The organism is Pseudomonas sp. UBA2684, assembly GCA_002354655.1.
Lineage (GTDB): Bacteria > Pseudomonadota > Gammaproteobacteria > Pseudomonadales > Pseudomonadaceae > Aquipseudomonas.
The window spans coordinates 61,236-103,775 of the sequence record DELY01000029.1 but is presented as its reverse complement, the minus strand read 5'-3'; the positions used below and the strand labels follow the sequence as shown (position 1 = coordinate 103,775).

The 42,540-nt window shown below is 61.1% G+C and carries 36 protein-coding genes and 3 pseudogenes; 15 read left to right on the top strand and 24 right to left on the bottom strand.

Going from position 1 to position 42,540, the window contains the following annotated elements; all coding sequences use genetic code 11:
* Positions 1-40: 40 nt before the first annotated feature.
* The 3 genes from queD to B3M58_RS10120 all read right to left on the bottom strand — a co-directional run bounded on the left by queD (position 41) and on the right by B3M58_RS10120 (position 3,648).
* Complete coding sequence (queD, locus tag B3M58_RS10130) at positions 41-397, bottom strand: 6-carboxytetrahydropterin synthase QueD (protein WP_296218778.1); 357 nt, start codon at positions 395-397, stop codon at positions 41-43.
* A 108-nt stretch (positions 398-505) separates the two neighbouring features.
* The gene (locus B3M58_RS10125) at positions 506-1,702 is read right to left on the bottom strand and encodes a catalase family protein (protein ID WP_296218777.1); all 1,197 of its coding nucleotides are present in this window, start codon (positions 1,700-1,702) and stop codon (positions 506-508) included.
* A gap of 71 nt (positions 1,703-1,773) precedes the next feature.
* On the bottom strand, positions 1,774-3,648 hold the full coding sequence (locus B3M58_RS10120) for a di-heme-cytochrome C peroxidase (protein ID WP_296218776.1): 1,875 nt from the start codon (positions 3,646-3,648) through the stop codon (positions 1,774-1,776).
* A gap of 273 nt (positions 3,649-3,921) precedes the next feature.
* Between B3M58_RS10120 and B3M58_RS10115 the strand changes: the two genes are divergently transcribed.
* Positions 3,922-5,238, top strand: a complete 1,317-nt coding sequence (locus tag B3M58_RS10115) for a sigma-54-dependent transcriptional regulator (protein ID WP_296218774.1) — start codon at positions 3,922-3,924, stop codon at positions 5,236-5,238.
* 131 nt (positions 5,239-5,369) lie between these two features.
* Positions 5,370-5,837 (top strand): DUF3429 domain-containing protein, encoded by a 468-nt coding sequence (locus B3M58_RS10110; protein WP_296218772.1) that lies wholly within the window; start codon positions 5,370-5,372, stop codon positions 5,835-5,837.
* Here B3M58_RS10110 and B3M58_RS10105 read toward each other — a convergent pair.
* The 7 genes and pseudogenes from B3M58_RS10105 to B3M58_RS22575 all read right to left on the bottom strand — a co-directional run.
* Positions 5,805-6,356, bottom strand: a complete 552-nt coding sequence (locus tag B3M58_RS10105; protein WP_296218770.1) for an AAA family ATPase — start codon at positions 6,354-6,356, stop codon at positions 5,805-5,807. The two genes, B3M58_RS10110 and B3M58_RS10105, sit on opposite strands and share 33 nt — an antisense overlap.
* The gene (gene pnuC, locus B3M58_RS10100; protein WP_296218768.1) at positions 6,353-6,919 is read right to left on the bottom strand and encodes a nicotinamide riboside transporter PnuC; all 567 of its coding nucleotides are present in this window, start codon (positions 6,917-6,919) and stop codon (positions 6,353-6,355) included. Before pnuC ends, B3M58_RS10105 begins: the two co-directional genes overlap by 4 nt.
* 99 nt (positions 6,920-7,018) lie before the next feature.
* Entirely contained in the window at positions 7,019-7,633 is a 615-nt protein-coding gene (locus B3M58_RS10095) for a hypothetical protein (protein ID WP_296218766.1), read from the bottom strand.
* 8 nt (positions 7,634-7,641) lie between these two features.
* Positions 7,642-8,376, bottom strand: a complete 735-nt coding sequence (locus B3M58_RS22590) for a methyl-accepting chemotaxis protein (RefSeq protein WP_414704073.1) — start codon at positions 8,374-8,376, stop codon at positions 7,642-7,644.
* A 120-nt stretch (positions 8,377-8,496) separates the two neighbouring features.
* A pseudogene (locus B3M58_RS22585) lies at positions 8,497-9,210 on the bottom strand (cache domain-containing protein); the annotation flags it as partial.
* A gap of 114 nt (positions 9,211-9,324) precedes the next feature.
* Positions 9,325-9,912: pseudogene (locus B3M58_RS22580) on the bottom strand (methyl-accepting chemotaxis protein); the annotation flags it as partial.
* 270 nt (positions 9,913-10,182) lie between these two features.
* Positions 10,183-10,956, bottom strand: a pseudogene (locus B3M58_RS22575) (CHASE3 domain-containing protein); the annotation flags it as partial.
* A 246-nt stretch (positions 10,957-11,202) separates the two neighbouring features.
* Between B3M58_RS22575 and B3M58_RS10080 the strand changes: the two are divergent.
* From B3M58_RS10080 to B3M58_RS10070, 3 genes are all read left to right on the top strand, one after another.
* Positions 11,203-12,033 (top strand): undecaprenyl-diphosphate phosphatase, encoded by an 831-nt coding sequence (locus tag B3M58_RS10080; protein ID WP_296218762.1) that lies wholly within the window; start codon positions 11,203-11,205, stop codon positions 12,031-12,033.
* 110 nt (positions 12,034-12,143) lie between these two features.
* Positions 12,144-13,121: an alpha/beta fold hydrolase gene (locus tag B3M58_RS10075; protein WP_296218760.1), complete on the top strand. Its 978-nt coding sequence runs from the start codon at positions 12,144-12,146 to the stop codon at positions 13,119-13,121.
* 31 nt (positions 13,122-13,152) lie between these two features.
* Positions 13,153-13,866, top strand: a complete 714-nt coding sequence (locus B3M58_RS10070; protein WP_296218759.1) for a DUF1294 domain-containing protein — start codon at positions 13,153-13,155, stop codon at positions 13,864-13,866.
* A gap of 3 nt (positions 13,867-13,869) precedes the next feature.
* On the opposite strand, the gene B3M58_RS10065 is transcribed toward B3M58_RS10070, so the two are convergent.
* Entirely contained in the window at positions 13,870-14,223 is a 354-nt protein-coding gene (locus tag B3M58_RS10065) for an MmcQ/YjbR family DNA-binding protein (protein ID WP_296218756.1), read from the bottom strand.
* A 113-nt stretch (positions 14,224-14,336) separates the two neighbouring features.
* Here B3M58_RS10065 and B3M58_RS10060 point away from each other — a divergent pair, with 113 nt between their 5' ends.
* Positions 14,337-14,843, top strand: a complete 507-nt coding sequence (locus B3M58_RS10060) for a DUF1993 domain-containing protein (RefSeq protein ID WP_296218754.1) — start codon at positions 14,337-14,339, stop codon at positions 14,841-14,843.
* A 5-nt stretch (positions 14,844-14,848) separates the two neighbouring features.
* Here B3M58_RS10060 and B3M58_RS10055 read toward each other — a convergent pair whose 3' ends face one another.
* Entirely contained in the window at positions 14,849-15,748 is a 900-nt protein-coding gene (locus tag B3M58_RS10055) for a LysR substrate-binding domain-containing protein (RefSeq protein ID WP_296218752.1), read from the bottom strand.
* Between the two features lie 122 nt (positions 15,749-15,870).
* Between B3M58_RS10055 and B3M58_RS10050 the strand changes: the two genes are divergently transcribed.
* Positions 15,871-16,479 (top strand): FMN-dependent NADH-azoreductase, encoded by a 609-nt coding sequence (locus B3M58_RS10050; protein WP_296218751.1) that lies wholly within the window; start codon positions 15,871-15,873, stop codon positions 16,477-16,479.
* Between the two features lie 72 nt (positions 16,480-16,551).
* Here B3M58_RS10050 and B3M58_RS10045 read toward each other — a convergent pair whose 3' ends face one another.
* Positions 16,552-18,138, bottom strand: a complete 1,587-nt coding sequence (locus B3M58_RS10045; RefSeq protein ID WP_296218749.1) for an ABC-F family ATPase — start codon at positions 18,136-18,138, stop codon at positions 16,552-16,554.
* A gap of 474 nt (positions 18,139-18,612) precedes the next feature.
* Entirely contained in the window at positions 18,613-19,080 is a 468-nt protein-coding gene (locus B3M58_RS10040; protein WP_296218747.1) for an Lrp/AsnC family transcriptional regulator, read from the bottom strand.
* Between the two features lie 142 nt (positions 19,081-19,222).
* Here B3M58_RS10040 and B3M58_RS10035 point away from each other — a divergent pair, with 142 nt between their 5' ends.
* Together B3M58_RS10035 and B3M58_RS10030 are read left to right on the top strand one after the other, a co-directional pair.
* Positions 19,223-20,479, top strand: coding sequence for a Zn-dependent hydrolase (locus B3M58_RS10035; RefSeq protein WP_296218746.1), 1,257 nt, complete (start codon positions 19,223-19,225; stop codon positions 20,477-20,479).
* 75 nt (positions 20,480-20,554) lie between these two features.
* Positions 20,555-21,778, top strand: a complete 1,224-nt coding sequence (locus B3M58_RS10030) for a diaminopropionate ammonia-lyase (RefSeq protein WP_296218745.1) — start codon at positions 20,555-20,557, stop codon at positions 21,776-21,778.
* Between the two features lie 161 nt (positions 21,779-21,939).
* On the opposite strand, the gene B3M58_RS10025 is transcribed toward B3M58_RS10030, so the two are convergent.
* Positions 21,940-22,218 carry a peptidylprolyl isomerase gene (locus B3M58_RS10025; protein WP_296218799.1) on the bottom strand — a complete coding sequence of 93 codons (279 nt, stop codon included), beginning with the start codon at positions 22,216-22,218 and terminating at the stop codon, positions 21,940-21,942.
* 147 nt (positions 22,219-22,365) lie between these two features.
* On the opposite strand from B3M58_RS10025, the gene B3M58_RS10020 reads away from it, so the two are divergent.
* Positions 22,366-23,580 (top strand): PilT/PilU family type 4a pilus ATPase, encoded by a 1,215-nt coding sequence (locus B3M58_RS10020; protein ID WP_296218743.1) that lies wholly within the window; start codon positions 22,366-22,368, stop codon positions 23,578-23,580.
* A gap of 236 nt (positions 23,581-23,816) precedes the next feature.
* Here B3M58_RS10020 and B3M58_RS10015 read toward each other — a convergent pair whose 3' ends face one another.
* From B3M58_RS10015 to B3M58_RS09980, 8 genes are all read right to left on the bottom strand, one after another.
* Positions 23,817-24,791 (bottom strand): tetratricopeptide repeat protein, encoded by a 975-nt coding sequence (locus B3M58_RS10015; RefSeq protein WP_296218741.1) that lies wholly within the window; start codon positions 24,789-24,791, stop codon positions 23,817-23,819.
* A gap of 279 nt (positions 24,792-25,070) precedes the next feature.
* Positions 25,071-27,026, bottom strand: a complete 1,956-nt coding sequence (locus tag B3M58_RS10010; protein WP_296218740.1) for an acetoacetate--CoA ligase — start codon at positions 27,024-27,026, stop codon at positions 25,071-25,073.
* A gap of 256 nt (positions 27,027-27,282) precedes the next feature.
* A complete protein-coding gene (locus B3M58_RS10005; RefSeq protein WP_296218738.1) occupies positions 27,283-28,185 on the bottom strand; it encodes a hydroxymethylglutaryl-CoA lyase in 903 nt (300 codons plus the stop codon).
* 111 nt (positions 28,186-28,296) lie between these two features.
* Positions 28,297-30,288, bottom strand: a complete 1,992-nt coding sequence (locus B3M58_RS10000; RefSeq protein ID WP_296218737.1) for an acetyl/propionyl/methylcrotonyl-CoA carboxylase subunit alpha — start codon at positions 30,286-30,288, stop codon at positions 28,297-28,299.
* Positions 30,289-30,352: 64 nt separating this feature from the next.
* The gene (locus tag B3M58_RS09995; protein ID WP_296218736.1) at positions 30,353-31,147 is read right to left on the bottom strand and encodes a gamma-carboxygeranoyl-CoA hydratase; all 795 of its coding nucleotides are present in this window, start codon (positions 31,145-31,147) and stop codon (positions 30,353-30,355) included.
* 106 nt (positions 31,148-31,253) lie between these two features.
* Positions 31,254-32,861 (bottom strand): carboxyl transferase domain-containing protein, encoded by a 1,608-nt coding sequence (locus tag B3M58_RS09990; protein ID WP_296218797.1) that lies wholly within the window; start codon positions 32,859-32,861, stop codon positions 31,254-31,256.
* Positions 32,862-32,981: 120 nt separating this feature from the next.
* Positions 32,982-34,145 (bottom strand): isovaleryl-CoA dehydrogenase, encoded by a 1,164-nt coding sequence (locus tag B3M58_RS09985; RefSeq protein ID WP_296218735.1) that lies wholly within the window; start codon positions 34,143-34,145, stop codon positions 32,982-32,984.
* Between the two features lie 29 nt (positions 34,146-34,174).
* Positions 34,175-34,576, bottom strand: a complete 402-nt coding sequence (locus tag B3M58_RS09980) for a MerR family transcriptional regulator (protein ID WP_296218734.1) — start codon at positions 34,574-34,576, stop codon at positions 34,175-34,177.
* Positions 34,577-34,937: 361 nt separating this feature from the next.
* On the opposite strand from B3M58_RS09980, the gene B3M58_RS09975 reads away from it, so the two are divergent.
* The 4 genes from B3M58_RS09975 (at position 34,938) to B3M58_RS09960 (ending at position 39,635) form a co-directional block, all read left to right on the top strand.
* On the top strand, positions 34,938-36,005 hold the full coding sequence (locus B3M58_RS09975) for a gluconokinase, GntK/IdnK-type (protein WP_296218795.1): 1,068 nt from the start codon (positions 34,938-34,940) through the stop codon (positions 36,003-36,005).
* A 63-nt stretch (positions 36,006-36,068) separates the two neighbouring features.
* Positions 36,069-37,346 carry a TRAP transporter large permease gene (locus B3M58_RS09970; RefSeq protein WP_296218733.1) on the top strand — a complete coding sequence of 426 codons (1,278 nt, stop codon included), beginning with the start codon at positions 36,069-36,071 and terminating at the stop codon, positions 37,344-37,346.
* A gap of 139 nt (positions 37,347-37,485) precedes the next feature.
* Complete coding sequence (locus tag B3M58_RS09965; protein ID WP_296218732.1) at positions 37,486-38,499, top strand: TRAP transporter substrate-binding protein; 1,014 nt, start codon at positions 37,486-37,488, stop codon at positions 38,497-38,499.
* A gap of 116 nt (positions 38,500-38,615) precedes the next feature.
* Positions 38,616-39,635, top strand: a complete 1,020-nt coding sequence (locus B3M58_RS09960; protein WP_296218731.1) for a LacI family DNA-binding transcriptional regulator — start codon at positions 38,616-38,618, stop codon at positions 39,633-39,635.
* A 462-nt stretch (positions 39,636-40,097) separates the two neighbouring features.
* Here the strand turns inward: B3M58_RS09960 and B3M58_RS09955 are convergent, their stop codons facing one another.
* On the bottom strand, positions 40,098-41,030 hold the full coding sequence (locus B3M58_RS09955; RefSeq protein ID WP_296218730.1) for a LysR family transcriptional regulator: 933 nt from the start codon (positions 41,028-41,030) through the stop codon (positions 40,098-40,100).
* 171 nt (positions 41,031-41,201) lie between these two features.
* Here B3M58_RS09955 and B3M58_RS09950 point away from each other — a divergent pair, with 171 nt between their 5' ends.
* The gene (locus tag B3M58_RS09950) at positions 41,202-42,431 is read left to right on the top strand and encodes an acyl-CoA dehydrogenase (RefSeq protein ID WP_296218728.1); all 1,230 of its coding nucleotides are present in this window, start codon (positions 41,202-41,204) and stop codon (positions 42,429-42,431) included.
* Positions 42,432-42,540: the final 109 nt, after the last annotated feature.

Sequence of the window (42,540 nt, the reverse complement as noted above, 5' to 3'; positions counted from 1 at the left end):
CTAGGGAATCCGGGGCTATTCAGGCAATTACCGCCGAGCTTCAGTCGCCGCGATATTCGCAGCCACTGGTGCAGGTCTCATGGATGCGGATGCGTGATAGCTCTGGGAGGAGGGGTTTCAGCTGCTGCCAGATCCACTTGGCGATGACTTCGCTGGTTGGGTTTTCCAGGCCAGGGATATCATTCAGGTAGTTGTGGTCCAGTTGTTCGTAAAGCGGCTTGAAGATCGCCTTTATTTCAGAAAAGTCGCGAATCCAGCCGGTATAAGGGTCAACCTCACCTTCTATGTAGACCGCTACGCGAAAGGAATGGCCATGCAGTCGTCGACATTTGTGCCCTTCAGGGACATGGGGAAGGCGGTGGGCCGCCTCGAAGATAAACTCTTTGAACAATTCCAAGGTGGGGCTCTCTGAAAATACGCGCCTGTGGCGGTGCGTTGATAAAGCGTGATTTTACCAGTTAGGGTCGCGCTTTAAGCAACGCACAGACGGGCACTTTCAATACCGTCAGTCCTGTACAGGCTTGACTGGCTCAGCCGTCGCCGTATTTGCTGATGAGCTTACTCGTACGGTTTCTTGGTTACGTTCGTGCCGATAAACGCTAACCGCCTGGTAGACAGCCTTGCGCAGACGATTGATCCCGCCAATGGGTCGGTGTTCTGGCAGCGAGTGCCAGGGATTGAACGACAAATTGTCGCAAAAGCGATTCTGCTCGGTGCTATCGAAATCTTGAGCCGGCAGCTGAATATTGGCGACTGTCTTGAACGGCGATATTGACTCATCCCACTCCACGCTAGGATCTTCGATTGGCATGAAATACTCGGGGTTCTGACGCTGAACTTGCAGCGCGAAACAGGCTGGTACGCGATCCAGTGAAAGTTGTGTGTAGAGCGCGCTACGCAGAAAGTTGGGTAGGCCCGTATTGGGCGTCGGCAGTTCGTAGCTTGGGCAGTTTTCCGGGGTGGGAATGACGCGATATTTTATGTTGTGCGGGCCAAGCTTGAATGGCGCAATCGAGTTGTAAGTCGTTTCCACCGGGCTTTCCGGCGCAGGTGACAGGGTTTTCAGGGCAATGATCAGGTGACGGATTTCCCAGCTGCGTGGGTCCCAGCTAGGGAAGAAGGCCAGTATTTTTTGGCCATCGGCTTGCGCTGCGAAATTACTTTTGTATTCGGCTACATCGCGTACGAAAAATGCGGGGTGGTTGAACATCACGAAGTCTTGCTCGGCGCCGTGAGTGGCGTTGTCGATGAGCTTGTCACCTGGCACATCCAGGAGCTTGATCGCCATGCCTCGTGCATCGCGAGCACGGTCGAATTGTGGGTAAGCGTTGCCGTTAGACAGGCGCATCCACGCGTGCCAGGTCTTTCCAGGCTCGCTTAGCACGCCATATTGAAGATTACTGTCGATGTCCGGCAATACGGTAATTTGAGCTTTCAAGCAGCCGTGAGCTTTTGCATGGGCATCACGCAGGACGCGGGTGTTGTCCCGGTGTTGCTCAACCACGCGAATGGCATCTTCGATGATGCTTTGGGTCAGCGCGGATTCGCCCGGCGGGATTTGTTCCTCGCTGGAAACCGGGCCAGAGAATTTCCAACTGTAGTACGCCGCTCCGGCAGCCCAACCACCGAGGCCGACAACCAGCAGAAGCAGCAAGAGTTTGCCCAGCACGCGGCCGAGCCAAAGCCAGAGGGTTTTGAACATAGCAAGAGTCCTTGTTCGCGATGATTATTCCTGACGACACGCCGACCTTTGTTAGCGCGAGCGCTCTCCAATCAGCCCTGGCAGTTGGGGCCCGGGGTCCAGGGTTTTGCCTCAATAGTTTGGAGTTGTTCTTCGAGTTCGCTATTGCCCATAACTTTCAGGTATTCGATCAGCGCCCAGCGCTCTTCCGGTTGAAGCGCCCGGCCGATGACGCCGTCTTGGCGGCAGCCATCACGGAATTCATGGCCTCGGTTGCTGTTGCCGGTAGTGCTGGTATCGAACAGAAAGCCGCCAGGAAATTTGTCACTGTTGAAGCCAATCTGCTTTGGGTTGTACTCGAAGTTGCCTACCCAAAATTGGGTTTGTCGTTCTGAAACAGGGGACAGCACTTGGAATAGCGTGGGGACCGAACCGTTGTGCAAGAACGGTGGTGTGGCCCAAATGCCATGCAGCGGTCGGGCTTTGTAACCACGCTTTTCCTGCACGCCAATGGGTAGGCCAAAACCGTCCATGCGCCAGCGTTCACGGGGTTGGATGCCGGCATCTCGATAAGCACGGTTTTCCACATACGCGGTGATATAGGCCAAGCCTTTGGCGCTGGAGATGCTGCGCAGGTCGAGGTCATCGGACGTTTCGCCGAACAGCCGAACATCCAGTTTGCCGAGCTCGGCTTTGGTCCAGCCGAGCTTGCTGATATCGAAGCGGTGGTCGGCGATGTTGTCGGCCGTCGTCGGATCAGTGCCGACAATACTGGTCGGCACAATGCGCATGCGCCATTCGGGGTCGCGCGAAGGGGCGAGCCGTTGATCCTGGGGTTTTGGGTCCGGAGCATGGCAATACGCACAATTTTCGCTGAACAGTGCCCGCCCCCGGCTGGCCAGCGGCAGATCGATTTGGCCGAGAACCTCTGTTGGCCAGGTCGGTGGCTTTAGCTGTTTGAGGGTTTCTTCAAGGGTATACAGTTCGCGCAGCCGTACGCTGGAGGCATAACGTTCGGACTCGGCTACCGGATGGCCGTTGCTCTCGAGCAGGCGCAAGGTTGCCCCCACGCCAAGCGCTTCGCCCACATTGCGCGCCATGGGCTGCATGGCTGAGCCGTTCCATTGCACCCAGTCGAACTTCCAAATGTCCCAGACTTGCGGATAGCTCACGGGCGCATTGGCGACACGGTAATTGCTGGGGTCGATGGCATCGCCGAATACGGTATTGGCGATACGGCCAAACGCGTCGGTGCGACCAAAGCCTTCCTCGGTGGGATAGAGGCCGCGGTGCCAGTCGTTGAATGCTGTACCGAGCAACCGATCGAGTACGACTTTAAAGTCGCGGCGCAGTTGCGCGCGGTCTGCCGAGGAGTGCTCTCCCAGTACTTCTTTGGCGAAGCGCCTGAACTTCAGTGGGTTGTAGTAGGTAAAGGCCATGCTCATACCCAGCGATTGGCCAAAGCTGCCGCCCCGCAATGTCGGGACAGTCGAGGCAAGAGAGTGCAGGGCGGCACCGCCGTCGATGCGTACGGCTTGTCCGTTATAGCGCAGTTCACCGGTATGACAGGCTGCGCAGCTGATATCCAGGTAATGAATACCGCTCTCGTCGTCCGTATGACGAGCAAAACCGACCGGTAGGTTCGCCGGGTTGAGCGTCGAGGCTTGCTGCTTGGGATCGACAAGAAAGCCAAAACGCGCGAGGTAATCGAGTCTGGCGAATTTGTCTTTGCCAAACGGCATTTCAAGCGCGCTGAACCAGTCATAGCGCAAGCCTTTAACTTGGGTACCTTGCGGGGTGTAGTAATAAATCTGACGTTCGGCTGCACTCCATTGATCGAGGTAATGGAGTTTTTCCGGCTGCTGGTAGCTCGGTAGATTGGGGTAGGCAATGAAATACAAGCCGATTGCCAGGCCGATAGCGACTATCAGCAAAAGCCCGTAGAGGGCGCGACGGAGGGTATGCATCGGACACTTCCTTGTAGCGTTCTTATTTGCCTGACTTTATGCCAAGCAAGATCGCTAATGGCAAGCTGCCATATCGTATTTGTTATTAAGCCGCATGGCACGGCGCTGGATCGTTCTGTTGCGGTGAGTCGATTTACTCAAGAACTAAGCAGAATTGAGCTTATAGATAATTGTTCCAAGTACCGTCAAAGTTATTGCTAGCGTTACAAATGTGCGCGCCAAACTATTGTTTTTAATGGAAATACAAAATAATGGCGCCAAGGATCGGTTAGATTGGAAGCCCTGAATACGTCACCTCGCCGGTTACTGTTTATTGATCCAAGCGACGCTTGCGGTCATCTACTGGCACACCTGCGTGTAAGCGGCTGGACGATAGAGCGCGCCGGCTTGAGCGAGGCCAATGCAAGCGCTTGCGATGTCGGTTTGGTGCATGTAGGCCGCCAGCATATTGCCTATCTGCATGCGCTCAGGGCGCTGATCCAACAGCATGAGATGGAATGGGTCGCGATCCTGGATCAGGAGGCCTGGCGCGAGCCCGCAGTCAGCCGCTTCGTCAGTGACTGGTTTTTTGATTATCACAGTATCCCCGCCGATGACGAGCGGCTGTATCGCGTGCTTGAGCGCGCGGCAGGTGTCAGTCGGATACGCGCCGCACACCTTAAAGGCAAACGCCATGAGCAGGACTTGCTCGGTAATAGCCGCATGATGAAAGCGCTGCGCAAGTCCTTAGCCACCTTGGCTGGCAGCGAGTCTGCGCTACTGATTCAAGGCGAGAACGGCACCGGTAAAGAGTTGTTTGCCCGTAAATTGCACCAGCAGGCGAAGCTTTCCGCCGACGCATTTTTCACGCTTGATGGGGCAAGCTACCGCGGTTCGCTATCGCAGCTAGACCCGCCGGCGCTTGCGCGGAATGTCCAGCCCGCCAAACCTCCGCAGGCCGACGCTGTAATGCGCCACCGAGACTGCGGCACGTTGTTCATCAAGAATGTGGCCGACCTGACAATTCCCCAGCAGATCGAGTTGCTGCACAAGCTGCAGCACTCGCGATTGCAGGGTGTTCAGGTGGCGCTCAGCCGCTGCCGAGTGCTCGCGGCAACGGATAAGGATTTGCTTGGCTTGGTCAGGCAGGGGAGTTTTAGCGAGCCGCTGTACCATCAGCTCAGCGCCGTACAGGTTCATACCTGTGCATTGCGCGAGCGAGGTGCAGATCTCGGTCTTCTCGCAGAGCACTTCGCCAAACGCTATTCGCTTGAGATGGGGCGACGTCCACGTCGCTTCAGCGAAGATGCCCTTAGCGCGATACAGCGGCATGCCTGGCCAGGCAATGTGCGCGAGCTGGCTAATCGCGTGCGCCGCAGTGTGGCGTTGGCCGAGGGGCGCCAGATCGAGGCGAAAGACCTGTTGCTGGAGTCGTCGGCGGGCATGGATTGGGTGGTTGGGACCTTGTCCGACTACATCTTGCGAGCCGAGCGTCAGGCGCTCAATGATGTGCTGTTGCGTTATTCGAAGAACATGAGTCAGGCCGCTCGGGTGCTTGGCGTTTCCCGGCCGACCTTTTATCGCTTGCTGCACAAGCATCAAATACGCTGATTGCCGCGACTATTCACCGCGGCTTGTGCATTGGAACCCGTGGCTTATTCCTTTTCTAATGCATAGTCTTCGTCCTGGGCGTATCAAGCGCCTAGGCCGCATGGCTATTCATCACGGATCAGGAGTGGGCGATGCATCCCTTTGAGGCAGAAAAGCCACCACAATTAGCCGTTTTGCTTGGTTACGCCGGACTGATTCCCTTTGTCAGTGGGGCGCTGGGCATTTGGGTGATTCCACTGGGCTGGCGGCCCTTTGTATTGGCGGCCTTGTTGGACTTTGCGGCGGTGATTTTGGCTTTTATGGGCGCCATTCACTGGGGCCTGGCAATGCGTGCGCAAGAGACCGATGCGCGCGCTCAAGTGCAACTGGGCTTGTCGGTCATTCCACCCTTGCTGGGGTGGCTGGCGGTTGCCAGCGGCATGCCCATGGGTATGGCCTTGCCGATATGCCTGCTGGCCTTCGTCGGGCTTTATCTGGCTGATTTGCGGGCGGTAAAACTGGGTTTGGCACCGCGTTGGTACCCGCGTTTACGCACACCGCTCACGTTGATCGTCACCCTGAGTTTGTTAGTGGCCTGGGCCAGCGTGCTGGTCGGGTGATTGCAGCCAGAGACTGACGCAGCGAATGGCCTGTTCGCGGCGTTGAGCCCAGTCGCCCGCAATGCACTGCACGGGCTGCTGATGCTGACGTAACCAGTGCTCGCAGCGCTGGTAGAAGGCCACGCGCGCCTGTAGCACTGGCTGGCAGCGTTGGCCATCGTCGACCCAGGGCACGCCGAGCGGGTTGAGGAGCAAGTGCAGGTGATAGTCGCGCTTGAGTAACTCATCCTCAAGCCATTGGGGCGCATCGCCAAACAGCTCGTGGCTCCAGAGCAGGTTGCTCAGCAGGTGGGTGTCGAGAATCAGCAGGTGTGGGCGGGTTGCTCGAGCGGCATCTTCCCAGGCGAGTTGACCGCGGGCGATCTCGGCAATATCGGCGTAGCAGGTGTCGCGCTGCTCGCGGTCGATAAAATGGCGCACATACTCGCCCACCACCAGCCCGCCGAAAACACTCTGCAGCTCCCGCGCCAGCCAACTCTTGCCGCTGGACTCGGGGCCGGTCAGCACCAGTACCTTCATACCGTTGCCAGCGCGCGGTCACGCCGCCACGTCAACCAGCCGCTGATCGCCAGCACGGTGAAGAGGGCGTACAAACCAGCGGTCAGGTACAGGCCTTGCTGGAGAAACAACGCCACGAACAGCAGGTCCAGAACCACCCAGAGCGGCCAGCATTCGAGGCGTTTCTGGGCCATCCACACTTGCGCTACCAGGCTGAAAGCACTCAACGCCGCATCCTGCCAGGGGGCGGCGGCATCGGTGAAGCTGGCCATCAGGTAGCCCAGCCCCAGTGCACCGGCACTGCCCAAGGTGGCGCTTAGCAGCAACGCGCGAGTGCTCAGCCGGCTGACCTGAAGCCCCTGCTGCTGCTCGCCGCCACGCGTCCATTGCCACCAGCCATAGAGCTGTAATGCGGCGTAGACGCCTTGCAGAAGCATGTTGGAATACAACTTGCCCTCGAAGAAGATCCAAGCATAGAGCAGCACCATGACCAAACCGATTGGCCAGCACCAAGGATTTTGCCGCACAGTCAGCCACACCGCCCAAGTGCCGAGGGCCGCAGCAAGGATTTCTAACGATGACATTGAACGCTCACAGGCACGCCGCGCGGCGCAGTTGAATTCCAGGCGGCGATTGTAACGCCTGCGCGCTGGTCCGTGGCGCGGCCGGCGTAACCCCGCCTGCTAGCAGGTCAGGCTGTCGGCTTGGCGATAAAGCATCAACAGCTTGCGGGTGATGGTCTGCTGAATATCGTCGCGCTCGAAGGTGGAGAGGCGAGTCAGGCGACTGACTTGCAGACGGTGCAGGTGAATGTAGGGCATCTGCTGGTCGAATTCGCGCAAATCGCCTTTCATCATGATCGGCAGAAACACATCGCCGACCTTCTTCTGGTTGCTGATGATTTGCGCCAACGCCGGTTTGAACGGCATGGTTTTCGGCGCCGGGCCGCCTTCTTTGAGTTGCGTGGTCAGCAATAAACCGGGTTTGCCGAGCACCGCACCCGGTAGCACGCAAAGCCCGGTTTTACGGATAGCCTGAGCCTCGATGCCGTGCAGGGTGTCGTGGAAGGCGTACGGATTGGGCAATACCACCATCTTGCGCCCCAGGTCGCTGGGGAAGTGCAGGTTGTAGTTGGTATAGAGCTGGCGCACGGATTCGGAATACACGCACAAACGGTTCTCGAACAGTTTGATAAAGCGCTCTGCCAACTCGCGGCGAGCGATGCTGTTGAGGTCCCAGATCAGGTCCTGATTCTGCGGCCGGCTGAGGTCGACTTCCTGATGTTCCATGCTGCTCATGGCTTCCTCTATACGCGAAACTGACTCAGCGGCCGATTGAGCTCATCCGCCAGTTGCCCCAAACGTTGGCTGGCGGCACTGGATTGCTCCGCCGCCAGAGCGTTGTTATGCGCCAGACCGGCTGCTTGCGTGACATTCTGATTGATATCTTCGACCACATGCGACTGTTGCAGCGTGGCACTGGCGATGGATGCATTCAAGCCTGTCAGGTTGCGCAGCGATTGGGCAATCAATGCCAGGCTTTCACCAGCCTGGCTGGCCTGCTCGACCGTCAGCTGCGATGCGCGGCTGCTTTCGTTGATAACTTTTACCGCCGCCTCCGAGTTGCCTTGCAGGCGCTCGATCATGCCCTGAATTTCGGCAGTCGATTGCTGGGTGCGCTGCGCCAGTAAGCGCACCTCGTCGGCGACCACGGCAAAGCCGCGACCTTGCTCGCCGGCACGTGCGGCCTCGATGGCGGCGTTGAGGGCGAGCAGGTTGGTTTGTTCGGCAATCGAGCGGATCACCTCCAACACGCTGCCAATCTGCGTGCTTTCCTGGGCGAGGTGTTGAATCACCTCGACGGCCTTGTCGATGGTGCCGGACAGCTGGCCGATCTGCCGCAGGCTGGCATCGATGTTGCGCTGACCCTGGGAGGCTTGCTCTTCGGCGGTGTGTACTTCCGTCGAGGCATGCTCGGCATTTTTTGCCACATCTTGCACGCCATAGGTCACCTGGTTGACCGCCGTCGCCACCAGCTCCATCTGCTGGGATTGCTGTTGGCTGTGCTGTTGTGCCTCGCCGGCAATGCTCCCCAGCGACCGTGCCGCTTGATCCAGCGCGCCGGCGGATTCGAGCGAGCGGCGGATGACCTGACGGAGTTTTTCCGTGAAGGCATTGAAATGCCCGGCCAGGGCGGTCAATTCGTCGCGGCCGTTGGCATCCAGGCTGCGCGTCAGGTCGCCTTCGCCGCTGGCAATGCTGGCCATGGCGTTGACGGCCTCTTGCAACGGGTGGGCGATACTGCGGGCGATCAAACTCACCAGCACGGCCATCAACAGGGCGATGGCCAGGCCGATGCCGAGCGCGCGCAAGGCCTGGGCTTGAAATTCGACCTGTACATCATCGACATACACCCCCGAACCGATGATCCAGCCCCACGGTTGGAAGAGTTCGACATAGGAAATTTTCGGTACTGGCTCGCTCGAGCCGGGCTTGGGCCAGCGGTAGTCAACCTGACCCGCACCTTTGGCCTTGCTGATCTGCACCATTTCGTTGAACAGGGCCTTGCCGTCTGGGTCCTGGTAGCTCGACAGGTTTTGCCCTTCGAGCTTCGGGTTGGTCGGGTGCATGATCATGGTCGGCGTCTGGTCGTTGATCCAGAAGTACTCCTGGCCGGCGTAGCGCAGACCGCGAATCAGGTCCATGGCCTGCTGCTGCGCTTGCTCCCGGTTGAGCGTGCCGGCAGTTTCCAGGTCGTGGTAATGCTTGAGAATACCGGCGGCACTTTGCACGACATGCTGGGTTTTCTCGCCCTTGGCGGCATACAGATCGCCATGGATCTGCTTCAGCAGCACCGCGCCCAGGCAAAACAGCATGAGTACAGCGACCACGAGAATCAGCAGCAAACGGCGGCTGATCGGCAGACTACGGAGGCTATTCATCGTGCAGGTGCTCCTGATTCTTGTTATGAGGCTATGGCTGGCCGACTGTTATAAACGAAATTGCGCCACTTGCTGCTCTAGACCTTTTGCCAGTTGGTTCAGGGAGTGAGCGGTCAACGAGGTTTCTTCGACGGCCTGGCTGTTCTGCTGCGACATCTGTGCGATGCGCTCGACGTTGCGCGCGACATCCTGGCTGGCTTCCGTTTGTTCGCGCAGGGCGATGCTGATCTGGTCGACCACACTGATGACCCTGGACGAGCCGTCGCGAATTTGCACGATAGCTTCACCAGCCTGGTTGGCCTGCTCGACACCGTTGTTCACCAAGGCCACGCCGACTTCCATGTTGTCCACGGCATGCCGCGTGCCTTGCTGAATCTTCTGCACCATCTCGGCAATTTCCTGGGTGGAGTTGCCAGTGCGTTGCGCCAGTAGACGAACCTCGTCGGCGACCACGGCAAAGCCGCGACCTTGCTCGCCTGCGCGGGCGGCTTCGATGGCGGCGTTGAGGGCGAGCAGATTGGTCTGGTCGGCAATCGCCTTGATCACATTGACGATGGAGGTGATTTGATCGGAATGCTGACCCAGTTCGGCGATTTGCGACGCCGACTGCTGCACCGTATTGGCAATCTTCTGCATGCTTTCCAGGGTGTTCTGGATCACTTTGCCGCCGTCCTGCGACTGCTGACCGGAGGCGCTGGAAATGGCATGTGCTTCGCCCGCGTTTTCCGCCACATGGTTGATGCTCACGGTCAGCTCCTCCACGGTGGCCGCCATCGAGGCCGCGGCGTGCGACTGCTCGCGGGCGGACACTGACAGTTGTTCGGACGAGCTGGAAATATGCTGCGAAGCCTGGACCAGTTGCTCGGCCCCTTGCTTGATCTGGGTGATCATGCCGCGCAGGCGTTCTTGCATGGCGGAAAACGCCGCGAGCAGGGTGCCGATTTCGTCGCCGCCGCGGTTGTCGATGCGCGAGTCCAAGCGGCCGTCGGCAATTGCGCGCGCGACGTCGACGGCGTGGCGCAGGCGGCCCACGATGCTGGCGGAAAGGGTCAAGGCAATAATCACGGCGAGCACACCGACCAGCACGCCGCCGCCAATCAGGATGCCCAGGGCGGTGCTCGAGGCGCTGTCCATTTCTTCGCTGCGGCTGCCCAGGAGCTTTTCTTCCTCGCTGCGTAATTCGGCGATTTGCCCGCGCATGGCATCCATCTTGGCCTTGTCGCGGCCTTCGCTGATGCGTTCGACGATGGCGTCCATCTGCGCCTGGCCGCTGGCAATTTCACGGCGCAGGTCAACGTTGGCCTGAATATCTTCGGCAAACCATTGCTGCTTGAGGCGCTGGATTTCATCCAGGCGCCGTTGCTGCGCCGGATTGTCTGCCGTCAGGCGTTTGAGCATGGTGTAGCTCTCGCTGAAGGCGCGTTCGCCTTCTTGCAGGGGCGCCAGGAAGGTGTCTTTGCCGCTGATAGCGTAACCGCGCATGCCGGTTTCGATGTTGATCAGGCTGCTGAGCAACGCATCCGCTTCGCTGATCACCGTGTAGGTGTGGATGTTGCTCGCCACGGCGCTATTGACTTGGTTGAAGCCGCGCCAGGAGCTCAGCACCAGAAGCAGGATGATGGCCAGTAGCACGGCAAAACCGGCATACAGTTTTTGGGAAATACTCAGGTTGGACAGCATGAGCGACGCACTCCTACGACTTGTTGTCTGGTCCGCCGGTATTTTAAGTACGCACCGCGCATGACCAGTACGGCGATATAGCCGGTTTCTCTGATAGCATTTCGGCACCTGCGTGATAAACCTGAGTTTTTCTCTGTCATTGCAACCTCGGAGCAAGGCGTGAGTCCGAGATGTGTCATGCAGGCATGGGTAATCACATCATTAATGTTTTTCGTGCAGTGGACGCTGCACGCGCTAGGAGATTGGATGGATTTTTGGACGGCCGTTCAGGCACTGATTTTGGGGATTGTCGAGGGTATTACCGAATTTTTGCCGATCTCTAGCACGGGGCATCAGATCATCGTTGCCGACCTCATCGATTTTGGCGGTGAGCGGGCCATGGCCTTCAACATCATCATCCAGTTGGGGGCGATTCTCGCGGTGGTCTGGGAGTACCGCCGGAAGATTATCGAGGTGGTGGCTGGTCTGCCGACAGAGCGACAAGCGCAGCACTTCACTCGCAACCTGCTGATTGCCTTTTTCCCCGCGGTGATTCTCGGCGTCGCATTTGCCGACTTGATCCATGAGTACCTGTTCAACCCGATCACCGTTGCCGCGGCGTTGGTGATCGGCGGGGTGATCATGCTTTGGGCCGAGCGCCGTGACCACGTGGTTCATGCTGAAACCGTGGATGACATGCGTTGGACGGATGCGCTGAAGATCGGTTGTGCGCAGTGCTTGGCGATGATTCCCGGCACCTCGCGCTCCGGCGCGACGATTATTGGCGGCTTGCTGTTTGGCCTGTCACGCAAAGCCGCTACCGAGTTTTCCTTCTTCCTGGCGATGCCGACCATGGTCGGTGCGGCGGTGTATTCCGGCTACAAGTACCGCGACCTGTTTCAGCCGGCTGATCTGCCGGTGTTTGCCATTGGCTTCGTCACCTCGTTCATTTTCGCAATGATCGCCGTACGGGCCTTGCTGAAGTTCATCGGCAATCATAGTTACGCGGCTTTTGCCTGGTACCGCATCGGCTTTGGTTTGCTGATTCTGGCGACCTGGCAGCTGCAACTGATCGATTGGAGCACCGCCCAGGGTTAGTGCTGAGGCTGTATTCGGCAGAGTGATTAAAGGCGCGCCCAATGGCGCGCCTTTGTCATAGTGGTGTCTAGGGGCTGTTGCCGTTTCATTCCCTAAGCACGGAGGTGTCGATGGACCCACTTGAGCATCAGTTACTCGACGTCAATGGCATCACCCTGAGCCTTTACAGTGCCGGCCCGGTGCAGGGTCGACCGCTGTGGTTGCTGCACGGCTTTCCCGAGTGCTGGCACTCCTGGCGGCAACAAATTGGCCCGCTGGCGGCGGCCGGTTACCGGGTGTTGGTCCCGGAAATGCGCGGCTATGGCAAAACCAGCGCGCCGCATGCTGTAGCCGCCTACGACCTGATCAGCGTGTGCGCCGATATCCAGGCGGCAATGGACGCGCTTGGGCACACCGATGCCTGCGTCATCGGCCACGACTGGGGTGCTCCCGTTGCCTGGCATTTGGCGTTGCTTGAGCCGCGCCGGGTCAAGGCCGTGGTCGGCATGGCCGTGCCCTTTGGCGGGCGGCCCAAGCAGCCGGCGATTGAGACGATCCGCCATTTGTATGCCGGGCGTTTCCATTACATCCTGCATTTTCAGCAGCCCGGAGTGGCTGAGCAGGAAATGGATGCCGACATTCCGCGCACTCTGCGCATGATGATGCACAACACCTCGGCCGCCGTAGCCAAGGATTTCTTCCTGCAAGAAAAACCCGCTGGCGCAGGCTTGTTCGATGCCATGCAGGACCCCGGCGAACTCCCCGCGTGGTGCGATGCCGAGGCATTTGCCGTGTATCTGCGGACCTTTGCCAGGCGCGGTTTTTACGGTGCGCTCAATTGGTACCGCAACTTCGAGCGTAACTGGCAGCGGACAGCCGCCCTGGCGGATAAACGGATCGAGCAGCCCGCCCTTTTTCTGCTCGGTGACAAAGACCCGGTCGGCACCCTGGAAGCCTATACCCTCAAACACATGCCCACGCGCGTGCCACTGCTTGAGCAGCACCTGCTGAGCGATTGCGGTCACTGGCTGCAAAACGAGCAAGCCGAGCAGGTGAACCGCTATCTGCTTGACTTTCTGCACCGTCACTACGTCGTCCAAGCCCGTTAGAATGGGGCTTTTTAGCTAGGGTGCGAGCGATATGGAGCAGCATGGGCTGTTGCGCAGCTGGAACGACGACAAGGGCTTTGGTTTTATCCAGCCGCAGCAGGGTGGTGCCGAGGTGTTTGTGCATATCTCGGCCATGCGTGGCGACCGTCGACCGCTGGCGGGCGATCAGGTGCTCTATGTGGCCGGCAAGGATCGGCAGGGGCGTTTGCGTGCCGAGCACGTCCGTCTGGCGGCGGGGCTGGCGCTTGATCAGCCGGCGATCCGCCGCAAGCCGCGACCAACCCCACCGGCATCCCCGCCGCGACAACCCAGCAAGCCGCTGGCGGTGCGGGCAACCCCGACGCCGGTGCGCAACCTCGGCGTAAAGCTGCTATTGCTCGCCGCGCTGTGCAGCCTGCCGCTGGTTGGCGCGTTGCAGCTGTTGCTGTCGGCGGGGATTGTCTGGGGGCTGTTGGCATATCTGGGCGCTAGCCTGATCAGCTTTCTCCAGTATTGGCAGGACAAGGCCAGCGCCCTGAACGGCCGCCGGCGAACGCCGGAAAACGCCTTGCATCTGATCGAGTTGCTGGGTGGTTGGCCTGGGGCTTTACTGGCTCAGCAGTGCTTTCGCCATAAAACCCGCAAAGTCGCCTATCAGGTGGTGTTCTGGCTGATTGTCGCGGCGCATCAGCTGTTCTGGATCGATTGGCTGCTGCTGGATGGCGCCTATTTCGGCGCGTGGGCGCAGGCGTACCTGGGTTACTGAGGCTTACCGGTCGAGCAGCAAGCCCACTTGCAGGCGCTTGGGCAGTTTGCGCACCACCAACTGGTGGGAGCGGGTCAGCAGTTGGCGCAGCTCGTCGTCAGCGATGGGCAGTCTTGTGCAGTTCATGCTGATCCAGTGCGCCCGCGCCAGGTAGGGTGCCGGGCGAATGCCGGGGCGGTCGACGTAACCGAGGAACAGGTCGTTGTCGACTTTGAAGGCCAGGTCGTGGCCGAGGAAGTTGAGAATGGCGAACATCTTGTTGCCCGCCACGGAAAATACCTGGTTGTTGCCCCACTTGAAGTCCTCGCGGGCGCCAGGCAGTTGCAGACAAAACTGCGCAATATCCTGTTGATTCATTTCCCTAAGCCCTGTGTACGGTGCTTCAGTTAACTTAGCCGGCCCGAAGGCGTCAGATAAGGTATTTGATCGACGTGGCGGTCGGGCGGTTCAACCAGAAAGGAGATTGGCTTATGTCACTGTCCATGTACCACGCTTCGGTTCCGGTGTTCCTGCGCATGCTCGGCAATTTGTCGGGCATTCTGCACAAGGCCGAGGCCTACGCCGTTGCTCGCAAGATCGATCCCAGCGTGCTGCTCAACGCGCGCCTGGCGCCGGACATGCACCCGTTGGTGCGCCAGGTGCAGATTGCCAGCGACAGCGTCAAGGGTTGCGCCGCACGTCTGGCGGGCATCGAAATCCCTAGCTATGCCGACAACGAAAGCAGCTTTGCCGAGCTGCAGGTGCGAATCGCCAAGACCCAAGCCTTTTTGCAAAGTATTGTCGCCGCGCAGATCGATGGCAGCGAGGAGAGGTCGATTACCCTGACGTTTCCCGGTGCGCAGATGACCTTCAGCGGCCAGGAGTACCTGCTGCATTTTGTGTTGCCGAACTTCTATTTTCACCTGACTACCGCTTACGCGATTCTGCGTCACAACGGGCTGGACATCGGCAAGATGGATTTTCTCGGTCGACCATGACCCGGTTAAACCGGTTGCTCCCAGCGGCTGAATGCCTGGCTGAGATGTTCGATCCAGGCGCGCACTGCCGGCAGCATGCCGCGCCTGTGGGTGTAGACCGCCTGCAAGTGGGCGATGGGCAGGGTCCAGTCCGGCAGCAAACGGATCAGTCGACCATCGGCCAGTTCTTCGTGGCAGAAGGGTAACGGCAGCATGGTCATGCCCAAGCCAGCCAGGGCGGCCTGTTTGCGAATGGCGAAGTCCTCGATGGCCAGGCGCGCGTCCAGACTGATGCCTTGCACGCGACCATCGTCATGCTGGAAGCGCAGGTGGATTTTACGGTCGGCCTCCAGTGCGCCCAGCGCCGGCAGTTTGCTCAGGTCGCTCGGCGAGTCGATGCGCATGCCGTGCAGCAGTGCCGGCGTGGCCACCATGTAAGCTTGTGCCGGTTGCAGGCGGCGGCTAATCAGCGCCGGGTCTTCGTCCTCGGCGCTGCGCACGCGCAAGGCGACATCTACACCTTCGTTGAGCAGGTCGACACGGCGGTTGGTCTGGATCAATTCAAGCTGCACCTTGGGATAGGCCGTGAGAAAACTGATCACCAGCTCTGGCAGCAGGCCAATGCCGCCGGGAGTCGACACGCGCAGACGCCCGCGCGGTTCGCTGGTCAGGCTGGCGACGGTTTCCTCGGCCTGTTCGGCCTCCAGCAGCATCGCCTGGCAATGACGCAGGTAGCGCTCGCCGATATCGGTCAGCGCCAGCTTGCGGGTGGTGCGTTGCAGCAGGCGCGCGCCGAGGCGGTTTTCCAGCTCGGCGATGCGCCGCGACAGGCGTGATTTGGGAATGCCGAGGGTGCGACCCGCCGCAGCGAAACCACCGGCTTCCACCACTTTGGCAAAGTAGAACAAGTCGTTGAGGTCATGCATGATTTATCGTCCTATCAGTGGGACGAACTATCGCATTCGTGCCGACTAATGCGCTATTGATTTCATGGGTAGTATCTCCAGCATCTTGATCGCCGTGGGGCGATCTCATCTTGGAGACCGTCATGAAATTACTGCACCTCGATTCCAGCATCCTCGGTGACTCATCCGCGTCCCGCCAATTGAGCCGTGCCGTGGTCCGTGCCTGGCAAAGCGCTGAGCCGAGCGCCCAAGTGATCTATCGCGACTTGGCCAGCGATGCGTTGAGTCACCTGTCCGCCGCCAGTTTGGTTGCCGCCGGTACTCCAGCGGAGCTGCGCACTGCGGCGCAGCAGCACGAAGTCGCACTCTCGGAAACGACCCTGGACGAGTTTCTCGCCGCCGATGCCATCGTGATTGCCGCGCCGATGTACAACTTCGCCTTGCCAAGCCAGCTGAAGGCCTGGATCGACCGTGTCACCGTCGCCGGCAAAACTTTCAGCTACGGCGAAAATGGCCCGCAAGGCCTGGCGGGCGGCAAGAAAGTGGTGATCGTCTCCACCGCAGGTGGCATCCACTCCGGTCAGCCAAGTGGCGCGGCGCATGAGGACTACCTCAAGCTCGTCCTGGCATTCGTCGGCATTAGCGATATCCAGGTGGTGCGTGCCGAAGGCTTGGCCTATGGCGAAGAGCCGCGTGCGGCAGCGCTGAAGGCGGCTGAACAACAGGTGGGTGAACTGTTCGCTGCCGCGTGATCGATCGCCGCAACGCAAAAGCCCGCTCAGTGAGCGGGCTTTTTTCTGGGCGATTGCCCATGCGCTCGGGTGTTAGACGATCACGCCTTGGCTGCGCAGGTAGTCGTCGTAGGTGCCGCTGAAGTCGGTGATGCCGTTGGCCGACAGCTCGATGATGCGCGTGGCCAGGGAGCCGACGAACTCGCGGTCATGGCTGACGAAAATCAGCGTGCCCGGGTAGTTTTCCAGCGCCAGGTTGAGCGACTCGATGGACTCCATGTCCAAGTGGTTGGTCGGTTCGTCCATCACCAGCACGTTGGGCTTTTGCAAAATCAGCTTGCCGAACAGCATGCGGCCCTGTTCACCACCGGAGATGACTTTGACCGACTTGAGGATCTCGTCGTTGCTGAACAGCATGCGCCCCAGCGTGCCGCGGATCATTTGCTCGCCGGTGGTCCACTGGCCCATCCAGTCGAACAGGCTGACGTCGTCTTCGAAGTCGTGGGCGTGGTCTTGGGCGTAGTAGCCGAGCTCCGCGCTGTCGGTCCATTTCACATGACCGGCATCCGGGGTCAGTTCGCCGACCAGGGTGCGCAGCAGGGTGGTCTTGCCGATACCGTTGGGGCCGATGATCGCGACGCGCTCGCCGGCTTCAACCTGGAAGCTGAAGTTCTTGAACAGCGGCTTGCCGTCGAAACCCTTGGCCATTTTGTCGATCATCACGGCCTGGCGGTGCAGCTTCTTGTTCTGTTCGAAGCGAATAAACGGACTGACGCGGCTGGATGGCTTGACCTCGGCCAGCTGGATCTTGTCGATCTGCTTGGCGCGCGACGAGGCCTGCTTGGATTTCGAGGCGTTGGCCGAGAAGCGGCTAACAAAGCTTTGCAGCTCGTTGATTTGCGCTTTTTTCTTGGCGTTATCCGACAGCAGTTGCTCGCGTGACTGGGTCGCGGCGGTCATGTACTCGTCGTAGTTGCCTGGGAACAGGCGCAGCTCGCCGTAATCCAGGTCAGCCATGTGGGTGCACACGCTGTTGAGGAAGTGACGGTCGTGAGAAATGATGATCATGGTGCTGTTGCGCGTGGTCAGCACGTTTTCCAGCCAGCGGATGGTGTTGATATCCAGGTGGTTGGTCGGTTCGTCGAGCAGCAGCACATCCGGGTCGGAGAACAGCGCCTGGGCCAGCAATACGCGCAGCTTCCAACCGGGCGACACTTCGCTCATCGGGCCGAAATGCTGCTCCAGCGGAATACCCAGGCCAAGCAGCAACTCACCGGCACGGGACTCGGCGGTGTAGCCGTCCATCTCGGCGAACTCACCTTCGAGCTCGCCGACCTTCATGCCGTCTTCTTCGCTCATCTCCGCCAGGGAGTAGATACGGTCACGCTCGGCTTTGACCTGCCAAAGCTCTTCATGACCCATGATCACGGTGTCGATCACGCTGAATTCTTCGTAAGCGAACTGATCCTGGCGCAGCTTACCCAGGCGCACGTTCGGCTCCAGCATCACCTGGCCACCACTCGACTCCAGATCGCCGCCGAGGATCTTCATAAAGGTCGACTTACCGCAGCCGTTGGCCCCGATCAGGCCGTAGCGGTTGCCGTTGCCGAACTTCACGGAAACGTTCTCGAACAGGGGCTTGGCCCCGAATTGCATGGTGATATTGGCGGTGGAGATCACGAATCTTGGTCCAGATAAACGGGCGCACGGGCGCGAAAGGGGCGCGATTGTAGCGGTTTACGACCACAAAGGGCAGCTTATGGACGGGCGGGAATGCGAAGCCAAGTAGTTTGACGCAGGAGCATCGAAGGCTGCATGCCCACCCGGAGCGTGGGAATAATCAATCAGCCGGGTTATTCGGTATTTAGGCGCGTTGGCGGTTAGCTGCGCCAGTTTCATGCCTGAGAACTGCGGCAAAAGTCATGCTCTGACTCGGTCTGTTCTGGCACCGGCTTGATGATGTGTCTGCAACCGCGCAGCCTGTGGTGGCTGAGCAACTGATTGCCGTGCTTGATCGGGGCGTCAGTAATAAGGGGAGGGATGCTGTGAGGCTGATGAGCACGAGTTACACCGCGATCTAGAACAACGTGACTTTTGTGGAAACCTGCGTTGCTTTGTCAGCGCATTGGCATGCGAGCGAAACGGCAACAGATCCTAGCGACCTGCTGCGGGAACCATCAGCCCGGTCTTAACAGTGCTCATCGAGACCAAGGTCTTGAAGCGCTTCACGTTGTTGTTCTCGAAGAACAGCTGCCGGGTGAGCTCGGTGTATTGCTCCATGTCCTTCACCAGCATGATCAGCACGAAGTCGCACTCCCCGGCGACGTAGTAGCACTGTTGCACCTCTGGGCAGGCCTGGAAGGTGCGCTTCATGCTGTCCAGCAGATCGAGTCGTTCGCTTTCCACCTCCACCTGCGCGATGACCGTGAGCGTGTACCCCAGCCGTGCAGGGTTCACTATCGCCACGGTTCTTTGGATGACCCCATCCGCGTTCATCTTCTTCAGGCGGCGATTCACCGCGGCGGACGACAGGTTCACCTGGGTGCCAAGGTCCAGTTGGGAGGTTGTAGCGTCCTGCTGGACGGCTTCCAGCAGTGCCAGGTCGTACTGATCGAGACTCATGTGGCATGCCCCTGTAATAAAAGCGCGAGAATTGCCCGGAAAACGTAATAGAAATTCATTTATCGCTCATAAAACAAGATTTAAGTGCTTGTTAACCAAATAGCATTTAACTCATCGACAACAAGCCCCGCCGGAGAGTCCAATGAACAAATGTTCTGCGCCGCGCCTGAATGGTTCGATCCTGCTTCAGCAAGTTCGTGCGCTTGGCGAGATTGGCGCCGATCAAGTCAACGGCGGTCGCACGCGAATCGCTCTGACCGATGCGGAGAAGGCAGGCCGCGATCAGCTTGTTGCATGGATGAAGGAGCTCGATCTGGACGTGCGGGTCGACCGCATCGGCAACATCTTCGGTACGCTGCGTTCTGTCTCCGATCAAGGTGACCAGGCCCCTTTGATGATGGGCTCCCACATCGACACGGTGACCAACGCCGGTGCCCTGGATGGTTGTTATGGGGTGCTTGCAGCCCTGGCCGTGGCCCGGGCGTTTCGCGAGGCAGGGGTGCTGCCGTCACGCTCCATCACCATTGGCACGTTCACCAATGAAGAGGGTGTGCGTTACCAGCCGGACATGCTGGGCTCGTTGGTGTATGCCCGCGGCCTGGCTGTCGACGAGGCGCTGGCGACCCGCGGAACCGATGGCACTCGTCTGGGTGACGAGCTGCAACGCATCGGTTATGCCGGCGATCTGGAGCCAGGCTCTGTCATTCCCCATGAGTATCTGGAGCTGCACATCGAGCAGGGGCCGATCCTGGAGGCGGAGAACACCCAGATTGGCGTAGTCGAGACTCTTCAAGGCATCTCTTGGCAACGGATCGTCGTGCAAGGCAACGCCAACCATGCGGGCACCACCCCGACCCGTTTGCGGCATGACGCCGGCTATGTGGCCTGTGCGGTAGTCGCCGAGTTGCGCGATATCGCCAAGGACTCGGGCGCAACGACCCTGGCGACCGTCGGCTGCATGAGCTTCGAGCCCAATGTGATCAACGTGATTCCGCGTAGGGCTACTTTCACGGTGGACTTGCGCGATCCCGATGAGGCGCTGCTGCTGAGTGCGGAAAAGCGTCTTAGCCAGTTTCTGGCTGCGATATCGACGGAAGAAGGGGTGCAGATCAGCACGGAGCAGCTCGTTCGTTTTCAGCCGGTGACCTTCGATGCGGGGCTGGCCGATGAAATCGAGGACTCTGCCAAGCGCTGCGGTTTTAGCCACAAACGCATGACTTCCGGTGCCGGACATGACGCCCAGATGATCGCTCGTATCGCCCCGTCAGCCATGATTTTCGTACCCAGTCGGGGCGGTATCAGCCACAACCCCCGTGAGCACACGGACGACGATCAACTGCTCAAGGGCGCTGAGGTGCTGCTTGATGTGGTTGTCCACCGCCTGAGCCTTACCCACTAACGCATTCGCCAACTCATGAGTCCGCCGGCAGTTGTCGGCGCTATCGGCCTCGCCTTGCCTATCGATGGAGCCCCCATGTTGATTGCCAACCCTAACGCAACCCATAAAAGCTACCCCGAAGCGCTGCAGAACATCATGAGCATCCATAAGGCCAACGAAAGCCGCGCCTGGCTGGCCGATTGGTCGCGGCTTAAGCGCGGTGCTACGCCGCTTTACTCGTTGCCCGGCCTGGCTGCGGAACTGGGGGTGTCGGACATTCTGGTCAAGGATGAGTCGGAGCGTTCGGTGCTGGGTAGCTTCAAGGCGCTCGGTGCGCCGATTGCCCTGGTGCGCCTGATCCTGCGCCAGTTCCCCGAGCCATGTTTCGAGGCCCGTGGCCTGCTCGCGGGTGAGTACCGCAACGCGTTGGCTGACTTCAGCGTAATCAGTGCCACCGACGGCAACCACGGCCGCGCCCTGGCCGCTGCGGCGCGGAGCGTGGGTTGCCGCTGCGTGATCGTGCTGCATGCCAACGTCAGCATCGAGCGTGAAGAGGCGATTGCCGCCTACGGCGCCGAGATCGTGCGCATCAGCGGCAACTACGATGAGTCGGTGGAAGAGGCGGCCGCGCTCGCTGTGAGGAATGGCTGGCTGGTCGTCTCCGATACCTCCTATGAGGGCTATGAGAACATTCCCCGCGACGTGATGCAGGGTTACGGCACCATCGCTGCCGAGATCGTCGAAGCGCTGGCCCAGCGTCAAGGCGGTGTCACCCACGTCTTCCTACAGGGCGGCGTTGGCGGCCTGGCGGCGGGTATCGCCAGCTATTTCTGGGAACTCTATGGCGTAGGGCGCCCGACCTTCATCGTGGTCGAACCCGAGCAGGCGGATTGCCTGTACCAGAGCGCCATTGCCGGTCAGGCGGCCAAGGCGACAGGCTCGGTGGATTCGGTGATGGCGGGCCTGGCCTGTGGTGAAACCTCGCCACTGGCGTGGAAGTTTCTGCAGCCCTGCGTCGATTTTTTTATGACCATCAAGGATGACGAAGCGGTCAGCGCCATGCGCCGCATCGCGGTTGGCAGCGATAGGGATATTCCGCTGGTCGCCGGTGAGTCCGGCGTGGCTGGGCTCGCCGGGGTGATCGGCCTGGCCAATGCTCCGCTGCTGGCCGAGCGGGTGGGGCTGAACGGCGAATCCCGCGTCCTCTTGATCAACACCGAGGGCGCCACCGCACCGGGCGTTTATCAGGCGCTGGTGGGCGAGCCTGCTCAGTCGGTGCTGGCTCGCCAGGTGGCGTGGAAGCAAGGCCGGGTGCGCTAAGTCGTCATCCATGGCGCTGTTTTGGGTGTGCATGTGGCTGTGCTGATGCGCGACTAGTCGGTGTCGCATGGAGCGAGGCGGGCGTGCAATGGCTGGTTGCTCGTGCAGAACTGCGTCGTTGCTTGCACATTTACGGTTGGCCGGAAGCCGTCAGGCATGTGTCAGCCGCGGTAAAAAACCTGCACCAGGTGATAACCGAACTGACTTTTTATCGGGCCATGCACTTCGCGGATCGGCTTTTTGAAAATCACCTGGTCGATCGCACGCACCATTTGTCCTGGGCGCACTTCGCCTAAATCGCCGCCACGTTTGCCCGATGGGCAGGTGGAGTATTTGCGTGCCAGCACATCGAAGGCTTCGCCGGCGGCAATGCGCTTTTTCAGCGCAGCGGCCTCTGCTTCGGTTTTCACCAGGATGTGGCGGGCCATTGCCTTCGTCATGACGGGTTCCTCATTTTTACCGGGTGCATATTGTGCCAGTATTTGCCGCGCCATCAGAATGACGCCATTTTCAAGACTTCTGCTTGACCAAGAACAGCGGCTAATCATGGCCTAACGTATTAACTCCACTCAACGGAAGCGCCGCCCATGGACCTCCATGCAATGCTGAAAATCCTGTCCAGCCAGGATGGCTCCGACCTCTACCTGTCGACGGGGGCGCCGCCTTGCGCCAAGTTCAACGGCGTACTCAAGGCGCTGAGTGCCGAGCCGCTGAAGGCGGGCGAGGTGGCCGCCATCGCCGAGTCGGTAATGGATGTGGCGCAACGCGAGGAATTCGAGCGCGAACTGGAGATGAACCTGGCGATTTCCCTGGCCGGCGTCGGGCGTTTTCGTATCAATATTTTCAAGCAGCGCAACGAGGTGTCGATCGTCGCGCGCAATATCAAGCTGGACATCCCCAAGTTTGAAGACCTCAAACTGCCGGAAGTGCTGCTCAAGACCGTCATGGAAAAACGCGGCCTGGTGCTGTTCGTCGGCGGCACCGGCTCGGGCAAGTCGACCTCCCTGGCAGCGTTGATCGACTACCGCAACCGCAACAGCGGCGGGCATATCATCACCATCGAAGATCCGGTGGAGTATGTCCACCGGCACAAGAAGTCGATCATCAACCAGCGTGAGGTCGGCGTTGACACCCGCAGTTTTCATGCCGCGCTGAAAAATACCCTGCGTCAGGCGCCGGACGTGATTCTGATCGGTGAGATTCGTGACCGCGAGACCATGGAGCATGCGCTGGCCTTTGCCGACACCGGCCACTTGGCGATTTCGACCTTGCACGCCAACAACGCCAACCAGGCGCTGGACCGCATCATCAACTTCTTCCCCGAAGACCGCCGGCCGCAGTTGCTCAACGACCTGGGCAACAACCTCAAGGCCTTCGTTTCCCAGCGTCTGGTGAAAACCACCGATGGCAAACGCCGCGCTGCGGTCGAGGTGCTGCTCGGCACGCCGACCATCCGCGACCTGATCAAACGCAACGAGTTTTCCGAAATCAAGGAGATCATGGAGAAGTCGAAGAACCTCGGCATGCAGACCTTCGATCAGGCGCTGATCGATTTGGTCAATGAAGGCTCCATCGACGAAGAAGAGGCCGTGAAAAACGCCGATTCGGCGAACAACGTACGGCTCAAGCTCAAACTCTATCGCGACAATCCATCCACGCCGAGTCCAGCACCGGCGGCACCCGCTGCCGTTGTGGCCGCGCCGGCCAAGGTCGCCGCCACCGGCGATTGGGGCCTGGAACTGAAGCTCGAAGAGCTGGAGACAGACGAGCAGGCGGAAGACCCGGGCCGTCAAGGGATTTGAGCGAAGGCCAGGCCCGGATCAGGCTAGCGCTTGGCCACAGCCTATATGCCCTTACAGGGCGCTTTTTGCGCCCGCTGTCATCACATCAAAAGAAACCGAAGAGCTGCCTTTGAGCGCAGGTAGTCCGCGACAACGAACTGGATTCCCTTGCATACCGATGTTGCTCCGCGGGGGCAGGTCGAGCCCATCATCCACATCGTGGCAGGTGGCCGCTAGCCCCAGGCGAGCGCGGCGGTTCATTCGCCCTGGCGGCGTATGTCCAGGCGCAAGCTGTGGATCAGTGCTTTGCCTGCGACGAGCTGCAATGTGGCGTTTTCATGGATTTCCAATACCTGGGTAGCGCCGGGTGCTTGCAGGTGCTCGGTGATGGTCGAGAAGGCCATGATGCGCCCTTCGGCTGTCAACAGCTCCGGCTCCGAGCGCTGAGACTCGTAGCCTTCTACGCGGTCGAAGGTGGCCTGCCAGAGCGCCGCCAGTTGCGCTTTGCTGAGGCTGTCCCAGGCGCCGCCGGGCAGGCGCACGCGGATCTGCGCCTGGGGGCTGAGCCCGCTGACGATGCCCTGGGCATCTCGTCGTTGCGCGGCGCTGTCGGCAGCCGCCAGGGTGTCGAGTACGGCGGCGCGTTGGGCCGCGCTGGGTGTCGTGCCGCCTGGGTTGTGGCCTTCGATGCGGCTGAGAAACTGCGTGGCGGTCGGATTATCGCCTTGCCGGGCGGCGGTGCGAATCCAGCTCAGGCCGGCCAGCCGGTTGCCTTGCGCGTAGAGGTTTTTACCCAGCGCCCATTGTGCGGAGCTGTTATCCAATTCGGCCGCGCGCTGGTACCACTCGGCAGCCTTGGCCGCATCCGGAGCGACGCCCAAGCCTTCGGCGTAGGCCCGGCCGACCTCGTACATGCCGATGGCATCGCCTGTATCCGCCGCGCGTCGATACCAGCGCAACGCCGTCTCATGGTTTTGCGGCACCGCCAGGCCCGCCGCGTGCATATTGCCGACATTCAGCATGCCTTGCCGGTTGCCGGCTTCGGCCAGCGTCAGGTAACGGCTGTAGGCTTCGTCGAAGTCCCCCATTTTGTATACCGCATAGGCTTCCAGCACCTGGATCATTTCGCGGGCGATTTGCTCTTGCGAGGCCCCTGCGGCGGGGTTCGAGCAGCACAGCGCGATGGCCAGGCCAGCCGCATATTGACGGTAAGAAGCGGGGGCGCGAAGCATGGTCGGTTACCTTCTGTGGCGTCTACGCGTGGTGGCGCAGGAGAGAATCGACGCTAGCAACGGCTTGTCGGCGCGTCTGTGCTGCAAAGGTGCCGAGTCAGTACGACCAAGGTTTTAGGGCGCTTTGGCGAGCGCGACCTTTATGCGCTCGCCAAGCAGGTCAGCGTGGGGAGGCGAAGGTCAACGCGTCGACAGTGACGCTTGCGAGGTCCGCCGGGGGCGTTGTTGAGCCGGATACGCGGTTTATTCGGCTCAGCTCAACGTGTGCTCAGTTGCTGGCTAGGCTTTGAGCTGTGGCAGGTCGCGGTACAACTCCAGCGCCAGTGGGTTGGCCAGAGCGTCGGTGTTTTTCACCGGTTTGCCGTGCACCACATTGCGCACCGCCAGCTCGACTATCTTGCCGCTGATGGTGCGCGGGATATCCGCCACGGCAATGATCTTCGCCGGTACATGACGCGCTGTGGTGTTGGCGCGGATCACCTGGCAAATCTGCGCTTGCAACGCGTCGGTCAGTTCGACGCCATCGCGCAGACGCACAAACAGCACCACGCGTACATCGTCGTCCCACTCCTGACCGATGGCGATGGATTCCAGTACGGCTTCGATTTTTTCCACCTGGCGGTAGATCTCGGCGGTACCGATGCGCACGCCGCCTGGGTTGAGCACGGCGTCGGAGCGGCCGTGAATCACCAGGCCGCCGCGTGCGGTTTCTTCGGCGTAGTCGCCGTGGGCCCAGATTCCGGGGAAAGTTTCGAAGTAGGCCGCCTGGAGCTTGGCGCCCTCGGGGTCATTCCAGAAACCCACCGGCATCGACGGAAAATGCTGCGCGCAGACCAACTCGCCTTTCTCGCCAGTCACCGCTTGCCCGGCGTCGTTCCACACCTGCACGTCCATGCCCAAGCCCTTGCACTGCAGCTCGCCACGCCATACCGGCAGTACCGGGTTGCCGAGGGCGAAGCAGGAAACGATATCGGTGCCGCCGGAGATCGACGACAGGCAGAGATCGGCTTTGATCTCGCGGTAGACGTACTCGAAGCTCTCGTGGGACAGCGGCGAGCCGGTTGAGAGAATGGCCTTCAGGCGTTGCAGCTGATGCGTCTTGCCCGGTTTAGCCCCAGCCTTTTCCAGTGCCGCGAGAAACTTGGCGCTGGTACCGAAGATGCTGATGTTTTCCGCATCGATTAAATCGATCAGGCGCTCGGCACCCGGGTGGAAGGGCGAGCCGTCGAACAGCACCAGGGTCGCGCCCAGGGCCAGGCCCGAGACCAACCAGTTCCACATCATCCAGCCGCAGGTGGTGTAGTAGAACAAGGTGTCGTCGGCATGCAGGTCGGTGTGCAGACCCAGTTCCTTGATGTGTTGCAGCAAGGTGCCGCCGGTACCGTGAACGATGCACTTGGGCACGCCGGTGGTGCCGCTGGAATAGAGGATATACAGCGGGTGATCGAAGGCGACCTGAGTGAATTCGGGCTCGCCGCCGGGCTGGTAGAAATCCTGCCACAGCGCGACCTTGGCTGAGGCATGGAAGTCGGCGGCTTTGGCCTGGGGATTGGAGTAGGGCAGCACAATCAGCTGTTTAAGCGAGGGCAGGCGCTCGAGGATTTCGTTGAGTTTGCCGGTCAGGTCGAGGTTCTTACCGGCGTAGCGGTAGCCGGCAGCGGCGATCAGCACCTTGGGTTCGATCTGGCCGAAACGGTCGATCACGCCCTGGGTGCCGAAGTCCGGCGAGCAGCTCGACCAGGTCGCACCGAGGCTGCTGGCGGCGAGCATACCGACCACGGCTTGCCAGGTGTTGGGCATAAAGGCCGCCACGCGGTCACCGATGCCGACGCCAGCGGCACGCAGGCTTTTTTGCAGCCCGGCGACATGCTCAGCCAGCTCGGCATAGCTCAGTTGCTCGCGTGTGCCATCCTCGCCAATGGTGATCAGGGCAGGGTGATCGTCGCGGCGGCGCAGCAGGTGTTCGGCAAAATTCAGCGTGGCGCCGGGGAACCACTGCGCGCTGGGCATGGCGCTGCCTTCATGCAATACAGCGCTGGGCTGTTGGCTGAAACGCACCTCGAAAAACTCGACAATCGCCTGCCAGAAGGCCTCGCGCTGCGTCACGCTCCAGGCGTGCAGGGCCGGGTAGTCGGCCAGTTGCAGGCCGTGGCGCTGATTGACGAAGCGGCGGAAGGCGTCCATCCGGGTAGCGGCGATACGCTCGGCGGAAGGCGTCCACAGGGGCTGTTGCATGTCGATTCCTCGTTCGGCTCTTGCTGTCATTCTTGTCATGAATCGCCGTTTTGCACGGCAGAGGGCACGCTAGCCGACTGATCGACGGGCGCCTTGAACGCTAGCGACCCTTATTGCTCGGCTGCCGACCTGGCGGCTGTTGTAGCGGTTTTGTGACGCGCTCTGGTAAACAAAGCCCGACGCGGGCAGGGCGGACACGGCGAAGCCTGGTCCGCCACGCGATCTGAATGGTGGACACGCCTGCGGCATGTCTACCCTACGCGCTGGCCAGCCGCGCCCGCGCCACCCGCGAGCCGTTGGGCTTGTCGAGTACCGCACAAATGCGCTGGCCGGCGCCGATCAATTTGTCCATGTCGATGCCGGTGGCGATGCCCAGCCCATTGAGCAGGTACAGCACATCTTCGGTGGCGACATTGCCGGTGGCGCCTTTGGCGTAGGGGCAGCCGCCCAGGCCGGCGACCGAGCTGTCGAACACGCTGATGCCTTCGAGCAGGCTGGCGTAGATGTTGGCCAGGGCCTGGCCGTAGGTGTCATGAAAGTGCCCGGCCAATTTGCCTCTAGGGATATCGCGGCCAACCACTTCGATCAGACGGCGGGTGTCGCCGGCGGTGCCGCTGCCGATGGTGTCGCCCAGCGAGACTTCGTAGCAGCCCATGGCGAACAGCTCGCGGGCGACGCTGGCCACCTGCTCGGGCGGCACGTTGCCTTCGTAGGGGCAGCCGAGCACGCAGGACACGTAGCCGCGCACGCGCACGCCGTGCTGCTTGGCGGCGTCCATCAGCGGCACGAAACGCTCCAGGCTTTCGCTGATCGAACAGTTGATATTTTTCTGCGAGAAGGCCTCCGAGGCCGCGGCAAACACCGCGACTTCCTTGACCCCGGCGGCCAGTGCGGCCTCGAACCCCTGCAGGTTGGGCGCCAGCGCGGCATAGGTAACGCCTGGCCGTTGCTGGATCTGTGCAAACACCTCGGCGCTGCCGGCCATCTGCGGCACCCACTTGGGCGAGACAAAGCTGCCGACTTCGATATAGCCCAGGCCAGCGGCGGACAGGTCATCGACCAGGCGCACCTTGTCGGCCACGCTGATCGGCTGTTGCTCGTTCTGCAAACCGTCGCGCGGGCCGACTTCGACCAGGCGGACTTGTTTGGGTAGGTTCATGGTTGCCTCGTTATTTATCTCGATGGGTATCGCACTGACTACCTGTGGGAGGGGCTTTAGCCGCGAGCTTTTTATCGCTTGTCGCGGCTAAAGCCCCTCCCACATATGCGTTTATGCGCTGGCTTCGTCGAGCTCTACCAGCACTGTGCCTTCGCTGACCATCTCGCCCTCGCTGCAATACAGCGCCTTGACGGTGCCGGCATGCGGGGCGCGGATGCTGTGTTCCATCTTCATTGCTTCCAGCACCACCAGGGCGGTACCGCCCTCCACCGCCTGACCGGCCTCGACCAGCACCCGCACGATGCTGCCGTTCATGGGGGCGGTGAGGCCGCCGTGGTGCTGATGGCTGGCTTCGACTTCGGCAATCGGGTCAAAGCGGGTGACTGCGTGCAGCTCGCCGCGCCATTGCAGATACAGGGTATCGCCCTGGCGGATGGCCCGCAGGCGGCGCTCTACCTCTGTAGGAGCGCGCTTGCTCGCGATCGCGGTATCGCGAGCAAGCTCGCTCCTACAAGTCAACCAATCGCCATCCAGGTGTGCGCTTGCGTTAGGACGTACTTTGCGCGCGCTGCCATTGCAGACCAGGTGCAGATCGGTTTCCGCCGGCAGGCCCAGACGCAGGCCGCTGTGGTTGCTCCAGGGAGAATGCGCATCGTCGAGGCGTTGCAGCGGTGCGGCGCTCTGCACAAACGCCTCGGCGGCCAGTTGCCAGAATTCGGCCGGCAGCTCGCTCACCGGCGGCAACAGCTGTGCTTCGTGACGCGGAATAAAGCCGGTATCCAGCTGCGCAGCGGCAAAGGCTGGATGGGCCAGCACGCGGGTAAGAAACGCCAGGTTGGTGCGAACCCCGCCCACGCAGGTTTCCTTGAGCATGGCCAGCAGGCGCAGGCGCGCCTCTTCGCGGTTTTCGCCCCAGGCAATCAGCTTGCCGAGCATCGGGTCATAAAAGGGTGAGACTTCATCGCCTTCGCTGACGCCGCTGTCTACCCGGCGGCCTGGGCCGGCGGCGGCTTCGCGGTACAGCGCCAGGGTGCCGGTGGCCGGCAGGAAGTCGTTGTCCGGGTCTTCCGCATACAGCCGCACCTCGATGGCGTGGCCAATCAGCGGCACCTGTTCCTGAGTCAGCGGCAGAGGCTCGCCACGGGCCACGCGAATCTGCCAGGCGACCAGATCCAGGCCGGTGATCAGTTCGGTGACCGGGTGTTCCACCTGCAGGCGGGTGTTCATCTCCATAAAGAAGAAGTCGCCGCGCTCATCCAGGAGAAATTCCACGGTGCCGGCACCGACATAACCGATGGCCTGGGCGGCCTTGACTGCCGCCTCGCCCATGGCGCGGCTCCGCTCCGCTGACAGCCCTGGAGCCGGGGCTTCCTCGACGACCTTCTGATGGCGACGCTGGATTGAGCAATCGCGCTCATTCAGGTACAGGCAGTGGCCGTGCTGGTCGGCAAACACCTGGATTTCCACATGGCGTGGCTTGAGTACGTACTTTTCCACCAGCATGCGTGAATCGCCGAACGACGATTGCGCCTCGCGCTGGGCGCTGGCCAGGGCTTCGGCCAGTTGGTTCTCAGCCTCGACCACCTTCATGCCCTTGCCGCCACCACCGGCGGCAGCCTTGAGCAGCACCGGGTAGCCGATTGCGTTCGAGGCGGCGCGGAAGGTTTCTATATCCTGCGCTGCGCCGTGATAACCCGGCACCAGTGGCACGCCAGCGGTTTCCATCAGTGCCTTGGCGGCGGACTTGCTGCCCATGGCGTCAATGGCGCTGGCGGGCGGGCCGAGAAAGATCAGGCCGGCGGCTTCGATGGCGCGGGCAAAGCCGGCGTTTTCCGAGAGAAAGCCATAACCCGGGTGAATCGCCTGGGCACCACTGGCCTTGGCCGCGGCAATCAGTTTGTCCACCAGCAGGTAGCTGTCGGCCGGTTTGGCACCGCCGAGATTCACCGCCTGATCGGCCTCGCGCACATGGCGGGCGCTGGCGTCGATGGCGCTGTGCACCGCCACGGTCTGGATGCCCATGGCCTTGGCCGTGCGCATCACCCGGCAGGCAATTTCGCCACGGTTGGCCACCAGCAGGGTATCGATAGGCTTGAGGCTCATGCTTGTGGCTCCTGCCGCAGGTTTGGACGTTTATCCAGCCAGCTATTGCGGGGGATATTCATGCTTATTGCTCCTGCCAGGCGGGCTTGCGTTTATCCAGAAAGGCCCGCAGACCTTCCTGGCCTTCGGGGCTGACGCGGATACGGGCAATCGCGTTCTCGGTATATCGGCGCAGCGCCGGAGTCAGCACGCCGCTGCCGACTTCGCGCAGCAGGTCCTTGCTCGCCAGCATGGCCTGCGGGCTGTTGAGCAGCAGGTTATCGACCCAGGCGCTTACCGCGCCATCGAGCTGGTCTGCCGGGTAGCACTCGGCAAACAGTCCCAGCTCCTGGGCGCGCTGGCCGCTAAAGCGCTCGGCGGTCAGGGCATAGAGCCGCGCTGCACGCTCGCCGATGGCCTGCACGACAAAGGGGCTGATTACCGCCGGTGCCAGGCCGATGCGTACTTCGGACAGGCACAGCTGGGCGTCAACGGTGCCGATGGCCATATCGCAGCAGCTGATCAAACCCAGCGCGCCACCAAAGGCCGCGCCTTGCACCACGGCCAGGGTCGGGATCTTCAGCTGATAGAGGTTGTGCATCAGCTCGGCCAGCTCGCGGGAGTCGGCCAGGTTGGCGTTGTAGTCCAGCGTCGCGGCGTGCTGCATCCAGGCCAGATCGGCACCGGCAGAGAAGTGCTTGCCGCGGCCGCGCAACAGCAGGAAGCGCAGGGTTTTATCGGCCATTACCGCGTCGAGGGCGAGAATCAGCTCGCGGATCATCTCGGCGTTAAAGGCGTTGTTTTTGTCCGCGCGATTGAGCCAGAGGGTGGCAAAGCCGCGCGGGTCTGTTTGCAGTTCGATGGTGCTGAAATCGGTCATATGTTCGACTCGATAAAATAAGTTAGCTCTGTGGAAGGGGCCGGGCGGCGATCCGCTTTAGCCGCGACACTCATGAAAAGCTCACGGCTAAAGCCCCTCCCACCAGTTACATGCGGAACACGCCAAAGGTGGTCGGCTCAATTGGTGCATTCAGGCTGGCAGACAGCGCCAGGCCGAGTACCTCGCGGGTCTGCGCCGGGTCGATAACACCGTCATCCCATAGGCGCGCGCTGGAGTAGTACGGATGGCCCTGGCGCTCGTACTGCTCGAGGATCGGCTGCTTGAGCTTGGCCTCTTCCTCGGCGCTGAAGCTCTGCCCGGCGCGGGCGGCTTGTTCGTGTTTAACCTGCACCAGTACGCCGGCGGCCTGTTCGGCGCCCATTACGCCGATGCGCGCGTTGGGCCACATCCACAAGAAGCGTGGATCGTAGGCGCGGCCGCACATGCCGTAATTACCGGCACCGAAGCTGCCGCCGATGATCACGGTGAATTTCGGCACTTTGGCGCAGGCCACCGCGTTGACCAGCTTGGCCCCGTGCTTGGCGATACCGCCGGCTTCGTACTTCTGCCCGACCATAAAGCCGGTGATGTTCTGCAGGAACAGCAGGGGAATGCCGCGCTGGCAGGCCAGCTCGATAAAGTGCGCGCCTTTCTGCGCAGATTCAGCGAATAGAATCCCGTTATTGGCGAGGATCGCCACCGGATAGCCATGTATATGCGCAAACCCGCAGACCAGGGTTGCGCCGAACAGCGCCTTGAACTCATCGAACACGCTGCCATCAACGGTGCGGGCGATCACTTCACGCACATCGAACGGCTGTTTGGCGTCCGCCGGAATCACTCCGTACAGCTCTTCGCCGCTGTACAGCGGGTTGATCGGCGCACGGTTATTCAGCACGCCGAGTTTGCGCCAGTTCAGATTGCTGATGCTGCGCCGCGCCAGGGCCAGGGCATGTTCATCGTTGTCAGCGTAATGGTCGGCTACGCCGCTGGTCTTGCAGTGCACATCGGCACCGCCGAGGTCTTCGGCGCTGACCACTTCACCGGTGGCGGCTTTTACCAGCGGCGGGCCGGCGAGGAAGATGGTGGCCTGGTTACGCACCATGATCGCCTCGTCCGCCATGGCCGGCACGTAGGCCCCGCCAGCGGTGCAGGAGCCCATCACCACGGCGATCTGCGGGATGCCCATGGCGGACATATTGGCCTGGTTGAAGAAAATCCGGCCGAAGTGCTCGCGATCGGGGAACACCTCATCCTGACGCGGCAGGTTGGCGCCGCCGGAGTCGACCAGGTAGATGCACGGCAGGCGATTCTGCTGAGCGATGGTCTGCGCGCGCAGGTGTTTTTTCACTGTCAGCGGGTAGTAGCTGCCGCCTTTTACCGTGGCGTCGTTGGCCACGATCATGCATTCCACGCCCTCGACCCGGCCGATACCGGCCACCACGCCAGCCGCCGGCACCTCTTCGCCATACACCTCGTGGGCGGCCAGTTGGCCGATTTCGAGGAACGGGGAGCCGATATCCAGCAGGCGGTTGATCCGTTCCCGCGGCAGCAGCTTGCCGCGCGAGGTGTGACGCTCCTGAGCCTTGGCGCCGCCACCTTGATGAACGCGGGCGAGCAGGGCGCGCAGGTCGTTGACCTGGCTGAGCATCGCCGCGCTATTGGCGGCGAACTCCGGGGAGCGGGTGTTGATCTGGGTGTGCAGAATGGCCATGAGAACCTCAAGGCGTAGGGTGGACATGGCGTAGCCTTGTCCACCAATAAAGGGGTGCCCCGGTGGACAAGCCGCGCTGCGGCATGTCCACCCTACAAATACGCAGCGCGCGCGAAACCATCATTTGGTTTCGTTGAACAGCTCGCGGCCGATCAGCATGCGGCGGATTTCACTGGTGCCGGCACCGATCTCGTAGAGCTTGGCGTCGCGCAGCAGGCGGCCTGTGGGGTATTCGTTGATATAGCCGTTGCCGCCGAGAATCTGGATCGCGTCCAGGGCCATCTGCGTGGCGCGCTCGGCGGTGTAGAGGATCACCCCGGCGGCGTCCTTGCGTGTGGTTTCGCCACGGTCGCAGGCTTGGGCCACGGCATACAGGTAGGCGCGACTGGCGTTGAGCTGGGTGTACATATCGGCGACCTTGCCCTGAATCAGTTGGAATTCGCCGATGCTCTGGCCGAACTGCTTGCGGTCGTGGATATAGGGCACGATCACATCCATGCAGGCCTGCATGATCCCGGTTGGGCCACCGGAGAGCACCACGCGCTCGTAGTCGAGGCCGCTCATCAGCACGCGCACACCACCATTGAGCTGGCCGAGCACGTTTTCTTCCGGCACTTCGACGTTGTCGAAGAACAGCTCGCAGGTGTTGGAGCCGCGCATGCCGAGCTTGTCGAACTTGCTGCCGCGGCTGAAACCCTTCCAGTCGCGCTCGACAATAAAGGCGCTGATGCCGTGCGCGCCCTTGTCCAGGTCGGTCTTGGCGTAGATCACGTAGGTGTTGGCATCCGGGCCATTGGTGATCCAGGTCTTGCTGCCGTTGAGCACGTAGCGGTCGCCTTGCTTGTCGGCGCGCAGCTTCATGCTGACTACGTCAGAACCGGCGTTGGGCTCGCTCATCGCCAGGGCGCCGATATGCTCGCCGGAGACGAGTTTGGGCAGGTACTTGGCTTTCTGCGCGGCGCTGCCGTTGCGCTTGATCTGGTTGACGCAGAGGTTGGAGTGCGCGCCGTAGGACAGAGCCACCGAGGCCGAGGCGCGGCTGATCTCTTCCATGGCGATGACGTGGGCCAGGTAGCCCAGGCCGGAGCCGCCGTACTCTTCCTCGACGGTGATGCCGAGCAGGCCCATATCACCGAACTTCTTCCACATATCTGCGGGGAACTGGTTGTCGCTGTCGATGGCGGCGGCACGCGGGGCCAGTTCGCTGGCAACGAAGGCCTGGGTCTGCTCGCGCAGCATGTCGATGGTTTCGCCGAGGGCGAAGTTGAGGGACGGATAGCTCATGGTTCCACCTGTAATTGTTCGAATTAAGTTCAGGAGATAACTTTTTGTTTTTTATCTGTTTCAGCTAATGCAGTCAGGCAGCGCTCTTGCGCGGTATCCAGCTCCAGTTGCATCTGCTGAATGTCCAAAAGCTGCTGTTCAAGCTGAGTCCGCCGCTCGGCGATTTTCGTCATAAAGGTTTCCAGCTGCTTGCGATTGCCGTGCACCGGGTCGTACAGCTCGATCAGTTCCTTGCATTCGGCGAGGGAGAAGCCGATGCGCTTGCCGCGCAGGATCAGCTTGAGGGTGACCTTATCTTTGGCGGTGTAGATGCGCTCCTGGCCGCGCCGCTCGGGGCTGAGCATCTGCTGCTCTTCATAGAAGCGGATGGCACGGGTGGTGATATCCAGCTCGCGGGCCAGGTCGGAAATGGAGTAGGTGAGTGTGGACATGGGTTTCTCGCATTTACCTTTACGTTAACGTAAGGCTGCGGCAGCGGCGTGTCAAGCAACGGCCCCAACTGACAGGGGATTGCTCAAGGCGCATGCCGACCGAGCGAACGCCGCGTATGCCGGACTCCTGCCCAGAGCGCGAGACCCGCAAAAGCCTGGCTGCTTATGCAACGCGTAAAGCACGTGACTGCACTGGGTAGCGATGTTGAAAAATTATCTGGCGTAGGGTTGTCGAACAGTTTTGTTAGCGCTAACATCCGCCCAAACAATGAGCGGCCCACAGCGATGGTGCCCAGGAGAATCTATGCAGGCTATCCCTTCTGCCCACGCTGCTGGCCCGGCTCGCCTCACTCTGGTGGTGATGGGCGTCAGCGGCTCCGGCAAGACCGAGATCAGTCAGGCCGTGGCGGCCGCACTCGGTTGGCGGCACATCGAGGCCGATCATTTCCACCCCCGCGAAAACGTCGAGCGGATGCGCGCCGGCATTCCGCTGAGCGATGACGACCGCATTCACTGGCTCGATTCGTTGATTGCCGAGATGCTTGCGGCGCAAGCCAGCGGAGAAGGTTTTGTGCTCGCCTGTTCTGCGCTGAAGCGCACTTACCGCGAGCGTCTGCGCGCCGCTGTACCGGGCTTGCAGTTCGCTCACTTGGATATCGATCAGGCCACCGCCTTGCAGCGGGTCGGTGCGCGCCCTGGGCATTTCATGCCCACCTCGCTGGTCGACAGCCAGTTCTCCACCCTGGAAACACCCAGCGGCGAGTCGCATGTATTGGTCGTCAGCGCCGCGCAGAACCGCGCGGCAGTGGTGACGCAGGTCTGCGCCTGGTTGGCCCGGGAAGAGCAGGCGACAGCGGCGGTGAGATTTTCTGCGCCGGCATTTGATAGCGCTAACCATGAATCGCACTCGACCGCCGAACCGATCTACAGCGGCGGCTTGGCGCGCCTGTTCGACCGCCTGACCGACGGCATGATGGCCGCGCTGATGGCTTTTATGGTCGCCGCGGTGTTCGGCAACGTGGTGCTGCGGTATGCCTTCGGCACCGGCTGGGCGGGTGCCGAGGAGCTGTCGCGGCTGGCTTTTGTCTGGCTGGTGTTTGTCGGGGTGGCTTCGAGCATGCGCCGTGGCGAGCTGATGACCTTCCGCATGATTCGCGATCGCTTTCCGCTGGCCAGTCGGCGCCTGCTCGATTCGGCGAGTTGGTTGCTGGTCGCGGCGGCCAGCGTGCTTTCAGCCTGGGGCGCGTGGAATCAGGTGCAGTACGGCTGGGGCAATGTCAGCACGGTGGTCGGTTACCCGGTGGCGCTGGCGATGGTGCCGGTACTGGCCTGTATGGCCGTGTTGGCCGTATTGGCGTTGGTACAGCTGGTGAATGTCTGGCGGCGTCCCGCCGAGCAGTCGGCGCTGGCCAATGTCACGGTCGATTGAGTGGCGCGCCATGCTGCACTTTTCTAATAACAACACTGGGCAATGCCCACCGAGGACCTGCTGATGACTGTCGCCGTCTTCCTCTCTTCACTGTTGGGTTTCATGGCCTTCGGCATGCCCATTGCGTTCGCCCTGATTCTTACCGGCGCGGTGCTGATGTGGTACCTGGAGTTCTGGGATGTGCAGTTGCTGGCGCAGAACCTGCTCGCCGGCGCTGACAGCTTCCCGCTGCTGGCGGTGCCGTTTTTCATCCTTGCCGGCGAGTTAATGAATGCCGGTGGTATTTCCAAACGCATCATCGCCATGGCCCAGGCCTATTTCGGCCACCTGCGCGGCGGCCTTGGGTATGTGGCGATTGCCGCGGCGGTGTTACTGGCAAGTATGTCCGGCTCGGCGCTGGCCGATACCGCGGCGCTGGCGACTTTGTTGCTGCCGATGATGCGCCAGCGTGGTTATCCGTTGCACTCCTCGGCGGGGTTGGTCGCCGCCGGCGGCATCATCGCGCCGATCATTCCGCCGTCGATGCCCTTCGTGATCTATGGCGTGGTGACCAACACCTCGATCAGTCAGCTGTTCATGGCCGGCCTGGTGCCAGGGCTGATCATGGGCGTGGGGTTGATCATCGCCTGGTCGCTGATTGCCCGTGGTTTCACCGAGCCGGCTCCGGCCAAGGCCAGCAAGGCCGAGCGCCGCCGCGTGCTGGTGGACGGGGCGGCGGCGCTGATGCTGCCGGTGATCATCGTCGGCGGCTTGCGCTTTGGCATCTTCACCCCGACCGAAGCGGCCGTGGTCGCGGCGGTGTATGCCCTGGGCGTTTCGACCTTGCTTTACCGCGAGCTGAGTTGGACGGCCTTGACCGAAACCCTGACCCGCGCCAGCCGCACCACCGCCTCGGTGATGTTCCTCTGCGCCGCTGCCACGGTATCCGCCTACATGGTCACCCTGGCGCAATTGCCCGAGGAGATCGGGGCGATGCTCGGCCCGTTGGCCAACCACCCGCAGTTGCTGGTGTTGGCGATCATGCTGCTGATGATTGCGGTGGGCATGGTGCTCGACCTGACCCCGACCATCCTGATTCTCGCCCCGGTGTTGGCGCCCATCGCCGCCAAGGCCGGCGTCGATCCGGTGTATTTCGGGGTGATGTTCGTGCTGATCGGCTCCATCGGTCTGATCACGCCGCCAGTGGGCACGGTGCTCAACGTGGTCGGCGGTATCGGCAAGCTGCGCATGGAAGTGCTGGTGCGTGGCGTGGTGCCGTTCTTCCTGATTTACCTGGGCATCGTCGCGCTGCTGATCGCCTTTCCGGCCATCGTCACGGTGCCGCTGGCATGGTTGCGCTGATGCCCCGTAAACCTTTCGCCCGGCGCCATGGCGCTGGGGTAACCGGCGGCGTGACGACTGGCACGCCACCGGGCAAGGCCGGCTTTGCTGCGGCAAAGTTCAATTGGTACTCATCTCACAACAATAAAGGTACTTCCTCATGAGACGCCCGCTGATCGCTGTGCTGACCGCGGCTGTGCTGTGCAGCCCACTCGCTACGCTTACCGCCCACGCCGATGAAGTCCGCTCGCGGATGATCCGTTTCGGTTACGGCCTCAACGAAAACAGCAACCAGGGCCGGGCGGCCAAGTTGTTCGCCGAGGAGGTCGCCAAGGCTTCTGCGGGCAAGCTGAAAATGCGCACCTTCGCCGCGGCCAGCCTGGGCTCGGACGATCAGATGCAGAGTGCGTTGATCGGTGGTGCGCAAGAGATGATGGTCGGTTCCACCGCCACCCTGGTCGGCATCACCAAGGAAATGGCGGTCTGGGATACGCCGTTCCTGTTTACCCGCGAACAGCAGGCCGATGCGGTGCTGGATGGCCCAGTTGGCCGCCAGGTAATGGACAAACTGGAAGAGAAGGGCCTGGTGGGCCTGGTGTACTGGGAAAACGGCTTTCGCAACATGACCAACAACGTGCGACCGATTACCAAGCTGGAGGATTTCTCCGGGATCAAGTTGCGCGTGATGCAGAACCCGGTGTTCCTCGACACCTTCAAGCAGATGGGCGCCAATGCCGTGCCGCTGCCGTTCTCCGAGCTGTTTACCGCGCTGGAGACCAAGGCGGTGGACGGTCAGGAAAACCCCTACAACACCATCCTCTCGTCGAAATTCTACGAAGTGCAGAAGTACCTCACCGTGACCAACCACGTGTACAGCCCATGGATCGTCACCGCGTCCAAGCGCTGGTGGGACGGCTTGTCGCAGACCGAGCAGAAGATCCTGCTGGACGCGGCGAAGACGGCCCGCGATTTCGAGCGCCAGGACACTCGTGCGGAGGCCAGCAAAGCCTTGGCGCTGCTCAAGGACAGCGGCATGCAGGTCAACGAGATCAGCGCCGATGAGGTGCAGCGCATGCGCGAACAGGCCAAGCCGGCGATCCAGAAAGTGATCGATACCGTCGGCCAACCGCTGTTCGATCAGGTTCAGGCTGAGTTGGCCAAGACCTCTAACTAATCGGTTTCGCGGGATACGTCATATTCGCCGGTCGTTGCATGGTGCCGGCACAGGGCGGCGTATCCCGCGCTTTTTTTCTGCTGCTAGAATCGCCGCCTGCTATTTCTGGAACTGTCATGAGCCCACGTCGTCGTCGCTCCGCCGAACGCATCACCCTGTCCGATGTGGCCAAGGCAGCCGGCTGCTCGCTGATGTCTGCTTCGCGCGCCTTGTCGCAACCGGAGCGGGTTTCCGATGCGCTGCGCGAGCAGGTGATGCAGGCGGCAAAATTGCTGGGTTACGTGCCCCATCCTGCCGCGCGGGCGTTGGCCAGTTCGAAGTCGAACCTGGTGGCGGTGGTGATTCCGTCGTTGTCCAACTCGGTGTTCGTCGACACGGTCGAAGCCATCCAGCGGGTTCTGATGCCCGCCGGTTTCGAAATGATGATCGGCGTCAGTCACTACCATGCCGAGGAAGACGAGCGCTTGCTGCGTTCTTACCTGGCGCACCAGCCGGCCGGCCTGCTGGTGACCGGTTTTGAGCGCAGCGATGCCGCGCGCGAGATTCTCGGTAGTTGTCGCGGCCCGGTCGTGACCATGATGGAACTGAGCGACGCCGAGGATGACTACTGTGTCGGCTTTTCCCAGCTGGATGCCGGGGCGGCGATGACCCGTGCCTTGATCGCGCGTGGCTATCGGCATATCGCGTTCGCTGCCGCGCAGCTCGACCCGCGTACCTTGCAGCGCGCCGAGGGTTACCGGCAGGCCATGCGCGAGCATGACCGCTACAACCCGACCTTGGAACTACTGACCCCGGAGCTTTCGTCGATCAGCCTGGGCGCCAACCTGCTTGACCGGCTGCTGCTTCAGCATCCACAAATCGACGCGGTGTTTTTCAACAACGACGATTTGGCCCTGGGCGCTCTGTTTCGGGCGCGCCAACTCGACCTGGCGGTGCCGCAACGCCTGGCCATTGCCGGTTTCAACGACCTGCCAGCGGCAGCCTGGGTGCACCCGGCGCTGACAACCGTGCGCACCACCCGTGGCCGCATTGGTCAGTTGGCCGGGGAAATGCTGTTGACCCTGATGCGTGGCGAGCAGCCGGCCGAGCGCTGTATCGACGTCGGCTTCGAACTGGTGCTCCGCGATAGCGCGTGATGGGGTGTCTGCCATCGCAACGTTAACTGTTGTCGCGCGCCAGCGCCGTGCAGCGCTGGGTAGGAGGGGCCTTGGTCGCGAGCTTTTGGGCCGGCCTTGAGCGTGTGTCGCGGTCAAGAGTGCAGCCACAAAAGCCTGGCTGCTCATCCCATATTAATGGCTATGTACCCGCTATATGTTGAAACGTGCAGCCGGCTAGGCGATGCCTGGAGCGCGGTAATGCGTAGGGTCGGTTAGGTGCATGACCACGGACAGCTGCTGCATAGTCCGTTGCGCCGTAACTCACCAGAGGGGGATAGGCCGGTTAGCGCTTGGTGGGTTATGTGGCGCACCGATTGCGCAGTTGCTTTGCCAGCACGCTTCAATGCCACTAACCCACCCTATCGAATCTGCGTACAACCGTTAACGAGTACATAGCCTTATTAATTGGCCGTTAGCCTTTTTAATCAATGTATTAGCACATTAAGCTGATGCTTTTTCTGTCTTCTTTTCCTGCGCGATGACGTGCTGGCAGATCTCGATGATCTGCTCGCGCATCCAGCGGTTGGCCGGGTCCTGGTCGGTGCTTTCGTGCCAGTACAGGTGGCTTTCCAGGGTCGGCATGTCGCTGACCGGCAGCTCGACATAGTGCAGATCGTTACGCCGGGCGAAGCGCTCCGGCACGGTGATCGCCATGTCGGTGCTGTGCATCACGGTGGAGGCCATCAGGTAATGCTGCGAGCGCAGGGCAATCTTGCGCTGGATGCCCATCTTGCCCAGCGCCAGGTCGATGTAACCGAGGCCACTGCGGCGGCTGGAGATATGGATATGGGTCAGTGACAGGTACTCGTCCAGGCTGATCTTGTCTTTGGCCAGCGGATGGCCCTTGCGCATGGCGCAGACGTAGCGGTCTTCCATCAGCTTGACGTGGCGCACCTGTGGATCGGTGTTGAGCGGTGCATCGACGGCAAAGTCGAGGCGCCCGGCGGCCAGTTCCTTGGTGGTCTCGCGGCGGCGCGAGAGCATGCTTTCGATGATCACGTTCGGTGCCAGACGGCGCAGACGCTGGAACAGCGGCGGCAGCACCAGCGCCTCGGTGAGGTCGGTCATGCTGATGCGGTAGGTCTTGTTCGCCTGCAGCGGATTGAAGGTGCGGCTTTCCTGCACGGAAATGCGCAATTGCTGCAAGGCGCTACGCACTGGGCCGATGATGTTTTGCGCCATGGGCGTCGGCACCATGCCCTGTGCGGTGCGCACGAACAATGGATCGTTGAAGGTTTCGCGCAGGCGGGCGAGGGCGTTGGATACCGCCGGCTGGGTGATGCCCACGATCTGCCCGGCACGGGTCAGGTTGGCCTCGGTGTAGATGGCATCGAAGACGATAAAGAGGTTGAGATCGACCTTGTTCAGATTCATACCAAGCGCGCTCCGAGGGTTGTTCGCATCAGTGGATCATATATCGGTGATGAATGTTTATACACGGTGAAAATAGGTTAGATAAATCTTAAGCGCTGTTCTAGCATCATTTCCACACCGTAAAACCTCACTCGATTCATCCAAAATCAGCCGCTCAGAAGGTAGCTCCCCATGGATTTCGCCTACTCCCCCAAGGTTCAGGATCTGCGTGAACGTGTCACTGCGTTTATGGAGACCCATGTCTATCCGGCCGAGGCCGTATTCGAGCAGCAGGTCAACCAAGGTGACCGCTGGCAGCCGACCGCGATCATGGAAGAGCTGAAAGCCAAGGCCAAGGCCGAAGGCTTGTGGAACCTGTTTCTGCCCGAGTCCGAACTCGGTGCCGGCCTGACCAATACTGAATACGCGCCGCTGGCCGAGATCATGGGCAGTTCGCTGATCGGCCCCGAGCCGTTCAACTGCGCTGCGCCGGACACCGGCAACATGGAAGTGCTGGTGCGCTACGCCAACGAGGCGCAGAAAGAACAGTGGCTGAAGCCGCTGCTCAGCGGCGAGATTCGCTCGGCGTTCGCCATGACCGAACCGGGCGTGGCCTCAAGCGACGCCACCAACATGCAGGCCCGTGCCGTACGCGAGGGTGACGAGTGGGTGATCAACGGCCGCAAGTGGTGGACCTCCGGCGCGTGCGACCCGCGTTGCAAGATCATGATCTTCATGGGCCTGACCAACCCGGACGGCCCGCGCCACCAGCAGCACTCGATGATTCTGGTGCCGATGGACGCTGCCGGGGTGAAAGTCGTGCGTCCGCTGCCGGTGTTCGGCTACGACGACGCGCCACACGGCCACGCCGAAGTGCTGTTCGAGAACGTCCGCGTACCTTATGAGAACGTGCTGCTCGGTGAGGGCCGTGGTTTCGAGATCGCCCAAGGGCGCCTCGGTCCAGGCCGCATCCACCACTGCATGCGTTCCATCGGCATGGCCGAGCGCGCACTGAAGCTGATGTGCGAACGCTCGATCAACCGCACCGCGTTCGGCAAACCGTTGGCGCGCCTGGGCGGCAACATCGATCACATCGCCGACTCGCGCATGGAAATCAACATGGCGCGCCTGTTGACCCTGAACGCGGCGTACATGATGGACACCGTGGGTAACAAGATCGCCGCCAGCGAAATCGCCCAGATCAAGGTGGTGGCGCCCAATGTGGCGCTCAAGGTGATCGACCGCGCCATTCAGATCCACGGCGGCGCCGGGGTTTCCAACGACTTCCCGCTGGCCTACTGGTACGCCATGCAGCGCACCCTGCGCCTGGCCGACGGCCCGGACGAAGTGCACCGTGCGGCCATCGGCAAGTTCGAGATCGGCAAGTATGTGTCGCGGGACGTGATGAAAGCCAGCCGCTGAGAGTGGTGTTGTCGGGCCATTGAGTGGCCCGGTGAAGCAAAAAGGCCCACAGCGTTGTGGGCCTTTTCGTTGGTTATGTCCCAGTGACGTGTTGCAGGAGAAACCGCGC

Coding starts and splice junctions, on each gene's coding strand:
- B3M58_RS10125 (WP_296218777.1), bottom strand. CDS start 1,702: ATGTTCAAAACCCTCTGGCTTTGGCTCGGCCGCGTGCTGGGCAAACTC.
- B3M58_RS10120 (WP_296218776.1), bottom strand. CDS start 3,648: ATGCATACCCTCCGTCGCGCCCTCTACGGGCTTTTGCTGATAGTCGCT.
- B3M58_RS10110 (WP_296218772.1), top strand. CDS start 5,370: ATGCATCCCTTTGAGGCAGAAAAGCCACCACAATTAGCCGTTTTGCTT.
- B3M58_RS10105 (WP_296218770.1), bottom strand. CDS start 6,356: ATGAAGGTACTGGTGCTGACCGGCCCCGAGTCCAGCGGCAAGAGTTGG.
- pnuC (WP_296218768.1), bottom strand. CDS start 6,919: ATGTCATCGTTAGAAATCCTTGCTGCGGCCCTCGGCACTTGGGCGGTG.
- B3M58_RS10095 (WP_296218766.1), bottom strand. CDS start 7,633: ATGAGCAGCATGGAACATCAGGAAGTCGACCTCAGCCGGCCGCAGAAT.
- B3M58_RS22590 (WP_414704073.1), bottom strand. CDS start 8,376: ATGGAGCTGGTGGCGACGGCGGTCAACCAGGTGACCTATGGCGTGCAA.
- B3M58_RS10080 (WP_296218762.1), top strand. CDS start 11,203: ATGGATTTTTGGACGGCCGTTCAGGCACTGATTTTGGGGATTGTCGAG.
- B3M58_RS10075 (WP_296218760.1), top strand. CDS start 12,144: ATGGACCCACTTGAGCATCAGTTACTCGACGTCAATGGCATCACCCTG.
- B3M58_RS10070 (WP_296218759.1), top strand. CDS start 13,153: ATGGAGCAGCATGGGCTGTTGCGCAGCTGGAACGACGACAAGGGCTTT.
- B3M58_RS10065 (WP_296218756.1), bottom strand. CDS start 14,223: ATGAATCAACAGGATATTGCGCAGTTTTGTCTGCAACTGCCTGGCGCC.
- B3M58_RS10060 (WP_296218754.1), top strand. CDS start 14,337: ATGTCACTGTCCATGTACCACGCTTCGGTTCCGGTGTTCCTGCGCATG.
- B3M58_RS10055 (WP_296218752.1), bottom strand. CDS start 15,748: ATGCATGACCTCAACGACTTGTTCTACTTTGCCAAAGTGGTGGAAGCC.
- B3M58_RS10050 (WP_296218751.1), top strand. CDS start 15,871: ATGAAATTACTGCACCTCGATTCCAGCATCCTCGGTGACTCATCCGCG.
- B3M58_RS10040 (WP_296218747.1), bottom strand. CDS start 19,080: ATGAGTCTCGATCAGTACGACCTGGCACTGCTGGAAGCCGTCCAGCAG.
- B3M58_RS10035 (WP_296218746.1), top strand. CDS start 19,223: ATGAACAAATGTTCTGCGCCGCGCCTGAATGGTTCGATCCTGCTTCAG.
- B3M58_RS10030 (WP_296218745.1), top strand. CDS start 20,555: ATGTTGATTGCCAACCCTAACGCAACCCATAAAAGCTACCCCGAAGCG.
- B3M58_RS10025 (WP_296218799.1), bottom strand. CDS start 22,218: ATGACGAAGGCAATGGCCCGCCACATCCTGGTGAAAACCGAAGCAGAG.
- B3M58_RS10020 (WP_296218743.1), top strand. CDS start 22,366: ATGGACCTCCATGCAATGCTGAAAATCCTGTCCAGCCAGGATGGCTCC.
- B3M58_RS10015 (WP_296218741.1), bottom strand. CDS start 24,791: ATGCTTCGCGCCCCCGCTTCTTACCGTCAATATGCGGCTGGCCTGGCC.
- B3M58_RS10010 (WP_296218740.1), bottom strand. CDS start 27,026: ATGCAACAGCCCCTGTGGACGCCTTCCGCCGAGCGTATCGCCGCTACC.
- B3M58_RS10005 (WP_296218738.1), bottom strand. CDS start 28,185: ATGAACCTACCCAAACAAGTCCGCCTGGTCGAAGTCGGCCCGCGCGAC.
- B3M58_RS10000 (WP_296218737.1), bottom strand. CDS start 30,288: ATGAGCCTCAAGCCTATCGATACCCTGCTGGTGGCCAACCGTGGCGAA.
- B3M58_RS09995 (WP_296218736.1), bottom strand. CDS start 31,147: ATGACCGATTTCAGCACCATCGAACTGCAAACAGACCCGCGCGGCTTT.
- B3M58_RS09990 (WP_296218797.1), bottom strand. CDS start 32,861: ATGGCCATTCTGCACACCCAGATCAACACCCGCTCCCCGGAGTTCGCC.
- B3M58_RS09985 (WP_296218735.1), bottom strand. CDS start 34,145: ATGAGCTATCCGTCCCTCAACTTCGCCCTCGGCGAAACCATCGACATG.
- B3M58_RS09980 (WP_296218734.1), bottom strand. CDS start 34,576: ATGTCCACACTCACCTACTCCATTTCCGACCTGGCCCGCGAGCTGGAT.
- B3M58_RS09975 (WP_296218795.1), top strand. CDS start 34,938: ATGGGCGTCAGCGGCTCCGGCAAGACCGAGATCAGTCAGGCCGTGGCG.
- B3M58_RS09970 (WP_296218733.1), top strand. CDS start 36,069: ATGACTGTCGCCGTCTTCCTCTCTTCACTGTTGGGTTTCATGGCCTTC.
- B3M58_RS09965 (WP_296218732.1), top strand. CDS start 37,486: ATGAGACGCCCGCTGATCGCTGTGCTGACCGCGGCTGTGCTGTGCAGC.
- B3M58_RS09960 (WP_296218731.1), top strand. CDS start 38,616: ATGAGCCCACGTCGTCGTCGCTCCGCCGAACGCATCACCCTGTCCGAT.
- B3M58_RS09955 (WP_296218730.1), bottom strand. CDS start 41,030: ATGAATCTGAACAAGGTCGATCTCAACCTCTTTATCGTCTTCGATGCC.
- B3M58_RS09950 (WP_296218728.1), top strand. CDS start 41,202: ATGGATTTCGCCTACTCCCCCAAGGTTCAGGATCTGCGTGAACGTGTC.